Consider the following 56,856-nt stretch of genomic DNA (forward strand, 5'->3'; position numbering starts at 1 on the left):
CGCCCGGACCCTGCGTGGGTCCCGGCGTTTCGGTTTCGCTTTCAGTGCTTGGTGACGCTTGCCCAGCCCTCGACGTCTTCCGGCTTGCGCGGGGCAGGCCCGACGTACTTGGCCGACGGGCGGACGAGGCGGCCGGTCTTCTTCTGCTCCAGGATGTGCGCCGCCCAGCCCGCGGTACGGGCCGAGGAGAACATCGCGGGCATCATGTGCGGCGGAACCTGTGCGAAGTCCAGGATCACCGCGGCCCAGAATTCCACGTTCGTTTCGATCGGGTGGTCCGGACGGCGTTCCCGCAGCTCGGTCAGCGCGGCCTGCTCCAGTGCGGCGGCGACCTCGTAGCGTTCGGCGCCCAGTTCCTTGCAGGTGCGGCGCAGCACGCGGGCCCGCGGGTCCTCCGCGCGGTACACGCGGTGGCCGAAGCCCATCAGCCGCTCCTTGCGGTCGAGGATGCCCTTGACCAGGCCCGCGGCGTCACCGCTGCGCTCGACCTCCTCGATCATCGGCAGCACCCTGGCCGGGGCACCGCCGTGCAGCGGTCCGGACATCGCGCCGATCGCACCGGAGAGCGACGCGGCGACGTCGGCTCCGGTCGAGGCGATGACCCGCGCGGTGAAGGTGGACGCGTTGAGCCCGTGCTCGGCGGCGGACACCCAGTACGCGTCGAGCGCCTTGACGTGGTCCGGGTTCGGCTCACCGCGCCAGCGGATCAGGAACCGCTCGGTGATCGACGACGCCTCGTCCACCCGCGCCTGCGGCACGGCGGGCTCGTTCAGCCCGCGCGCGGACTGCGCGACGTAGGACAGCGCCATCACCGAGGCGCGGGCCAGCTGGTCGCGGGCCTCGTCGTCGGTGATGTCGAGCAGCGGGTGGAAGCCCCAGATCGGGGCGAGCATGGCGAGCGCGGACTGAACGTCCACGCGGACGTCCCCGGTGTGCACCGGAAGCGGGAACGGCTCGGCAGGCGGAAGCCCGCGCCCGAACCGGCTGTCGACCAGCAGGGCCCAGACGTCCCCGAAGGTCACCTTGCCCGCAAGATCCTCGATGTCGACGCCGCGATAGCGCAGTGCACCACCGTCCCGGTCGGGTTCGGCGATTTCGGTGTGGAATGCAACGACGCCTTCGAGTCCCGGCCGGAAGCCGTCGTCGGCCTGTTCGGTTTTGCTGGTCGTGGAGGTAGTCACTCTCGCGAACCCTTTCGATGCGCATTTCCCCGGCTGTGTTCTCACGCGCGCGGACGGGATACACGCTGGCTCCTGGCGCGCCTCATCGCACGGTGGACAAACCATGCTCCTCCGACCCACCCCGGGGCAACGGAAGAAGTCGTGGTTTCGGTCACGATTCCGAGAACGATTCAGCCGAGGCCCGGCGGAAACGGCAAGTTCTCCGGCAACCGGGGATGAACGGCCGGTGGCCGGGGGGTGCCCGCACCGCAGGTGAGCCGGGTGGCTGCGGACCTTGCGGGTGCGGTGGTCCGGTACGGCCGAGGTAAAACCTGTGTTTCCGAATCCGGTGGCCGGGCCGGGCAGGTGGTAGACCGGTGCTCATGCACCTCAGTCCGCAGGAACGGGACAAGCTGCTGGTCCACGTCGCGGCCGAGGTGGCTCGGCGGCGGCTCGAACGGGGTGTGCTGCTCAACTACCCCGAGGCCGTCGCGTTGATCACCGACCACGTGCTGGAAGGGGCGCGGGACGGGCGCACGGTCAGTGAGCTCGTGGCGAGCGGGCGCACCGTGCTCTCCAGCGCCGATGTCCTCGGCGGGGTGCCGGAGATGGTCGACTCCGTGCAGGTAGAGGCCACTTTCCCAGACGGCACGAAGCTCGTCACCGTGCACGATCCGATCGTTTAGGAGCAGCCGGATGCGTCCTGGCGAGATCATCCCCGGCGACCGGCCGGTGCCGCTCAACCCGGGGCGCCCGCGGGTCCGGCTGCTCGTGCGCAACCTCGGCGACCGGCCGGTCCAGGTCGGTTCGCACTACCACTTCGCAGTGTGCAACCCCGCGCTCGACTTCGACCGTGCGGCCGCTCGCGGGTGCCGGCTCGACGTGCCGGCGGGGACGTCCGTGCGGTTCGAACCCGGCGTCGAACGGGAGGTGGACCTCGTTCCGCTCGCCGGTCGCCGGCGGGTGCCGGGTTTGCGGAACGAGGCGCGCTGATGCCGGACCTCGACCGCACCCGCTACGCCGAGCTGTTCGGGCCGACCACCGGTGACCGGATCCGGCTCGCCGACACCGACCTGCTCATCGAGGTCACCGAAGACCGGTCGGTCGGCCCCGCGGGCAGCGGTGACGAGGTGCTGTTCGGCGGTGGCAAGGTGATCCGCGAATCCATGGGCCAGAGCCAGGCCACCCGCGCCGAGGGCACGCCCGACCTGATCATCACCGGCGCGGTGATCCTCGACCACTGGGGTGTGGTGAAGGCCGACGTCGGCGTCCGCGACGGGCGGATCACCGGGATCGGCAAGGCGGGCAATCCGGACACCATGGACGGCGTCGATCCGGCACTGGTGATCGGGCCGTCCACCGAGGTGCTCTCCGGCAACGGGCGGATCCTCACCGCCGGCGGGATCGACTGCCACGTGCACTTCATCTGCCCGCAGCTGGTGGACACCGCACTCGCCGCCGGGCTGACCACGCTGGTCGGCGGCGGCACCGGGCCGAACGAGGGCACCAGGGCGACCACGGTCACGCCGGGTTCCTGGCATCTCGGCCGCATGTTGTCCGCAATGGACGGTCAGCCGGTGAACGTGCTGTTGCTGGGCAAGGGCAATACCGTGCGCCAGGAGGCATTGCGTGAACAGCTGGCGGCCGGTGCGGGTGGGTTCAAACTGCACGAGGACTGGGGTTCCACGCCCGCCGCGATCGACGCCTGCCTCACCGTGGCAGGCGAATCCGGGGTGCAGGTGGCGATCCACACCGACACGCTCAACGAGGCGGGCTTCCTGGAGTCCACTGTGGATGCCATTGCCGGCCGGTCGATCAACGCCTACCACACCGAGGGTGCCGGCGGCGGGCACGCGCCGGACATCATCCGGGTCGCGGGCTTGCCGAACGTCCTGCCGTCCTCGACCAATCCGACCCGGCCGCACACCGCGAACACCCTCGACGAGCACCTCGACATGCTCATGGTGTGCCACCACCTCAACCCGTCGGTGCCCGAAGACCTGGCGTTCGCGGAAAGCCGGATCCGGCCGAGCACGATTGCCGCCGAGGACGTGCTGCACGATCTGGGCGCGATCTCGATGATGAGTTCCGATTCACAGGCGATGGGCCGGATCGGCGAGGTGATCATCCGCACCTGGCAGACCGCGCACGTGATGAAACGCCGTCGTGGCGCGCTGCCCGGCGACGGTGCCGCGGACAACCTGCGTGCCCGGCGTTACGTGGCGAAGTACACGATCAACCCGGCCATCGCGCACGGGATGTCCGGTGAGATCGGCTCGGTGGAGGTCGGCAAGCTGGCCGATCTCGTGCTGTGGGAACCGAAGTTCTTCGGGGTTCGTCCGCACGTGGTGCTCAAGGGCGGCTTCCCGGCGTGGGCCGCGATGGGCGACGCGAACGCCTCGATCCCCACGCCACAACCGGTGCTCGCGCGGCCGATGTTCGGGGCGGCGCCACCGGTCGCGGCCGCGTCCGGTCTGCACTTCGTCGCGCCGGAAGCGCTGGATTCCGGGTTGCCGGAACGGTTCGGTATCGCGCGCAGGCTGGTTGCGGTTGCCGACACACGTGGCCGCGGCAAGGCCGATATGGTGCTCAACGACGCCACCCCGGACATCCGGGTGGAGCCGGACAGCTTCGCGGTGCACGTGGACGGCGAGCTGATCGAACCGCAGCCGGTCACCGAACTGCCGATGGCACAGCGGTACTTCCTGTTCTGATGGACCTTTCCGCGCTGATCCTCGCCGACTCCCGGTTCCCGGGCGGTGGCCACGTGCATTCCGGCGGTCTCGAAGAGGCGGTCTCGCGTGGTCTGCTCAAGTCCGAACAGGACCTGCCGGGATTCCTCTTCGGACGGTTGCGCACGGCCGGTGCGCTGGCCGCGGTTTTTGCCGCAGCCGCCACGCATGCGGCGGCCAGGAACGTGCACAGTGCACAGTGGCGAACCCTGGATCTGGAACTCGACGCACGAACTCCCTCGCCGGCGCAACGGGAGGCCTCCCGGGCACAGGGCCGTGGAACCGCACGCGCCGGGCGGCTCGCGTGGCCGTCCCCGGTGCTGACCGCACTGCTGCGGGAGACCCCGCGCCCGCATCACGCGGTGATCTGCGGTGCGCTCGTCGGGATCGGCGGCGGGACGTCGTCGGAGGCGGCGATGGCGGTGGCCTACCTCGCGATCAGCGGTCCGGCGAGCGCGGCCGTCCGGTTGCTCGGACTCGATCCGTTTGCGGTGAACGCGGTGCTCGCACGGCTCGCCGAGCCACTGCGGGAAGTCTGTGCCGAAGCCGCGGAAAGTGCCGGTGCCGATCCGGCCGACCTGCCCGCTCCGGCGTCACCGGCGCTGGATCTGTTCGCCGAGGAACACGCTCGGCACCACCAGGAAGAGGTGCGTCTCTTTGCCAGCTAACCACGGTCACGGTCATGTGCATCCGGTCGATTTCGACCCCACCGCCGCGGGCCCGGACCACTACGAGGCCGAACCGAGTGCCGGACGGGCCTACCGCATCGGCATCGGCGGGCCGGTCGGCAGCGGCAAGACCGCGCTCACCGCGGCACTGTGCCGTGCGCTGGGCGGTGAGCTGAACCTGGCCGTGGTCACCAACGACATCTACACCACCGAGGACGCGGATTTCCTGCGCCGGGCAGGCGTTCTCGCACCGGAGCGGATCGAGGCGGTGCAGACCGGGGCCTGCCCGCACACCGCGATCCGCGACGACATCAGTGCGAACCTCGACGCGGTGGAGCGGCTGGAAGACCGGTTCCCCGGCCTGGACCTGGTGATCATCGAAAGCGGGGGTGACAACCTCACCGCGGTCTTCAGCCGCGGTCTCGCCGACAGTCAGATCTTCGTGGTCGACGTTGCCGGCGGGGACAAGGTCCCGCGCAAGGGCGGTCCCGGCGTGACCACGGCAGACCTGTTGGTGATCAACAAAACCGACCTCGCACCGCTCGTCGGCGCCGATCTGACCGTGATGACCGCCGATGCACATCGGATGCGGGGCACGCTTCCGGTGCTCGCACAGTCTCTTGTGGACACTCCGGATGCGCCGGTGGTTGCGGACTGGGTGCGGTCGCTGCTTCCGGTGCACCACGGGTGAAGGCGCACGCGCGGCTGGTCGCCTGTCTCGAGGGCGGGCGTACCGTGCTGCGGGAGCTGCGTTCGATGGCGCCACTCACGCTCTTTCCCCGACGGCACAACGGAACCGGGGCCGTGGTGCACCTGGTCAACTCGGCCACCAGTCCGCTGGGCGGGGATGAGCTGCGTCTCGACGTGCACGTCGGGCCGGGGGCGAGGCTGCGGCTTTCCGGAGTCGCAGCGACGCTCGCGCTGCCCGGCATGCACGGCGAACCCAGCTCCTGCATCGTGGACGTCGAAGTCGAGGACGGTGCTTCACTGGAGTACCTGCCCGAGCCGACGGTCGTGACTGCGCGCGCGGACCACGCCGCGGTGCTCCGCGCCACGCTGGCGGAAAATTCTCGTTTCCACACCCGGGAAGTGCTCGTGCTCGGTCGTGCGGGTGAACGGCCGGGACGGCTGCGCAGCACGGTGCGCGTGACGCGGGGCGGAGTCCCGGCACTGCACCAGACGCAGACCGTCGGAGATCCCGCGCTGGACGGTGCGCTGACCGTGCTCGCCGGGCACCGGGTGCTCGCCACGGACCTCGACTTCGGTGGTCCGGCCCGGCCCGCGGCATCGGGTGCGTGGTGGTCCCGTACCCCGCTGGCCGCGGGTGGCACGCTCACCACCGCGTTGGCAGCGGATGCCGTTGTTGCCTTGAAAAGCCTCTCCTGCTAGAAATTCGTGCCCTGGCCGGTGTGTGCGCACGCTTTTGGTCAGGCACATTTTCATTAGTGGGAAGGGAACCTGTGGCCCGTACCTACGGTGGCGTCTCGCCCGAGCGCAGGCGCGCCGAGCGGCGGGAGCGCCTGCTGGCCGCGGCACTCGAGCTCTTCACCGAGAAGGGCTTCCGGCGCACGAGGATCACCCAGCTGTGCAGCCGGGCAGGAGTGTCCACGCGGAACTTCTACGAGGAGTTCGGCGGGCTGGAGGAGGTTCTGCGGATCCTGCACGACCGGAGCAACTCGCTGGCGCTGCGGCACGTCACCGCCGCGCTGAAGGAGGGGCCCGACGCCGATGCGATGGCGCGGACCGAGCGGCTGCTGGAGGTGTTCGTGGCCACCGTCACGAGCGATCCGCGGATGCCCCGGCTCAACTACGTGGAAGTGGTCGGGGTCAGCCCGGAGATGGAAGCGCAGCGCCAGGTCTGGGTCCACCGCTGGGCCGGCTTCATCGAGAAGCAGGCCCGCCGGGCGGTGGCCGCGGGCATCGCGCCCGACCGCGACTACCGGCTGACTGCGATCGCACTCGTCGGCGCCGCGACCGGACTGCTGCGGGAATGGCAGGCGCACGAGCCGCCGCTGCCGGTCGAGGACGTGACCAAGGAGCTGCGCGAGCTCATGCTCGCCGCGATCACCCGCCCGTGACCTGGATCGATCAGGGCGTGCTCGGCGTGGCAGGAGTCACCGTTCGGTGGGTTTCGCCGGGCACGGCGAGCCAATACCGTCGGCGGATAGCCGTGAGTCGAGAACTCTGCCAGGGGTGACGAGAGGTTGGGCCGGATGACACCGGAGATCGACGAGGTGGCCGACGCGATCGTGCGGCTGCCCGGCATGCGGGTGGCTTACGACGGCGCGCCGTTCGACGAGTCGGCGCTGGCCTCGACGTGGACCGAGCAGCTGCAGAACTGGCTGAGCCAGGCGGTCTCCGAGGGCCTTGCCGAGCCCAACGCGATGGTGCTCGCCACCGCCGATGCCGAGGGGCGGCCCTCCTCGCGCACGGTGCTGTGCAAAGGACTCGACGAGCGCGGTGTCGTCTTCTACACGAACTACACCTCGGAGAAGAGTCACAACCTCACGGCCACCCGCTACGCGTCGGTCACCTTCCCCTGGTATGGGCTGCACCGGCAGGTCACAGTGCGCGGTGAGGTGGAGAAGGTCGGTGCGGGCGAGACGGCCGCCTACTGGGCCCAGCGTCCGCGCGGCTCGCAGCTGGGCGCGTGGGCCTCACCGCAGTCGCGGGTGGTCGACGGCAGGCGCGCGCTGAACAATGCCCTGCGCACGGTCGAGCGCCAGTTCGCCGAAGTCGAGCAGATCCCGGCCCCGCCGCACTGGGGCGGCTGGCGGATCCGGCCGGACTACGTGGAGTTCTGGCAGGGCCGGGAAGACCGTATGCACGACCGGCTCCGCTTCCACCGCACGCACGACGGCTGGCACGTGGAGCGGCTCGCCCCCTGAGCATCCGCGGCAGTGCTACCGAGTGCGAAATCACCTGGCCGATAGTTGGTTAGCGTAGCTAAAGTCGACAGCCGTGAGTGCTGAACCCGGGACCGGGGAGCCCCGCGGCAGGGCACGGAAGCTCCTCGGCCGGATCATCGTCGACACCCGACCGCTGAAGATCCCGGCGTTCCGCAGGCTGTGGATGTCCACCGCGGTCACCGCGGTCGGCTCGCAGCTGACCGCGGTCGCGGTGCCGAAGCAGATCTTCGATCTGACCGGTTCGTCCGGGTACGTCGGGCTCACCGGCGCGGTGGCGCTGGTACCGCTGCTCGTGTTCGGGCTGTGGGGCGGGGCGATCGCGGACGCGGTCGACCGCCGCAAGCTGCTGCTGATCACCAATGTCGGCGTGGCGGTCACCTCGGCGCTGCTGTGGCTGCAGGCCTTCGCCGGGTTCGACTCGGTGTGGCTGGTGCTCGGGCTGCTGGCCGCCAACCAGGCATTCTTCGCGATCAACATGCCCACCCGTGGCGCGGTCGTCGCGCGGCTCGTCCCGGCGTCGTTGTTGCCGTCGGCGAACGCGCTCAACACCACGATGTCCACCTTCGGTGCGGTGTTCGGCCCGTTGTTCGGCGGTGCGCTGATCCCGGTGATCGGCCTGTCCACGCTGTACCTCGTCGACGTCTGCGCGCTGCTGATCACGCTGGTCGCAGTGTGGCGGCTGCCTGCCATCCCGCCGCTCGGGGACAAGTCGCGGGGTGCGGGGCTGGGCTCGGTGGTCGACGGGTTCCGCTACCTGGCCACGCAGAAGGTGCTGCTCGCGTCGTTCGTGGCGGACATCATCGCGATGGTCGCCGGTATGCCGCGGGCGCTGGTGCCGGAGATGGCCGAACGCACCTTCGGCGATCCGCCCGGTGGTGGTCCCGCGCTCGGACTGCTCTACGCGGCGTTGCCCGCGGGGGCGATGCTGATCGGCCTGTTCTCCGGCTGGCTGCATCGGGTGTACCGGCACGGCGTGGCGGTGGTCGTGGCGATCTGCCTGTGGGGTGCCGCGGTGGCGGCCTTCGGCCTCGCGCACTCGCTGTGGCTCGCGGTGGTGTTCATGGCGCTCGCCGGCGCGGCCGACATGGTCAGCGCGGTGTACCGGCAGGCGATCCTGCAGACCGCGACCACCGACGAGATGCGTGGCCGGCTGCAGGGTGTGTTCACCGTGGTCGTCGCGGGCGGGCCGCGGATCGCCGACCTCACGCACGGCTGGGCGGCGGCCACCTGGGGCACCGCGTTCGCGGCCACCGCGGGCGGGCTGCTGGTGATCGTGTTCGTGATCGGTGCGACCTTGCTGCTCCCGGCGTTCTGGCGGTACCGGGCACCGGTCGCGGAGGACGACGTCGCCGCCACCGCCTGAGCTGAAGCCGCCGGGCGGCGTTCCCGTGCTGGTGACCGGTGCTATCGCGGACCGGGCCCGAAGGCGCTGCTCCAAACGGCCTAGTATGCGCGGCATGCGTGCCTTACCGATCGCGTTGCTGGTCGCCGCCGCCGCGCTCGCCGCCTGTTCGTCGGGTGACCAGCAGGCCTCCGCCCCCAAACCGTCCTCGTCCGCCCCCGCTTCGTCCGCTGCCTCGTCCGCTCCGGCCGGGAAGCAGGCGGACACCTGCTCGCTGCTGTCCGCGGACGAGGTGGGCAAGGCGATCAACATCCCCGGTGTCACGGCGAAACCGGGTCCGACCGAGAACAACGCGAGCAACGGCGGCAAGGCCACCAGCTGTGAGTACCTGGTCGGCGACAAGCAGGCCGGCGCGCTCGCGGTGACCCGCTACGAGGGACGTCAGGCCAAGCCGGCGGAGATGATCGCCGCGGTCAAGCAGGCCAAGGCCGGCGCGGTGGACGTGCCGGGCTTCCCGGACGGCGCGGTGTACTACCAGGACCAGCAGAAGACCGCCACGCTCGCCGCGGCCAAGCTCGCCGACGGTATTCCGGTGCTGATCAACTACACCGGCCCGGTCAAGATGACGCAGCAGATGATGGCTCCGCTGGTCCGTACCGCGGTCACCGGAGCCTGACCGACTTTCCGCACCCGGCGGGACAAGGCAGACTCTTCGCCCATGGCGGAGGTAAGCGTGTCAACGCCGCGGCCGGAGGAACCGCAGCTGCGGCGCGTCATGGGGCCGAAGCTGCTGCTGTTCTTCGTGGTCGGCGACATCATCGGCACCGGCGTGTACGCGCTGACCGGGCAGGTCGCGGGCCGGGTCGGCGGGGCGCTGTGGCTGCCGTTCCTGCTGGCGTTCGTGGTTGCCTTCATGACCGCGTTCAGCTATCTCGAACTCGTCGGCAAGTACCCGCGGGCGGCCGGCGCGGCGCTGTACACGAACAAGGCGTTCGGGGTGCCGTTCCTGACCTTCATGGTCGCGTTCGCGGTGATGTGCTCCGGCATCACGTCGGCGTCCTCGGCCGCGGTCGCGTTCGGCGCCACCTACCTCGCCGCCTTCGTAAAGCTGCCGACGGTGCTGGTGGCCATCGCCTTCGTGCTCCTGCTGGCGTTGGTGAACTTCCGCGGCGTCGGCGAATCGGTGAAGGCCAACGTGGTGCTCACCTGCATCGAGCTGTCCGGGCTGCTGATCATCATCGGCGTGGGCGTGTGGGCGGTGCTGAACGGCGAAGGTGAGCCTGCCCGGCTGGTCGAGGTCGACACCGCGGACCAGACCTGGCTGGTGGCCATCACCTCGGCCACCTCGCTGGCCTTCTTCGCGATGGTGGGTTTCGAGGATTCGGTCAACATGGCCGAGGAGTGTCACGAACCGGTGCGCATCTTCCCGCGCGCGATGCTGTGGGGCATGGTCGTCGCCGCGACCGTCTACGTGCTGGTGTCGGTGACCTCCTCGCTGCTCGTGCCGGCCGGTGACCTGGCCTCGGCCGAGAGCGACGCCCTGCTGAAGGTCCTCGACGTGGGTGCGCCCGGCTTCCCGCGCGAGATCTTCTCCGCGATCGGCCTGTTCGCGGTGATCAACTCCGCGCTGATCAACATGCTGATGGCCAGCAGGCTGCTGTACGGGCTGGCGAACGAGCGGGTGCTGCCGCCGATCTTCGGCCGGGTCCACCCGGCCCGGCGCACGCCGTGGGTGTCGATCGTGTTCACCAGCCTGATCGCGATTGTCCTGGTGTCCTTCGCGGACATCAGCGCACTCGGCGGCACCACCGCACTGCTGTTGCTCGTGGTGTTCGCCATCGTCAACGTCGCGGTGCTGGTGTTGCGCCGGGACCGGGTGGCACACCGGCATTTCCGCGCTCCCACGGTGATCCCGGCGCTGGCCGCGGTGTTCTGCCTGTACCTGGTGAGCCCGTTCTCCGGCCGCCCGGCGCAGGACTACCGGGTGGCGGCGATCCTGCTCGCGGTAGGAGTGCTGTTGTGGCTGGTGAACTGGCTGGTGAAACGGATACTGGCCGGCGGCGGGACGGCCGAAGGCTAGGGGCGGTTCGTCCGGCGGAGCCACAACGGAACTTCTCAGCCGAACGCGGCGAGGTGGTCGTCGAGGAATTCACGCAGGCTGCGTGGCTGGGTGCCGGTGATCGTTGTGATGTCGCCGGACAGCCATTCCGCGTCGCCGTTGGCGATCAGCTCGAACACGTGGGCGTTCGACGTGGCGACCGGCTCCGGGACGCCGGCTTCGAGCATCGCCTTCCGGTGTGTGCCGGGCGAGATCGCGTGGTAGTCGATCTTGTGGCCGAGCGCGGCGGTGAGGGCGTCCGCGACATCGGTGTAGGTGATCAGCTCCGGGCCGGTGAGCAGGTAGCTGCGGCCCGCGTGCCCGCTCGGCGAGGCGGCGATCGCGGCCGCGGTGGCGGCGACGTCGCGGGCGTCGACCATGCCGAACCGGCCGTCGCCGGTGGACATCGTGAAGCCGTGCGACTGCTTGACCTCCGGGGCGATCGCGAAGAGGTTCTGCATGAACAGATTCGGTCCGAGCAGGGTGTGCGCCACGCCGGTGGCGCGCAGGTGTGCCTCGATCCGGGCGTGGTCGCGGCGCCGGGGGACCGGGGAGTCCGCGGTCGCCTTGTGGTTGGTGACCTTCACGATGTGGCCCACCCCGTGCCGGACGGCGCTGTCGATCACCGCGATCTCCTGGCTCGGCACCGACGGGCTGATCAGCAGGAGCGTCGTGACGCCGGACAGCGCGTCGTCGAGTGTCTCGGGGAGGTCGAAATCGCCGACGGCCACCTCTGCACCGCCCTGCGGTGCGCGCGCCGGGTCACGGACGAGCGCCCGCGTCGGAAGCTGCTTCGCGGTGAGCAGCCGGACCGCCTCCGAGCCGATTTTCCCGGAAGCCCCGGTCACCAGAATCATCATCTTCTCCTTCGGTAACGACAGCGTGCTTGGAGCCTGCCCGAAGTCGATATCCGTTGTGAAGAAGGCACCCCACAGATACATTGGTACCTGATGGATACTGACTTACCGCAGACCTACGCAAGCGGCTGCCCGTCCAGGACGGTCGTCGACGTGCTGGCGAACAAGTGGGTGCTGTACGTGCTCAGCGTCCTCAACAGCAGTGCGCGGCCGCTGCGTTTCACCGAGCTTCGCCGCCACATCGAGGGAGTGACCCAGAAATCCCTGACTCAGGCGCTGCGCAACCTCGAGCGAGACGGGCTGATCAGCCGCACCGTCTACCCCACGATCCCGCCGCGCGTCGAATACGCCCGTACCGACCTCGGCGCCGACATCGGCCGGCTCACCGCCGAGATCGCCGACTGGTCCCGCTCCAACGCGCGCCGGATCCTTGCCGCCCGCGCGACTTACGACGCCCCCGAATCCGCCTAGCCCTCGGCTGACCTCGGATGCGGGTAGTACTGATCGGCGGCACGTCGAATGTCGGCAAATCCACGGCTGCGCGGCAACTCGCCGTGCGGCTCGGCTTCGCGTACCAGTCGACCGACCACCTGGCCCGGCATCCCGGCCGTCCCTGGCGCACGCCGGACCGCGAGGTACCCCCGCACGTCGTCGAGCACTACGCGACGCTGACCGTCGACGAACTGCTCGACTCCGTGCACGCGCATTACGCCCGGCTGTGGCCGCGGATCGAAGAACTGATCACCACACATCCGGGGCTGGTGCTCGAAGGGTCCGCGCTGTGGCCTGTGCCGGTCTCCGCGCTGGACCTGCCGGACGTGGCCGCGGTGTGGCTCACTGCAGACGAAGCAGTGCTGCGGGCGCGTATACACGGTGCTGCCGGATACGCCGAACTCCTTGCGCACGAACGTTTTCTGGTCGACCAATTCCTGGCTCGCACAGTGCGGTTCCAGGAGCGGCTGCAGGAGCTCGTCGTCGAGCGGGGACTGACTCGGCTCGACGTCAGCGACGGTGGTGCGGTCGCGGACGCGGTGCTGGCTGCCGTGCCTCGCTGACCGGTTTCAGTGTCGTGTCATCGCTGCCCGGTGCCACCACGCGCTGAAGCCGACGATCTTCGCGTCGACCACGAGCGGGCGCGTCAGCCCGGCCGAGACCCTGGCGGCCACCTCGGCCAGGTCGGCTTGCCTGCGGACGCTCACCCCGTCGCAGCCGTAGCCGCGGGCGATCGCGGCGAGGTCGGTGTCCGGGAACCGGACGGTATCCGCCGGATGGCCGTCGGGCTCGAAGAAGTACACCTCGGCGCCGTAGGCGTGGTCGTTGTAGACGACGATCAGCATCGGCAGCTGCAACCGCACGGCGGTCTCGAGTTCCGAGATACTCATCAGGAATCCGCCGTCCCCGCAGGCCGCGACCGGGAAGCGGGCAGGCTGGGCGAGCGCCGCGCCGATCGTGGTCGCCAGTCCGAGGCCGATCGACTGGAACGCCTGGGTGAAGCAGCACCCGTTCTCGTCCGGGACGTCGAGGTACATGGTCGGAAACCCCATGAAATTGCCGGAATCCACGCCGAGCACACGGTTCGCCGGCACGAGCTCGTCCAGTGCGATCGACAGGGTCCGTGGATCGATCGCGTCCGCCGTCCCGGCGTCCGGGTAGGGCTGCTCGCGCCAGTGCAACCCGTGCACGAGCTGCGCGTTGGCACGATAACCGGCACTGCGGTGGTTGTCTTCGTTCAGCCGCTGGGAAACGGCCCGCGCGGTCTCCGCGACGTCGCCGACGATCCCGAGCGCCACCGGGCGGTTCCGCCCGATCGCCGCCGCCTCCAGGTCGACCTGCACCAGCGTCGTCTCCGCACCGATCAGCTGCCCGTGCGCGGTCGTCCAGTCGTTCAGCGCGGAACCCCAGCCGACCAGGAGATCCGCGCCGCGGATGAGTTCCGCCGCCGGAGGCGAGGAAAACCCGCCGGAAACGCCGATCGCCCACGGCTCTCCGGCGAACAGTCCTTTCGCGACTGCGCCTTCGGCGAGCAGTGCACCGCAGAGGTCTGCCAGCTCCACCAACGCTTCCCGGGCGGAACGCGCACCGCGGCCACCGAGGAAGACCGGGCGGTTCGCTTGTCGCAACGCAGTAACAAGTGCCTCGACGTCCTGTTCGGACGCACACGGGTACGGTAGCGGCTCGATCGGCGCCAGCTCGTCGAGGAGGCGTTCGTCGAACGATTCCGCCTGCACGTCGAGCGGAAGTCGCACCAGGACAGTGCGCCGATCTCGCCGCGCCTGGGTGAAGGCGCGCCGGACGTCGTCGAGTGCGGTCTGCGCCGAACGCACGAGAACGCCGGCTGCGCCGACCGAACGGGCAAGGCCGTCCTGGTCGATGTGGAAGTTCGAGAGCGGATCGGTGGCCTCGCCGGTGACCACCAGCAACGGCGTGCGGCTCTTCGCCGCCTCGCCGAGACCGGTGACCGCATTGCCCAGCCCGCAACCTTGGTGCACCGAAACGACAGCTACCTCGCCACTGCACCGGGCGTAGGCGTCCGCCATCGTGGTGGCGCCGCCCTCGTGCCGGGCCGCGACGAACTCGACGCCGCCGCGGACCAGACCGTTGGTGAAGTGGAAGTTGCCGCTGCCGACCACGCCGAATGCCCGCCGGACGCCGAACCGGCCCAGTGCGACCCCGACCGCCTGCGCCACGTTCACGACTGTCCCTCCACAGTGGACGACGCAATGGCGAGTACCCTTGCCGGGCTGCCGGTGCCGCCGACGATCGGCAGCGGACACACCACCACGAGCGCCCCGGAGGCGGGCAGCGTGCCGAGGTTCTGCAGCGACGTGACACCGTACTTGTCCGCGCCGAGCAGAAAGTGGTGCGCGGGCATCGGCGGGTCGAGCGCGAACCCGTTGCCCGCGTCGATCCCGACCGTTTCCACGCCGTAGCCGGCAATCGGCGTTTCCTGCGCGAGCCAGCGTGCCGCGGCCGCGGAGATGCCGGGTGTGTGGCTCACGCCGTCGGTGGTGTTGAGGAACGCGTCGCGGTCCTGGGCGTAGCGCTCCCAGCCGGAGCGCACCAGCAGCCAGCCGCCCGCACGCAGCGGCCCGTGCTCGGCCTCCCACGCGCGGATGTCCTCGATCTCCAGCAGGAAGTCCGGATCTTCGGCGACCCGCGCGGACACGTCGAGGACGTGCGCCGGTCCGATCAGCCGGCCGACCGGGAGCTGCGCGGTGTCGGCACCGTCGCGATTGGAGATCCAGTGCCGCGGGGCGTCCAGGTGGGTGCCGATGTGCTCCCCGGTGTGGATGTTGTGGTGCCGCCACAGCGGACCGGCGTCGTCGAACGCACTGACCTGTTCGAGGCTGAAGTCGACGAGGTTCGCGTAGGGCTCGGGCAGCCGCAGCGTCGGGGTCTCCGCACTGAGTTTGTTCGTCAGGTCGACGACTCGCAGCCCGCCTTCGCTCAGGTGGGTCAGGAGCTGCTCGACCGCAGTTTCGGCGGGGATGCTCATCGCGACATCCTCTCTATCTCGTGTCTGTGACGGTCGTTGACAAAGCGGTAGACCATATCTACAGTACCGGGTTCAACCGTACTGACGGAAGAGTCGCGGGGACGGTTCGACGATGACCGGCACGGATCCATGCACTGACCGGCTAGGCGAACGAATCCGCCTGCTGCGCACGGCAAAATCACTGACGATCCGGGAACTCGCCGCACGGGCGGGGGTGTCCACCGGATTGATCAGCCAGGTTGAACGTGGGCTCACCGATCCCAGCCTGCAGACTGCGCGGGTACTGGCGAAGGCGCTCGAGACGCCGTTGTTCGACCTGTTCGCCGAACCGGACCGGTCCGAAGTGGCGGTGGTGCGCAAGGACCGCCGCCTCCGGCAGCAGTCGCCGCACGGCGAGATCTCCTACGCCCGCCTGTCACCCGGTTCCGGCAGGCTGGAACTGCTCGAAGGGACGCTGCAACCGGGTGGGGTGTCGTCCGGGCGGCCGTGGACGCATCCCTCCGAGGAGTGCGTCGTGGTGACCAGCGGGGCACTCGTGGCCGAGGTGGATGGCGCCGAACACCGGCTGGCCACCGGCGATTCGTGCTACTTCGATTCGCGGCTGCCGCACCGCTACCGCAACGACGAGGCGGGCCCGGTCACGTTCTTCGTGGCCATCACCCCGCCCGGTTACTGAACGGAGCATCGTGACCGACCACCCCAGCCCGGCCGGGTTCCGGGCGCACTTTCCCGCCTTCGCCGACACGGTGCACCTCGCCAGCTGCAGCCAGGGTGCGCTGTCGGACGCGCTGACCGCCGAGCTGCTCGAGTTCCAGCACACGATCCGCGAACACGGTGCGCCATGGGACCGGTGGATGGCGAAGGTCGCCGAGGCGAGGGCCGCGTTCGCCCGGCTGATCGGCGCGGACACCGACGACATCGCCGTCGTGCCGTCCGCGTCGGAGGGGGCTTACCAGGTCGCCGCCACGCAGTCGTGGACCGAACGGCCCGGGTTGCTCACCACGGACCTGGAATTCCCGTCGCTGGCGCACGTCTGGCTCGCCCAGCGGGGCCGCGGCGCCGACGTCCGGTTCGTCGCCCACCGCGGCGGGCTGGTCGACGCCGAGGATTACGCAGCCCTGCTCACCGACGACACCCGGCTGGTGTCCGTGCCGTTGATCAGCTACGCCAACGGCTTGCGGTTCCCGGTCCCGGAAATCACGGCGTCGGCTCGCGAACACGGCGCACGGACGTTCGTCGACGCCTACCAGGGTCTCGGTGTCGAGCCGGTCGATGTCGCGCAGCTCGGCTGCGATTATCTGGTCAGCGGCAGCCTGAAATACCTGCTGGGCATCTCCGGAATCGCGTTCCTGTACGTCCGCCCCGGATTGCGTGACGCCGTCTCGCCGGCGCTGACCGGCTGGTTCGGCCGGACGAACCCGTTCGAATTCGATCCGCGCCACCTCGACTACCCCGACCACGCCCGGCGGTTCGAGACCGGGACGCCGTCGATCCCCTCGGCCTACGGCGCGGTCGCCGGGCTGGCACTGGTGCATCGGCTGGATTCGGCGCAGGTGCGCGATCACCTGCGGATGCTGACCGGGCAGCTGCAGCAGCGGCTGCTCGACGCCGGTGAACGGCTCCGCTCGCCGCTGGCCGACGCCCGGCGCGGTCCGCTCGTCGCGCTCGTCGACCGGGATCCCGACGCGCTCGCCGGGTACCTCGCCCGGCGCCGGATCGTCTGCAGTGCCCGCGGCGACGTGCTACGGATGTCCTTCCACTACTACAACGACGAATCCGACCTCGACGCCGTCGTCAATGCGATCGCCGAGTACCGGTCGGGCCGGTAGGGAGCAGACATGGCCCAGTCCCCGCCCCGGCTGCAGCGCAGGCTGCGGAGCAGGCAGCTGACCATGATCGGGATCGGCGGTGCCATCGGTACCGGGTTGTTCCTCGGTTCCGGCCTGGCGATCTCGCACGCCGGACCCGCGGTCGTGCTCGCCTATGTCCTCTGTGGACTGGTGGCGCTGGTCATCTCGTGGGCGCTCGCGGAAAAGGTGGTGGTGCACCCGGCGGCAGGCGCGTTCGGTGCCATCGCGCAGAAGTACCTCGGCGCCGGCAGCGGATTCGTCGTGCGCTGGGCCTACTGGGCGATGCAGGTGATCGCGATCGGTGGCGAGACCATCGCGGCAGGCGTTTACGTCCAGTTCTGGTGGCCGGAGATCCCGCTGTGGCTTCCGGTTGCGGTCTTCTCGCTGCTGGTGATCGTGGTCAACGGGGCCGCGGTGCACATCTTCGGCGAATTCGAGTACTGGTTCTCGATGATCAAGGTGTGCGCGATCGGTGTGTTCGTCGTGCTCGGGCTGGTACTGGTGTTCTTCGGCCTGCCGCACGCACCCGCTCCGGGTGCGGCGAACCTGACCGTCGGTGGCGGTTTCCTGCCGAACGGCGTGTCCGGTCTGCTGCTGGCAATGGTCTTCGTGTTGTTCAGCTACATCGGCACGGAACTGGTGTCGGTCACCGCGGCGGAATCGGAGAACCCGGCGCGCGACATCCCGCGTGCGTCACGGGCAATGGTGCTGCGGCTGGCGGTGTTCTACGTCGCGGCGATGCTGGTGGTCGTCCTGGTGGTGCCGTGGACGGTGACCGGCGAGGGCGGTTCGATCACCGCGAGCCCGTTCGTGCGGGTCTTCCAGTCGGCCGGGGTACCCGCCGCGGCGACCGTGATGAACTTCGTCGTCCTCACCGCCGCGCTCTCCAGTGCGAACACGAACCTCTACCTGACCACACGCATGCTGCATTCCCTTGCCGAGCACCGCTTCGCCCCGGCGTGGGCGGGCAGGCTGACCCGGTCCGGGGTACCGCGCAACGCACTCGTCCTCTCCACCGCGGGGCTGGTCATCGCGACGATCCTGTCGAAGAACTCCGATTCCGACGCCTATCTGGCGCTGTTCGGTATCTCGATCTTCGCCGCGATGGTGGTGTGGATGCTCATCCTGGTCACCCACCTGGCGTTCCGGATCCGGCGGCGCCGGACGGGCCTGCCGCCGTCCCCGGTCCGGCTGTGCGGCGCGCCGGTGGTCAACGTCGTGGTCATCGCGTTCCTCGCGACGGTGCTGGTCTCGACGTTCTGGGTCGAGGGGCTCGATCCGGCGTGGAAGTTCGGCATCCCGTTCTTCGTCGTACTGGTGGTTGCCTACCTGATCCTGCGCGCGACCGGCCGGAGCAGGTACGCGCACACCGTCGAACTGGTGGACTCCACCCTTGCCGGTGAGGAATGAGACTTCCTCACCGGCGCAGCGCCTGGAACTCCACCGGGCTGTGTGCACTGAACACGGTGACGTCGTCCGCGTGCTCGCGGGCCAGGGTGCGCAGCCGGGCGAGGTTCGCGCGGCGGGCGCGGCCGTCCAGCTGGTTCAGGTTCGTGAACGCGCGCATCCCCGGCGGGCAGTACGGGTGCACCGAAGCCATTTCGCCGTGGAAGAAGTACGCGTCGCCGGCATGCAGCAGCCAGCCCTCGCCGGTGTCGATGGCCACGCCGGCGTGGCCATCGGTGTGGCCGGTCAGCGGGATCAGCAGGATTTCCGGGGGCAGGCCACGCAGCGGGCGCACCGCCTCGAACCCGAGCCAGCGTTCGCCTGCCTCCTGGTAGCTGCTCCACCGTGGGCTGTGCGCGAACTGGTTCGCCCGGTACCGGGTCTTCTCCGGGACGCCCTTCGGCTGCTCGGCGGCCCGGCGTTCCTCGACGCGGACGTGCACGGTGGCGTCCGGGAAGTCGGCGAGCCCGCCCGCGTGGTCCATGTCCAGGTGCGTCATCACGATGTGCCGTACGTCGGCCGGATCGTGGCCGAGCGCGCGGATCTGTGCCACCGCGGATTCCTCTTCCGAGGGACGCGCGCCGACCATCCTCGTGAACGGCCCGCCGAGCCAGCCGGCCGGGTCGGCGGCGGCGCGGCTGCCGAATCCGGTGTCCACCAGCACAAGCGAGCTGCCGGTCTCGACCAGCAGGCAGTGCGCCACGAGCGAACTGCGCCGGACCAGCCCGGGGTTGCCGTCGAGCAGCCGCCCGCCGAACGGGCGCATCGTGCCGCAGTTGAGGTGGTGCACCTTCATGCCCTGCTCCTCTCGCCGAGCCGCGCGAAGGCGGCCAGGTCGTGCGAGGCGAACACCGTCACCTCGTCCGGGTGGTCCCGGCGCAGCTCCCGCAACCGCCGCTGGTTCTCCCGCCGCGGTCCGGGCAGCGTCTGCACCCGTCGCTCGAACATAGCCAATCCCGGCGGGCAGTAGGGCTCGGTGTCGATCTCCCGGTCGAAGAAGTAGGCGTCGCCCGCGTTGAGCAGCCAGCCGTCGCCGGTGTCCACGGCGACGCCCGCGTGCCCCGCGGTGTGCCCGGCGAGCGGGACGAGCGCGACGTCCGGCACCCCCGCCAGCTCGCGCACCGCGGAGAACCCGAACCACTCCTCGCCGGTATCCGGATAGGACTTCCACTGTGGACCGTGCCGGAACTGCACGTCGCGGTAGCGCCGGTTGCCCGCGCGGTAGGCCGCCAGCTCCTCCTCGTACACGTGCACCCGGGCCTGCGGGAAGTCCACCAGCCCGCCGGCGTGGTCGAGGTCGAGGTGGGTGAGCACGATGTCGCGGACGTCGGCGGGGTCGTAGCCCAGTGCGCGGACCTGGTGCACCGCGGTCTCGGTGGCGTCGGTCACCGGGTTGACGGTGCGGACGAACCACGCGCCCAGCCACCGGGCCGGGTCGGCGGCTGCCGGGGAGCCCATCCCCGTCTCGACGAGCGTCAGCCCGGTGCCGGTTTCCAGCAGCAGGCAGTGACACACCATGGTGGCCCGGCGCAGCAGTCCCGGCTTCCCGTCGATCAGCCGCCCGCCGAACGGACGCATCGTGCCGCAGTTCAGGTGGTGCAGGTGCATCAGGAAAACTCCCGTTCGACGGTGGCGTGCAGGTGGGTGGCCACGGCTTGCAACGGGGCGCGGTCCCGCCGGGTCCTGGCGAGCAGCAACGCGCCCTCGATGGCGGAGAGAACCACCGTGGCCAAGGACGTGGCACGGTCCTCCGGCAGGCCGTGCGCGGTGAAGTACGCCGACAGTCCGGCGAGCCAGCCGGAATAGCTGTCGTCGCAGGCGGTGCGGATCTCCTCGCTGTCGCCTGCTTCGAGTGCGACTGTCGCGATCGGACATCCACAGCTGAAGCCGGATTCGGTCAGCGAACCGGCGAGGGCCTCGATGATCCGGTCGACGGCGGTGGCCGGATCGGGTGCGGAAACGGCGAGCTCGGCCAATTGCGTGCCCAGCTGCTCGCCGGAGAGCCGGACGGCCTCCGCGGCCAGCTGTTCCTTGCCGCCGGGGAAGTGGAAGTACAGCGATCCCTTCGGCGCCTTGCCCGCCGACACGAGCTGGGTCAGCCCGGTGGCGTGGTAACCCTGCGTGCGAAACAGTTCCGCGGCCGAATCGAGCATCCGGCGGCGCGTGTCGGTGCGGTGGACCATCTCGGCACGGTAGCTCAAACTATGACGACCGGTCTAGTTAGTTCCGGTCGTCTCGTCCGCCCGGCCGGGGCCGGTAATCTCTGCGCCATGGCGAACCCCACCGGAGAGCAGTTCGAGATCACCCGCGGTAAAGCGCGCGCCGTCGTCACCGAGATCGGTGCCGGGTTGCGTGCGTTCGAGATCGGCGGCGTGCCCTACGTCGAGACGTTCGCCAAGGACGAGAAGCCGCCGAAGGGGCTCGGCCAGGTGCTGCTCCCGTGGCCGAACCGGACCAAGGGCGGCCAGTGGGAGTTCGACGGTGTCCAGCAGCAGCTGGAGATCACCGAGCAGGCCCGCGGCAACGCCATTCACGGACTCACCCGGCACCTCGAATGGGAGCTGCTGGAGCACGCCGAAACGTCGATCACCCTCGCCGTCGACGTCGAGGTGCAGCCCGGCTGGCCGGTGCCGTTGCGTGCCACGGTCACCTACGAGCTGCTGCCGCGCGAGCTGGTGATCACGCACGAGATCCGCAACGAGGGCGAGCAGCCGATCGGCGTGGGCGTGGGTACGCACCCGTACTTCCGCATCGGGGACACCCCCACCGACGAGCTGACCCTCACCCTGCCTGCCTCCCGCGTTCGCCCGTACGAGGGTGACCAGCAGATGCCCTACGCCGAGGAACAGGACGTGGCCGGTACCGAATACGACTTCCGCGAAGGCAAGCTGCTCGCCGGAGCCGACCTGGACACCGCGTTCGGCACGCTGGCGCAGGCGGACGACGGCACCCACCAGCACGTGCTCTCGCACGGGGACGAGCAGCTGGTGGTCTGGACCGGACCGGACTTCCGGTGGGTGCAGGTGTTCACCCCGGACGATCTGACCGGCCGTGGCCGTGCGGTCGCGATCGAGCCGATGACCTGCCCGGCGGATGCGCTGAACACCGGCACCGACCTGATCGAACTGGAACCGGCGGGCTCCTGGTCGGGCAGCTGGGGAATCCGCGTCCGGTGACGCCGGAGCTGCTCGCGGAATCCGCGGCAGGCGAGCTGCTCACCCTGCAGCGCGCGGCATTCCTGGCCGAGGCACGCGCGCACCACGACCTCGACCTGCCCCCGTTGACCGAGACGCTGGCGCAGGTGCGTGCGGCGCTGGCCGACCCGGCGGTCACCGTGTGGGGAGTGCGGGACGGTTCGCGGATCGTGGCGAGCGTGCGGCTGCGGGTGGAGGGCGAGGTCGGCGAGCTGAGCCGGCTGGCGGTCGCACCGGACCGCCAAGGTGGCGGACTCGGCACCGCGCTGCTGCTCGCCACCGAGGCGGCCGCGCCTGCCGGGGTGCGCAGGTTCCGGCTCACCACCGGCGAGTTCTCCGCGGGGCCGCTGCGGCTCTACGCCCGGCACGGGTACCGCGAGACGCACCGTTCCCCGGAAGGTGAGCACCACCTCGTGCACTTGGAAAAGGTCCGGGTGCGCGACGTGGGGTGAATTCGTTAGCGTGTCGAACTATGGCTTACAAGGCGATTGTGGGGGGCTACGTCGTCCCCGTCGGCTCCGCTCCGCTCGAGAACGGCACGGTGCTCATCGAGGACGGCCGGATCTCCCAGGTCGGTGCCGAGTCCGACGTGGAGGTGCCGGAGGACGCGGAGCTCATCGACGCGTCCGGCAACTGGGTGCTGCCCGGCTTCGTCGACGCGCACGCGCACCTCGGGGTGCACGAGGACGGCGAAGGCTGGTCGGGCAACGACACCAACGAGATGACCGATCCGAACGGCGCTCGCTTCCGCGCGATCGACGGCGTCGACCCGTACGAACCGGCTTTCGACGACGCACTGGCCGGCGGCGTGACGAGCGTGGTGATCAAACCGGGGTCGGGCAACCCGATCGGCGGCCAGACCATCGGCGTGAAGACGTGGGGCCGCAGCGTGCTGGACATGGTCTTCGCCGAGCAGGTGAGCGTGAAGAGCGCACTGGGCGAGAACCCGAAGCGGGTGTACGGGGAGAAGAAGCAAACGCCCTCGACCAGGCTGGGGGTGGCCGCGATCCTGCGGGAAGCGTTCACCAAGGCGCAGAACTACCGGGCCAAGCGGGCGCACACGCTGGGCGAGGGCAAGCCGTTCGAGGTGGACCTGACCAACGAGACGCTGGTCAAGGTGCTCGACGGCGAGTTGTACTGGGATCAGCACGTGCACCGCGCGGACGACATGGTCACCGCCATCCGGCTGGCCGAGGAGTTCGGCTACCGGCTGGTGATCAACCACGGCACCGAGGGCCACCTGATCGCGGACCTGCTGGCCGAACGCGACGTGCCGGTGATCCTCGGCCCGCTGTTCACCACGAAGTCGAAGGTCGAACTGCGGCACCGTTCCCTGCGTTCGGCGGGTGTACTGGCCAGGGCCGGGGTGAAGATCGCGATCACCACGGACCATCCGGTGGTGCCGATCAACTTCCTCGTGTACCAGGCCGCGCTCTCGGTGAAGGACGGCCTCGACCCGGAGACCGCGTTGAAGGCGCTGACCCTGCACCCGGCCGAGATGCTCGGCCTCTCCGACCGGATCGGCTCACTGGCTGCCGGCCGGGACGCCGACGTGGTGTTGTGGTCGGGCGACCCGCTGGACGTGATGAACCGCGCGATGCGGGTGTTCGTGCGCGGCGACGAGGTCTACACCTTCGACGAATCGCTCGGCGAGGGCGTCGCACTGGATCGCCGGTACCGCGAATCGCGATGAGCCACGCACCGGTTGAGGCGACCGCGCTGGTGCCTCAACCGGTGAGGTCCGGCAGGTCGATCTTGATCGGGAACGGCTCGGTGGTGGTGAAGATCCCGGTGACCGCAGGCGCGTCCTGGTAGCCGAGTTCACCGGCCTGATGGCAGGCGACAAGGGAAACCGGCTCGTCGAGATCGAGGATCCAGTAGAACGGGATGCCGGCGTCGGCGTATTCGTCGTGCTTGGTCACGTAGTCGGTTCGCTTCGAACCGGGGGAAACGATCTCGATCACGAGCACGGCCTCCGTCGCGCGAAACAGCGCGGAATCGCGGTCGACCCGCTCATTCGCGCTGCGGTAGGTGACCATGACGTCCGGCTGCCTGGAGTAACCGGCCTCGCCCGGCGGGGCGAAGCCGAGGTCGAGGTCCAGATCGAGGTTGACGTCGAATTCGGGCGGCAGCTGTGCCTCCAGCGCCGCGGCGAACCGGTAGGCGGCTTTGTTGTGCCGTCTGGTCGGACTGGGTGACGTCACGAGGCGACCCGCCACGAGTTCGGTGAAGCCGGATTCGGTTTCACCGAGGGCCGCGTATTCCTCGATCGACAGCAGGTGGTCCGGGATCTCCCACGGAAAGCCGTTCTGCGTCGGTTCGGGAAGTGCCGTCACAGCGTCTCCTCACGTCACCGGCGTTGTCTCACGGTCTTCTCCGACCGTCAGTGCACGTATCGGCATCGAGGGTGAGGGCCATGAGGAAATCAGGCGCCCTTCAACGCGCGGGCGATCACCATGCGCTGGATCTGGTTCGTCCCCTCGAAGATCTGCGGTACCTTCGCCTCGCGCAGGTACCGCTCGACCGGGAAGTCCCTGGTGTACCCGGCGCCGCCGAGCACCTGTACCGCATCCGTGGTCACCTTCATCGCGCCGTCGGTCGCGACGAGTTTCGCGATCGACGACTGGCGCTGGAAGTCCATTCCGCGGTCGCGGCGGCGGGCGGCGTCCAGGTAGGTCGCGCGGGCCGACTCGACCGTGGCCGCCATGTCCGCGAGCAGGAATTCCAGGCCCTGGAACTCGATGATCGGACGGCCGAACTGGGTGCGGCCCTTCGCGTACGCCACCGCTTCGTCCAGTGCCGCCTGTGCCAGGCCGACCGCGCACGCGGCGATGCCGAGCCTGCCGGAGTTGAGCGAGGACAGTGCGATCCTCAGGCCCGCACCTTCCTCGCCGATCAGCCGCTCGAGGGCTACCGGCGCGTCCTCGAACAGCATCTGCGCGGTCGGCGAGCCGGTGAGGCCCATCTTCCGCTCCCGCGGTGCGGCGGAGAGTCCCGGAGTCGACGAATCGACCAGTAGGCAGGAAATACCGTGGCCGCCGTCGTCGCTGGTGCGCACCATCGTGGTGTAGAAGTCCGCGACGCCCGCGTGGGTGATCCATGCCTTGGTGCCGTTCACGACGTACGTGTCGCCGTTGCGCCGGGCACGGGTGGACAGCGCGGCCGCGTCGGAACCGGCGTGACTCTCCGACAGCGCGTACGCGCCCAGTAGTTCGCCGCCCAGCATCTCGGGCAGCCATCGGTCGCGCTGCTCGCGCGTGCCGTGCTCGGCGAGCGCGTAGCACGACATCGTGTGTACCGAGAGCCCCACACCCACGCTCATCCACGCGGCGGCGATCTCTTCCAGCGCCTGCAGGTAGACCTCGTACGGCTGGCCGCCGCCTTCCCACCGCTCGGGGTAGGGCAGACCCAGCAGCCCGGACTTGCCCAGCAGGGTGAACAGGTCCCGGGGGAACTGCTCGGCCTCCTCGTCCGCGGCGGCACGCGGCTTGAGCTCCTCGCGGGCGATCTCGGTGACCAAAGACAGCAGGTCCTCGGCCTCCGTGCTGGGCAGCAGACGTTCCACCGGCATGGGGTCCTCCAACGTGGAGTACTCGAAATGGTACTGAAGGCTGTTCTACAGTACCGCACCGGAGCGGAGCTGTCGCCGGGTCATAGGAGATAGTGGCCAGATGTCCGCACCCGAAGCCCGCCGCCGATCCACCGCGCGGCAGCGGGCACTGCTGGCTGAGCTCGAAACGCTGTTCCTGGCGGAGGGCTTCGCCGGCTTCACCCTCGACGATCTCGCCGCCCGTCTCCGCTGCTCCAAGTCCACGCTCTACGCGCTCGCGCCCAGCAAGGAGCAGCTCGCGGTCAAGGTCGTCGCGCACTACTTCCGCGGTGCCGCGGAGCGCATCGAGGAGCGGATCGTGGGCATCGCCGACGCCCGCGAGCTGATCGGCGAATACCTCGCCGGGGTCGCCGAGCACCTCAACCGGGCCTCGCCGGAGTTCATGACCGACATCGCCGAGTTCGAGCCCGCCCGGGACACCTACCAGCTCAACAGCCGGGTCGCCGCGCGCCGGATCCGCGCGTTCATCGACAAGGGCGTTGCCGACGGGGTGTTCCGCGACGTGCACGCCCGGCTCATCGCGGAGATGACCGGCCTGATCGTGGAGGGCATCCAGACCGGCGTGCTCGCCCGGCGCACCGACGTGTCCGACGCCGAGGCGTTCACCGCGCTCGGCGAACTGCTGCTGGGCGGACTGACCAAGCAGGACTGACCGCGACAGACCGGCCGGGCAGGACTGACCGGGCGATCGCCACCGTTTGCGGACACGGGCCGTTTGCGGACACGAATTGTCATCCGTGGGTCCTCTAGACTTCCGCTCGTGATCGTGGTGGGTGGAGAGGCGCTGGTCGACCTCGTACCGGGTGAACCGTTGGATTCCACTGTGGACGGTGGGTTGCGCGCGCTGCTGCCCCGGCTCGGCGGCGGGCCCTACAACGTGGCGCTGGCGGCCGGGCGGCTCGGTGTGCCGGCGTCGTTCCTGTCGCGGGTGTCCACCGATCGCTTCGGCGGTGCGCTCGTGGACCGGCTCAGTGCGTCCGGGGTCGGCACCTCGCTGCTGCAGCGCGGGGACGAGCCGAGCACGCTCGCCGTGGTCGCGCTCGACGAACGGGGCACCGCGCACTACACGTTCTACGTCGAGGGCACCGCGGATCGGCTGGTGACCGACCCGGGGCAGCTGCCTGCCGAGACCACCGCGCTGTCGCTCGGCACGCTCGGCATGGTGCTGGAGCCCGGCGTCAGCGCGTACGAGGCGGTGCTGCGGCGTGCGTCGGCCCGCGGCACGCTGACCGCGCTCGACCCGAACATCCGCGAGGCGCTGATCGCCGACCCGGCCGCCTACCGTGCGCGGTTCGCGTCGTGGCTGCCCGATGTCCGATTGCTGAAGATCTCCGACGACGATGCTGCGTGGCTCACCGAGGGCGCCGATCCGGTGGCGGCCGCGCGTGGCTGGGTGGAGTCCGGTGTGGACGCCGTGGTGCTGACCCGCGGCGCCGACGGGCTGTCGGTGATCACCGCAGCGGGTGAGCTGGCCCACGTCCCGTCCCGCAGGGTGGACGTCGTGGACACGATCGGGGCGGGCGACACCGTGCAGGGCGCTCTGCTGGCCTGGCTGCACCAGCGCGAGGTGCGCGAACCGGCCACCCTTGACGCCGAGGACTGGCGGGACGCGCTCGGCTACGCGGCGAAAGCAGCCTCGATCACCGTCTCCCGCAGCGGGGCCGAGCCGCCGACCGCGGCGGACATGGCGACCACCGTGTGAACCTGGTCCCAAAGGGGCCGTCGGAGGCAACGCATCGAGTGCGCACCTGCCCCCCTTTCGACTAGCGTAGTGGTGAATTCATCCCAGCGGGGCGGTGTGCAGCGAGGCGCGTGTTTCCTCGCGTGAACACGTGGCTACCTGCGGAACCCGCAGGCGCCGACGGCCCGTGCCCAACGTGAGAGGGACCTGCATGTCCGACGCGACGAATGCGGGGCAGTCCGGCGGCGAATCCGCGACGCTGCGCCTGCCGAGTGGCGAGCACGAATTCAAGGTCGTGCACCCGGTGGAGGGTGCGCCGGGGATCGAGCTCGGGAAGCTGCTGGCGTCGACCGGGTACATCACCTACGACCCCGGGTTCGTCAACACGGGTGCCGCGTCCTCGGCCATCACCTACATCGACGGCGACGCCGGCATCCTGCGCTACCGGGGTTACCCGATCGAGCAGCTGGCCGGCAAGTCGACCTTCATCGAGGTGTCCTACCTGCTCATCTACGGTGAGCTGCCGACCGAGGCCCAGCTCGCCGACTTCACCGAGCGGATCCAGCGGCACACGCTGCTGCACGAGGACCTGAAGGCGTTCTTTTCCGGCTTCCCGCGGGACGCGCACCCGATGCCGGTGCTGTCCAGCGCGGTCTCCGCGCTGTCCACCTTCTACCAGGACTCGCTCAACCCGTTCGACGAAGAGAACGTGGAGCTGTCCACCATCCGGCTGCTGGCGAAGGTACCGACGCTCGCCGCGTACGCCTACAAGAAGTCCGTTGGCCAGCCGCTGCTGTACCCGGACAACTCGCTCGGCCTCGTGGAGAACTTCCTGCGGATGACCTTCGGCTTCCCGGCGGAGCCGTACGAGGTCGACCCGGAGGTCGCCAAGGCGCTGGACCTGCTGTTCATCCTGCACGCCGACCACGAGCAGAACTGCTCCACCTCGACCGTGCGCCTGGTCGGCTCGTCCGAGGCCAATCTGTTCGCGAGCATTTCCGCGGGCATCAACGCGTTGTTCGGCCCGCTGCACGGTGGTGCGAACGCGGCGGTGCTGGACATGCTCGAGGGCATCCGCGACGACGGCGGTGACGTCGCCCAGTTCGTGAACCGGGTGAAGAACAAGGAAAAGGGTGTCAAGCTCATGGGCTTCGGGCACCGGGTCTACAAGAACTACGACCCGCGCGCGAAGATCATCAAGAACACCGCGGACGAGATCCTCGGCAAGCTCAAGGGCGGCGACCAGCTGCTCGAGATCGCGAAGAAGCTCGAGGAGACCGCGCTTTCCGACGACTACTTCGTCGAGCGCAAGCTGTACCCGAACGTGGATTTCTACACCGGCCTGATCTACCGGGCGCTCGGGTTCCCGACGAAGTACTTCACCGTGCTGTTCGCGCTCGGCCGGCTGCCCGGCTGGATCGCGCACTGGCGCGAGATGATCAACGACCCGCAGACCAAGATCGGCCGCCCGCGGCAGATCTACACCGGCCACGCCGCGCGGGACTATCAGCCGATTTCGGAGCGCTGAGCGCAGCTTCCGGCAAACGCCCCGTCGTGCCTGTGCACGGCGGGGCGTTTATCGTCTTCGGGTATGACGATGGAAGCGCCGGTCGTGCTGTGGTTCCGTCGCGATCTTCGGCTCGGCGACCACGCCGCGCTGCTCACCGCGGCCAAGCACAGCAAGCACGTGCTTGCGCTCTATGTCCTGGATGACCGACTGCTGAAGCCCGCGGGCTCGCCGCGGACCGCGTTCCTGCTGGCGTCGCTGCGTGAGCTGGACGCGGCGCTCGGCGGACGGCTGCTGGTCCGTCACGGTGATCCGGTCGGTGAAGTCGTCGCCGCGGCCAGGGAAATCGGTGCGTCCGCGGTGCACGTCTCGGCCGACTCCGGCCCGTACGGCCGCAAACGTGACGATGCCGTGGCGAACGCCTTGGCGCAGCACCGGATCGAGTGGGTCGTGACCGGATCCCCGTACGCGGTGACGCCGGGCCGGGTCACGAAGCCGGACGGCAGTCCGTACCGCGTTTTCACCCCGTTCCACCGGGCCTGGACCCGCCGCGGAGTGGCCTCTCCCGCGGAGACCTCGGCGTCTATTGTGGACTGGGTCGAACCGGGGAAGTCGTTGCCGATCCCGAACTCGCCTTCGCTCGGTGACCTGCGGCTACCCCCGGCGGGGGAGGCGGCCGCGCTCGAGGCGTGGCAGGCGTTCCTCGGCCACGACGTCGAGCACTACGCCGCCGAGCGGGATCGCCCCGATCACGAGGGCACCACCCGGATGTCGCCGTACCTGCGGTGGGGGAACATCCATCCGCGCACGATGCTCGCCGATCTGGCCGGCGATTCGTCCGACGGTGCGCAAGCACTGCGCGCGGAGCTGTGCTGGCGGGATTTCCACGCCGACGTGCTGTGGCACCGCCCGGAGACTGCGCGGGAGAACTACGATCGGCGCTTCGACCGGATGCGCTACGACACCGGTGCGCAGGCACAGGAGGCGTTCGAGCAGTGGTGTGCGGGGCGGACCGGATTCCCGATCGTGGACGCCGGAATGCGGCAGCTGCTCGCCGAGGGCTGGATGCATAACCGGGTCCGGATGATCGTGGCGAGCTTCCTGGTGAAGGACCTGCACCTGCCGTGGTGGTGGGGCGCCCGGCACTTCATGCGGCACCTCGTCGACGGTGATCTCGCGTCGAACCAGCTGAACTGGCAGTGGGTCGCAGGCAGCGGCACGGACGCGGCGCCGTACTTCCGGATCTTCAACCCCACCACGCAGGGCACGAAGTTCGACCCGCAGGGAGACTACGTACGCCGGTACGTGCCGGAGTTGCGCGGCGTTGCGGGCAAGGCGGTCCACGCACCCGCGGCGCGGCCCCAGGACTATCCGGACCCGATCGTCGACCACGCCGAGGAACGGCAGATCGCCCTCCAGCGATACGGATCGATCACCGGCTCCTAGTCCCGCACTGCGTTGCCGAGCCGGACCCGGTGTCCGGGCCGGCGGACGGCGTTGCGGTGGATCCGGTTGCCGAGCCAGGCGGTCACGCCGAGAGCCGCGATGGTGAGCAGCAAGGCGGTGACCACCTCCCACGGTGCGGCGGTGGCGGCGCGGGCCGGCATCAGGATCGGGGACAGCAGCGGGATCAGCGACGCCACCCGGATGGCGTCGCCGTCCGGGGCTCCGGCGAGCAGGACGAGTCCGGCCGCGAAGCAGATCGTCTGCACGGCGCACACCGGCCAGGCCGTCGACGGGGTGTCTTCCCGGCGGGAGACGAGCGCGCCGGCGGCGGCGTAGAGCAGGGCGTAGAGCGGAAAGCCGAGCAGGTACCACACAACGCCCCAGATGAGGATGCTCGGCGTGCTCGCGGAACCGGGCAGCACACCGGAAACCACAGCCGCGGCGATGCCGGCCACGGCGAGCACCACGAAGTGCACCAGCCCGGCCAGGCCTGCCCCGAATACCTTGGCGCACAGCAGATGCCCCGGCCGGACGACGGTGAGCAGGACCTCGGTCGCGCGGGCGGCCTTGTCGTCGGCGATCTCGTAAGCCACGAGTACGCCGTAGCCGAGGAGGCTCAGGCCCAACAGCACTGCGACCACGACGGCGGGTACCGGATCGGGCGCCGGTGGTTCCAGCGCGCGGACTTCGGCGTGCGCGGCGGCCACGGTCTGCCGGATGGAAGCCGGATCCAGTTGTGCGGCCGACAGTTCCGCGTCGAGCACCTGTTCGCGCACGATCCCGTCCAGCACTGTGCCCAGTTCAGGGTCCACAGTGGACTTCACGGTGATTCGCAGCCGGGACACGCTGCCGGAGACGAGCGCGTCGACTCCGCCGTCGCGTACCCGCTCCAGTCCGTCCTGTTCGGACGGTACCGGTACGAGTTCGATCCGCTCTCCGGTCGCCTGCAGCCGTGGGCCGATGCCCTGTGCCTGTCCGGTGAGCGCGACCCGGTTGCCGGAATCGGTGAGCAGCGCCTGTACCAGGACATACCCGAGCACCAGCAGGAGGAGCACGACGGTGCTCACCACGAACGAGCGCGCCCGGAACCGGGTGCTCAGCTCACGGGTCGTCAGCAGCCGAACGGCGCGGATCCCGCTCATGGCGCGGAGACCTCGTCGGGGAACAGTTCGGCGAGCGAAGGCAGGCGGTGGCTGAACTCGGTGACCGGCCCGGTCGCGAGGGCAGCGGCGAGCACGGCCTGGTCGTCGGCCCCGCGGGACAGCTCCAGCACGGTCGTTTCCCGGTGTTCCGCCAGCACTCGTACCCCGGGCACTGCGGTGGACCAGCCCGGTCGCGCCCTCGGTGCGGTGACGGTGAGCCGTCGGCCGGCGCCGCCGGTCAGCTCGGCGATCGTGCCCATCGCGAGCATCCGGCCGGCGCGGAGAACGCCCACCCGGTCACAGTGGCGTTCGACGAGGTCGAGCCGACGGCTGGAGAGCACCACGGGTACCCCGGCAGCTGCCTTCTCCCGCAGCACCTCGCAGGTCGCGGTCACTGCGGCGGGATCGAGCCCGGTGAACGGTTCGTCGAGCACCAGCACCACGGGGTCGGACACCAGCGCGGCGGCGAGCCGCACGCGGTGCCGGGCTTCCGCGCCGAGCTTCCGGATCTGGGCCTTGCGCTGTGGTCCGAGCCCGAGCCGGGCCAGCCACCGCTCGGCGCTGCCGTGTGCGTCGTTGGTGCTGAGCCCGTGCAGCCGCCCGAGGTGCACGAGCTGGTCGAGCACCCGCATCCGGGGCTGGAGGCCGCCCTCTTCGGGCAGGTATCCGAACAACCCGCGCCGGATCGGCCGGCCGTCGAACCGGACCGCACCGGAATCGGCAGGCTGCACGCCCAGCGTGATCCGCAATGCGGTGGTCTTGCCGGCACCGCGCCCGCCGGTGAGCCCGAACAGCTCACCCGGCCGTGCGGCGAAGGAGACTTGGTCGAGCGCGGTCGCCGTGCCGAATCGCCGGGAGATCCGGTCGACCTCCAGCAGCCGTGCGGTCACCCGTCCCCCGCTCCGCCCGGACCGCCCCCTGACGTACCGGGCACTCGGGCCGCACTGTGGCAAAACCTGCCACCGGAGTCAAGCCGGGCCGGGTGAGTTACTGCAGGCCGGTGAGCGCCTTCTCGACGAGTTCTGCCACCCGTTGCCTGGCGGCGTCCGCTTCGGCCGGTACGAGGGACAGCCGGGTGCGGCGTTCGAGCACGTCCGCCACCGTCGTGGCACCCTCGTGGCGGACTGCCCACACCACCTCCGCCGCGGTGATCTCGGTGGTTTCCGACAGCGGCTCGGCGAACGCCGGTTCGAGCTCGCCGAGCGCGGCAACCCGCGGGGCTTCCGTGCCGTACTTCGCGACCAGCCGCGCCGGAGCGTCCACAAGGGACAACCGAGCGCGGGGCGCGGCACCGAGCAGCGGCAGTTTCGCGGTACGGGAGGGGCCTGCCGGAAGCCCGCTGTTGGCGAGTGCCGCGTCGACGGCGTCCTCGGCCATCCGGCGGTAGGTGGTCAGCTTGCCGCCGACCACGGTCAGCACACCGGCGGAATCGGTGACCACAGCGTGTTTCCGTGACAGGTCCGCACTCCGCCCCGCCGATCCGGCGACCAGCGGGCGCAGTCCGGCGAACGACCCGGCCACGTCCGCGCGGCCGAGCGGACGGGCCAGCACCGACGAGGCCACCGAGAGCAGGAAGTCCACATCGGACTCCGGGACCGCGGGCACGTCCGGCACCGGACCGCGCTGCGGTTCGTCGGTGAGCCCGAGGTAGACCCGACCGTCGGGCTGCGGGAGCAGGAAGACGAACCGGTTGGTCTCACCCGGCACCGGCACGTTCACCGAGGTGGCGCCGACCGGGGCGGCGCCGGAAGGCAGTACGAGGTGCGAGCCGCGGGACGGGCGCAGCCGGACCGCGTCGGTGAGCGTGTCCGCCCACACGCCGGTCGCATTGATCACCTGCCGCGCCTGCAAGTCGTGTTCCTCTGAGCCTTCGCGGCCTTCGCGCACTCTGGCCCCGGTGCCGGACAGTGAAACCGCCTCCAGCCGGGGAAGGATCCTGGCGCCGAGCAACGCGGCGGTGCGGGCGAGCGCGAGCACCAGCCGGGCGTCGTCGATCAACGCACCGTCGTAGGCCAGCAGCCCGCCGCGCAACCCGGCGCCGGCCAGTCCGGGCGAGAGCGCGAGCGCTTCGGCCGCCGGGATCCGGCGGGGTGCGGGCAGCACCGACGACGGCGTGCGTGCGGCCCGGCGCAATGCGTCGCCCGAGCGGAGCCCGGTGGTGATCACCGCCTGCTGCGCTCGCGAAGTGGCCGGGTAGAGCGGGAACAGCTGGGGCATCGCCCGGGTGAGGTGCGGGGCGGTGCGGGTCATCAGGATGCCGCGCTCGACCGCGCTTTCGTGTGCCAGCCCCAGTTCACCCTTCGCCAGGTAACGCAACCCGCCGTGGACGAGCTTGCTCGACCAGCGTGAGGTGCCGAACGCGAGGTCGTGCGCCTCCACCAAGGCCACCGACAGCCCGCGCGACGCGGCGTCGAGCGCGATGCCCGCGCCGGTGACCCCGCCGCCGACCACCAGCACGTCGACCCGTTCGCCGTCGGCCAAGCTGGCCAGCTCCCGTTCGCGGCGCCGGGCGTTGAGCGATCCGGTGCTCATGGCCGCAGCGCGGCGTCGACGGTGTGCCGGAATTCGGCCAGCAGTGCGGCCTCGTCGAGGTCGGCGGTGGCCGGCCGCAGCGAGAACGCGAAGGATTGCACCACCAGCAGGAAGGACCGCACCTGCACGGCCAGTTCGGCCTGGCGCACCGAACCGTCGCGGTGGCCCGCCTCGATCAGTTTCCGCAGCACCTGTTCGGAGAACTTCTGCGTGGCCCCGAGCCGCTCGACGATGTAGGGCAGCACCAGTTCCGGATCGACGTCGAGCAGGGTCCGGAACAGCGGGTCGGCGGACAGTGCGCTGACGCTGGCCACCGCGATGTGCACGATCTGGGCGCGGGCGTGCGGCGCGTTGTCGCCTGCCTGTCCCGCGCGCTGCAGCAGCCCGCTGAACTCGCGGGTCATCAGCGCCGCGAGCACGCTGTGCACGTCCGGGAACCGCCGGTACACGGTCATCCGGCTGACCTGCGCGGTACGCGCGATCTCGGCGAGCGTGGTGCGCCGGACCCCGACCGCCAGCACGCACTGGCGGGCGGCGTCGAGCAGTACGTCGTCGGCAACGCGGGCCGAGGTCTGGCGGCTGCGGGTGTCCGCGAGCGCGGACGGGCTCTCGCCCGAGCTGGAGTGACGCTTGACGTCCATATGTCACACTGTAGTCGTGAATGATCTCGTCAACCACCGTATCCGGCGATCCTGGACCGCCGAGGGCCCTGGTGCCGCCTCGCTGCCCGATCGAGCGGTCCGGTGGCTCGGCCAGCGTATCGGCCCGGTCGGGGCGGATCGAGGGCGTAGTTCGGATTCGGCCCGGAGCGTGGGCGGGTCCGCATTGCCCGAATCCGCCCGCGCGGACCTGGCGGCGCTGCTCGGTACGGACAACGTTCTGCTCGACCCGGACGAACGGCTCGGGCGGGCGAGCGGTTTGTCCTATCTGGACCTGCTGCGGGCCCGTGCCGGGGACGAGGCGGTGCCGGTGCCGGACGCGGTGCTGCTGCCCGCGGATCCGGAGCAGGTCCAGTCGGTGCTCGACGTGTGCCTGCGCCACGACGTCGGGGTGGTGCCCTTCGGCGGCGGCACTTCGGTGGTCGGCGGGGTTGCCGCGGTGCGCGGGGACAAAGCGGCCGTGGTCGCGCTCGATCTGGTCCGGCTCGACGAGTTGGTATCGGTCGATCCGGTCTCGCGGATCGCCGTGCTGCAGGCCGGGGTCCGTGGCCCGGAGGCGGAGCGGCTGCTCGCCGCGCACGGGTTCACCCTCGGCCATGTGCCGCAGTCGTTCGAGCGAGCCACCATCGGCGGGTTCGCCGCCACGCGTTCGGCCGGGCAGGCTTCCTCGGGCTACGGCCGGTTCGAAGAGATGGTGGCCGGGGTGCGGCTGGCCACGCCCAAGGGCGAATGGCGGCTGGGGGTGGCGCCGGCGTCCGCGGCCGGGCCCGATCTGCGGCAGCTCGCGGTCGGCAGTGAAGGCGCGCTCGGGGTGATCACCGAGGTCGCGTTGCGGGTCCGGCCGTTGCCGGAGCAGCGGTACTACGAGGGGTGGGTCGTCGACGGCTGGGCGGCAGGCGCCGCCGCGGTCCGCAAACTCGCACAGGAACACGCGCTGGCCGACGTCACGCGGCTTTCCGACGTGGACGAGACCACGGTGTCGTTCGCGCTCAACGCCGGCTGGCAGACCACGGCACTGCGGGCTTACCTCGCCGCGCGCGGTATCCGGAACCCCTGCTTGCTGATCGTTGGCTGGGAGGGCGAGGTCGCCCGTCGCCGTGGGCGGACAAGGGCGATGCTGCGCCGTGCCGGTGCCCGGCGGATCGGCACCACCCTCGGCGATTCGTGGCGCCGCGGCCGGTTCTCCGGTCCTCGCCAGCGTGACGCCTTGATGGAACTCGGCGTCTGCGTGGAAACCCTGGAAACGGCGGCGTATTGGTCCAATTTGGCCGAGCTGCACGAAGCGGTGCGCACCGCGCTGGTGGCTTCGCTGGGCCGCGCGATCGTGATGTGCCACGTCTCGCACGCCTACGAAACCGGGGCCTCGCTGTACTTCACCGTGCTCGCCTCCCGCGACGGCACCGACCCGATCGGCCAGTGGCAGCGCGCGAAAGCCGCGGCCTCGGAGGCAATCACCGGCCTCGGCACGATCAGCCACCACCACGCGGTCGGGGTGGACCACGCGCCGTACCTGTCGGCGGAGATCGGCCGGATCGGCGTCGACGTGCTGCGCGCGGCCAAGACGGCAGTGGATCCGACCGGGATCCTGAATCCCGGGAAACTGCTCGCCTGAACGTTTCTCGCGGGCCAGACTGAGCGGATGACCGATGTAGTGGGCTCTTTTCCGCAGTACGAGGTGTTCGCCGACCAATTCCTCGACCATGCCCGCGATGGCTTCTACAACGCGCACTACGATCGGCCCGCCTGCTTGGCCCTGCTCGGCGAAGTGACCGGGCAGCATGTGCTCGACGCCGCGTGCGGGCCCGGCCTGTACGCCGAGGAGCTGACCCGCCGGGGCGCGCGGGTGACCGGTTTCGACCTCAGTCCGCGCATGGTCGAACTGGCCGAGGAGCGGGTACCGGCAGGCACGTTCCGCGTGCAGGACCTCGCGCGGCCGCTGGACTGGCTCCCGGACGGCTCGGTCGACCAGGTGCTGTTCGCGCTGGCACTGGAATACGTCGACGATCGGGTGGCCGCGCTCCGGGAGTTCCGCCGGGTGCTGCGGCCGGACGGCGCGCTGGTGCTCTCGCGGATGCACCCGTTCGGCGACTGGCTTCGCAACGGCGGCAGCTACTTCGACGTCCGGGTGATCGAGGAGGTCTGGAGCCAGGGCTGGCAGGTGCGTTGCTGGCTGGCCCCGCTGGAAAGCACCTGCGAGGAACTGCGCGAGGCGGGATTCCTGATCGAATGCCTGCGGGAACCACGGCCTGCCCCGGAAAGCGCCGAACTGGACCCGGAGCGCTACGCCCGGCTACGCGACGAGCCGACCGGCTTCCTGGCACTGCGGGCGATCCCGGACCCGCGGCTCGGCTGAATCGCGGTGAGAGTTGCCCCCGTTCGCGGGCCGGATCGCCGATCCGCGCGTCCGCCCGCGCCAAGCCCCGCCGTCGCTCGCCTTGCCGCCGGTCACGGATTTTCTCGGCTGGTCGTACGCTATGCGGTCTCGACCACACCCATCCGAAGCCGCACGAGAACCCGTTCCAACGGTTAGCCGGAACGGCCTCGTCTTCCGCGAATTCGGCTTCTCGACGCCACCGCCCTGGCCGAACAGGGTACCGACCGGATCGACCGTGTGAAGACCGACAACGCCATGGACTACCGCCGCGCCCCGTCTACCCCACGCAGTAACCACCTCGGCGCGACACAACGGTCCACCCGCCCCCTACCAGCCACAAACCGACGCGAAAAGCAGAACGCGTCACGCGCCCGCGCCCGCGCCCGCGCCCGCACGCGCTCGCATCCGTACGCGCCCGCGCCCGCACCTGCGCCCGCGCCCGCACCTGCGCCCGCGCCCGCACCTGCGCCCGCGCCTGCACCCACACCCGCGCCCGCGCCTGCACCCACACCCGCACCCGCGCCCGCGCTCGCGCCTGCACCCGTACGCGCGCTCGCGCCTGCACCCGTACGCGCGCCCGCGCCCGCGCTCGCACCCGTGCCGAGGGAGGGGCCTGTGCTTGGCTGTTCGTTAGCTCGCGCGCCGCGGAGGGTCGGGTCTGTGCTTGGTTCTTCGCTGGTTTGCGCCACCGCGGGAGGGTTCTGCGCTCGGTTCTTCGCTGGTTCGCGCTGCGGAGGGTTCTGTGCTCGACCCTTCACCAGCTCACGGCACCGGGCCGAAACACTGGCCGGACTCCTGCGCCACCACAACCACCATCACCAAGCCCACACCGCCCGCAAGCACCACTCGCATCAACGAGCCGGCCGGGAACTGCAGCTAGCGGAGTGAAGGTCCCCTTCACCTCGCTCGCTCGCGCATGAAGGGGACCTTCAGTCCATCGGTTGGGGCTGAGGGGGACCTTCACCACCTGCTCAGCGGAAGGTTCGGGCGGGCGTCAGCACTGTGCAGGCGAGGCCGTGCTCCGGTGCCGGTTCGCCGGTCAGCCGGGCTGCCTCGGCCTGTGGCACGTCGGCGACCCGGACCGGACGGCCGTCGACGAGCAGCGGGCACCGGATCGGCGACGCGGCGACGTAGGCGAGCACGCCGTCCAGCCGGGTGCCGTCTGTGGTGTCGAGCGGGGTGCCGTCCGGGGTGTGGATGTCGGTGGTGTCGAGCGGGGTGCCGTCCGGGGTGTGGATGTCGGTGGTGTCGAGCGGGGTGCCGTCCGGGGTGCGGATGTCTGCGGTGCCGGGCCGTGCGTCGTCTGGGGTGTGGGTGCTCGTGGTGTTGGGCGGGGTGCGGTCCATGGTGCCGATGTCCGCGTCGTTCAGTTGGGTATCGGTGGTGCGGATGTCTGCGTTGTCCAGGCGGGCCAGGTGGTAGCGGTTGCCGCGGCCCTCGCACACGTCCAGTATGGCTCGCTGCTCTTCCGTTGCGAACCAGACGAAGTGGTGCTCCACCACGCCCGGCAATGCGGTCAGGGTGGCCGGGCGCTGGCCGTCGCGGGCGCGTAGGCCGGCTGCCCACACCGCGACCAGTCCGGTGCAGCGCACCCGCACCGCCACCACCGGGCCGGTGAGTCCGAGCTGCGTGCGCAGCCAGGTGATCTTCGACGGGCATGCGTTCGACCCGTAGGCCAGCACCGGGACCCGTTCGCGCCACCCCGGTGGCGCCGTGGCGAGGGCGTGGCCGGCGCCGTCGAGGTGCACGTACGAGGAATCCGGCCGAGCACCGGGGTACGGATCGGCCGGATAGTCCGCGTCGGGAAAGAGGCTCAGAACTCCACCACGCTGCGCAGCACCTCGCCGTGGTGCATCCGGCCGAACGCCTGCTCCACGCCGTCGACGCCGATGCGTTCGGTGACGAACTTCTCCAGCGGCAGCCTGCCCTGCAGGTACAGCTCGACCAGCATCGGGAAGTCGCGCGAGGGCAGGCAGTCGCCGTACCAGGACGATTTCAGCGAGCCACCGCGGGAGAAGAAGTCGATCAACGGCAGATCGTCCAGCCGCATCTCCGGCGTCGGCACGCCGACCAGCACCACGGTGCCCGCGAGGTCACGGCCGTAGAACGCCTGGCGCCAGGTCTCCGGACGGCCCACCGCGTCGATCACCACGTCCGGGCCGAACGAACGCGTGGCGTCCTGCATCGCGGCGACCACGTCCGGCTCGGCCAGCCCGCGGCTGTTGACCGTGTGCGTGGCGCCGAAACCCTTGGCCCACTCCAGTTTCTTGTCGTCGGTGTCGATCGCGATGATGGTGGTCGCGCCGGCAAGGCCGGCACCCGCGATGGCGGCGTCGCCGACCCCGCCGCAGCCGATCACCGCCACCGAGTCACCACGGCCGACCGCGCCGGTGTTGATCGCCGCGCCCAGCCCCGCCATCACCCCGCAGCCGAGCAGACCGGCGACCGCGGGCTCGGCCGCTTCGTTCACCTTCGTGCATTGTCCACTGTGGACGAGGGTCTTGCCGAGGAAGGCACCGACGCCCAGTGCGGGCGAGAGCTTCGTGCCGTCGGCCAGCGTCATCGGCTGCTCGGCGTTGAACGTGGCGAAGCAGTACCAGGGCTTGCCGCGTTTGCACGCCCGGCAGGTACCGCACACCGCGCGCCAGTTGAGGATCACGTAGTCGCCGGGCGCCAGGTCGGTCACACCGGCGCCGACCTTGTCCACCCGGCCTGCGGCCTCGTGCCCGAGCAGGAACGGGAACTCGTCGTTGATCCCGCCCTCGCGGTAGTGCAGATCGGTGTGGCAGACCCCGCAGGCCTGCACCGAGACGACCGCCTCACCCGGCCCCGGATCCGGAACCAGCACGGTCTCCAGCCCGACCGGCTCGCCCTTGGCCCGTGACACGACTCCCTGGACCTCGTACGGCATGCGCACACCCCTTCGGCACCGTTGGCGTTCCGATGGCAGCTAACCACGGGTCATGCGCATGCCGCCATACCTGGCTACGGCGTGATCAGGTAGACGATCCCGCCCGGTCCGCTCGCCACCTCGCCGGTGTCGGTGTAGCGCTTGGTGCGCTGCCAGATTTTCTCGAACTGGTCGCGCGGATAGACGTTGCGCACGCGGTCGTCGGAGCTGGACGCCGGATCGTTCACAATCACATCGCCCGCCTGGGTGAAGCCGACCACCACCATGATGTGCCCGGCGGTGCCGTAGCCCGCGCCGTCCAGCTCGCTGGGCAGGAACGACTGCGACGTGATCACCGGGATGCCGCGCGCGACGTAGTCCTCCAGTTCGTTCAGATCGTGCAGCCGGGTGATGTGCCCGCGCAGGCCGAGCGAGGCGGCGTAGGCGGTGTTGAACGGCCAGTTGCCGGTGCCGTCGTAGGCGTAGTCGAAGGTGTTGCGTGCCGCGTAGACCACCGACGGGTCCTGGTAGTCCGCGGGGATCCAGTCCATCTGTGCCGCGCTCGGCCCGTGGTGCCAGTACTCGGCGACCATTGCGGTCGAGGTCGGGCTGCACCAGGCCTCGCCGCCCCCGCCGTACTGCGGGAACTGTCCTTTGTGGATGTTCTGGGCGTAGGCGGGCACCTTCAGCTCGATCCCGCGGGCCCGGCCGGGTTTCGTGGTCGGCACGTCGAAGCGGTCCGGCACGTTCGAGGTCATCGCGCCGAGGGTGGACAACGTCGGCGTCGCCTTGCTGCCGGTCTGGCGGTAGAGCGTGACCCGTAGCTGGTAGGAGCGCAGCGTGACGCCGGTCTTGGTGGCGAGCGTGTCGACGTCGACCGAAGCGTTGTCGTCGCTCTGCCCGTCGACGCTGGTGCGCTGGATGTCCGCGTCGCCGCTGGCCCAGCGGCCCATCACGTACCAGGCGGTCTCGGCGCCCGCCGAGGTACGGCCCCTTGCCTGCACCTCCAGCCAGGTCTTCGCCGGCGTCCGCGCGTTCCACGACGCGATCAGCTGGGTTGCGTCGAAGCCCTGCCGGTACTGCGGCGAGGTCCAGGTGCCGTAGTCGTAGCGCTGCGTCGTGCCCAGTGCCGGTTCGGTGTGCTCGATCTGCCCGGCAGGCCGGGTGATGTGCAGTCCGGCCGGGCCGAAGCCGAGCCCGTCGAGCCTGCCGGTGGCCAGTGCGCCGCCGGACCACTCGTGGTAGTTGATCGCCTCGTCGTTGCCCGGCTGCCCGGGGGCGGCCGAGGCGGGCGATGCCGCACCGGCGGTCATCATGGCGATGGACAGTAACGTGACCAATCCGCGTGCGCGCATTCCGGCTCCGTCTCCGAACCCCAGTGGTAGCCGACGATTTTCGCTCCTGCGGGCGGGTAAGTAAACACCTGTCCTCAGAGCACCGCCTGGGTCTGGATCACCTTCGCGGCGAGTTTCCCCGCGTCGTCGTGGATTTCGGTCTCCACCACGACGACCCGCCGCCCGGTGTGCAGTGGTCTGGACGACGCGAGGGCGTAGCCCGAACGGACGCCGCGCAGGAAGTTCGTCTTCGACTCCAGGGTGCTCGTGCCCTTGGCGCCCTCGGGCAGGTTCAGGAAGGCGCACACCGCGCCGGTCGAGTCGGCGAGCGCCATCAGCACCCCGCCGTGCAGTACCCCGCCCAGCGTGCACAGCGACTCGGCCCACGCGAGCCTGCTGCGCACCAGGTCCGGGCCGTGCGTGAGGACCTCGATGCCGAGCCGTTCGCTGAACGGCATCGTGCGGTGGAACAGCTGGGTGCCTTCGTCGTCGGTCATGCCGGCCAGTCAACCGCGGCCGGGTGCATGGCGTCGATGACCTGCCAGGTAATCAGCCGAGCGGGTTGGTCAGCAGCAGTTCGGTGTTGTGGTCGTTCGCGGTCCCGACGCGGCCGAGGTCCACGTGGATGTCGTTGTAGGACAGCTCCCGGTACAGCGAGGCGAGTCCTTCCGGGGTTCGGGTGGCGTAGTCGGCGGCGTACGGCGCCTCGGCCTCGATGAGCGTGGTGAACAGCGACAGCGTGCCGTCCTGGTTGTCGGCGAGTTCGAGCACCCTGGCGTGCTGCGGGAAGTCGACGTGACTGGCGGTGTTGATCTCCCAGAAGCTCTGCGCGGGCGTCACGCCGACGTGCGGGGTGATCTTGTTCAGGTGGGTGTGCCCGTTGACCCAGGCCAGCACGTTCGGGAACCGGCCGAGCAGCGCGACGAACGAGTCGCCGTTCAGCCGCGGTTCCAGCAGGTGCCGCGCGTCCGGCAGCAGGTTGCCCATGGTGTCGCTGGTGTGGTGGCTGAACAGGATGAACAGCTCGTCGGTCACCGAGTGGCTGACCGCGCGGCCGAAGAAGTCGTAGTAAGTGGAACTCCCGCGCTTGAGCGTGGTCTCCAGCCAGGTGTACTGACCGAGGCCGATCGACCCGTCGGAGAACCCGCCCTGCGTGGTGGTGTCGAGGCTGATGCCGGTCACGCCGGGTGCGACGCGGAAGGTGTAGTAGACGTCGCGGCCGTCGGCGTTGGCGTCGGTGAAGCCGTGCCCGTGCGGGCCGGGGCCGTCGTTCGCGGGGTCGAGGTGGGCCTGCACGAACTGCGCGGTGCTGAACGGATGCCGCCGCTCGTCCGGGGTGACCTCGCGGATGGTGCCGCTGCCGCCGAACAGCTCACCGAGCGGCACGGTCGCGCCGCGGTTGATGGCCGCCCCGAGCTTCGCCTTGGTGCTCTCGTCCTTGCCGATCACCTTGTACTTGCCGGTGTACCAGCCCTCGATGCCGGGGATGCCTTCCGGCAGGGTGCCGGCCACGCTGTCTTCGTGGTTGCCGAACGTGCAGTACCACGGCAGGTCGAGCCCGGGTGCGGTGAACGGCGCGATGGCGGCCTCGAGCAGACCGGGTATCTGCGGGAAGCCCTTCTTCGAATAGCCGTCGTCGAGTTCGGTCGCGGGGTTCCAGAACTCGGCGTTGCCGGAGTCCTGCACGCCCTCGTAGCGCGCCGGGTCGCCGGAGTTCGGGGTCAGCTCGCCGCCGTTCATCGTGGTCAGGAACCAGTCGAGCTCGATCAGCTCGTGGTTGTCGGCGTTGTCCCCGGTGGTCACCACGAAGTCGAACGGACGGCCGGTGAACGGGCCGGCGCGCAGTCCGGCGACCCGGCGGACCAGTGCGCTGGTCGCCACCGTGCCCAGCGCCTCCTGTGGCCGGTGCGCGGAGCCGATGAACGGATGCAGGTACTCGAACCGCGCCGGCGATTCGGCGTCGGTGATGTGCAGGTCGGTGAACTGCACGAACGAACCGAGCGCGGTACGGCGGTCGTCCCGGCCGGACTGCGGCGCGACCAGATCCGCGCGCACCACGAGCGGCCAGCCGGGCCCGCCGGTGAGCCGCGAGTACGTGCTGGTGCCGCCGCCCGTGGCGACCTGCTCCAGCGTGGTGCCCGCGGTGCGCACGGCCCGGCGCGCGGTCCGCCGCAGTGCGCGGTCCAGTGCGTTCGCGGTCGGTGTGCACAGCAGCAGCCCGGCGCTCGCTGCCCCCGCCGTGGTGAACGTTCGCCTGGTCAGTCCGCCCATCTTCGCTCCCTGGCACTCCGTCGGAAAACGCGAATCAGTCTCATGTTTGGTGACAACGGAGAAGACTGTGTCACAGCGAGACGGGTTCGGTCACCGCCGAAAGTGGGGTACCGGCTCCCGCGGCCCGGTCACGGGTCAGCAGTAGAACGCGCAGGACGTGCCCGCGGCCGCGAGTGAACCGAAGAACAGCACGAGGAAGATCACCGCGGGGATGGCCGCGAGGATGCCGCAGATCAGGCCCGCGATGGCCATGCCCTGTCCGGTCCAGCCGGGTTTGCCGGACTGCACCATGCCTGCCCAGGACAGCCCGATCGCGGTCAGCGCCGCGACGATGTCGAAGAACGGGATCCAGAAGCCGAGTACCGCGACGATCCCGACGACCATGCCCGCGATCGCCATCCCGCTCGTGCGCGCCGGCGGCCCGTACGGCATCCCGTAGGGCGCCGGCGGTCCGTACGGCGTGGGGTAGGGCCCCTGGCCGGCGTAGGGCACCGGTGGCTGACCCGGGGCGGCGTAGGGCTGCCGGTGCGGGTCGGAATAGGGCTGCTGCTGGTACGGGTCGGTCATCTGGCGCTCCTGATCTGGGTCGACTCCGGATAGTCGCACGCCGGGAAGTTCCGGTTACGCGGTTTGCGCTTTTCGGACCGGATTCGGTGACCCCGGCCGGTATTCAGCCCTTCAGCCCGGACTCCGTCACGCCCTGGACCAGATAGCGCTGCAGGAAGGCGAACAGCAACACGATCGGCGCGATGGTCACCGCGGCGGCGAGGAAGAGCAGATCGAGCTGCGGGTTCTGCGCGGTCAGCAGACCGGAAAGCGCGACCTGCACGGTCCACGAGTCCGGGTCCTGCGCGATGATCAGCGGCCACAGGAACGCGTTCCAGCTGCCGATCACGGTGATCACCGCGATCGCGGCGAAGAAGCCCCGCGAATTGGGCACCACGATCCGGCGGAACACACCCCAGCGGGTCAGCCCGTCGACAAGGCCCGCGTCCTCCAGCTCCTTCGGGAAGTCCAGGAAGTACTGCCGGAACAGGAACACGCTGAAGGCACTGAACAGACCGGGGATCACCAGCCCGCGGAAATCGGAGAGCCAGCCCAGCGTCGACACCACGACGAAACTCGGCACGAAGGTCACCGAGGCCGGGATCATCAGCGTCGCGAGCACCGCGTAGAACACCGGTTTCGAGTAGCGGTAGGGCACCCGGGCAAGCCCGTACCCGGCCAGTGAGCAGATCACCAGCAGCCCGACCGTCTGCAGCACCGCGACGATCGCCGAGTTCAGCAGGCTGCGCGCGAACGGCACGTCCTGCTGTCCGAACAGCCTGCCGAAGTTCTCCCAGTGCACCTTCTCCGGCCAGAACCTCCAGCCGGGCGCGGTGATCTCCGCACGCGAGGAAAGACCGTTGCGCAGCAACAGGTAGAACGGAACCAGGAACAGCACCGCGGCCACCGACAGTGCGCTCCACCGCAGCGCCGCGCGGATCACGTCGCACTCCGATCGAACCGGAAGAGCCTGCCCTGCACCAAGGTCACCACGGCGATCAGCACGGCGAGGATCATCGCACCCGCGCTGCCGCGGCCGAGGTCCTGACCGCCGGAGCCGAGCGAGGTGTAGTAGAGGTAGACCAGCGGCGGACGGCCGAAGGGCGGATAGCCACGGGCATCCCCGAGTGTGTTGTAGAACTCGTCGAACGCCTGGTAGGCGTTGATCAGATTCAGCAACAGCACGGCCACCGACGTCGCGCGCAGCTGCGGCAGCGTGATGTGCCGGAAGACCTGCCAGCCCGGTTTCGCACCGTCGAGCCAGGCCGCCTCGTACAGGTGCCGCGGAATCCGTTGCAGGGCAGCGAGGAAGAGGATCAGGTAGAAGCCGAGCTGCAACCAGAGCCGGGCGGTCACCAGTACGACCCAGTACAGCGGCGGGTGTACCGTGCCGGTCCAGGCGACCGGATCCACGCCGAAGATCCCGAGCACCGTGTTGGCGAGTCCATATCGGACTCCGGAGAACAGCGACGTCTTCCAGATCAGCGACGCGACCACGTAGGAACAGGCGAACGGCAGGAAGAACACCGACCGGAAGAACGCCCGCGCGAACTTGAGCTGATGCACGCCCAGCGCCAGCGCCAGCGACAGCACGAAGGTCAGCGGCACGATGAACACCGCGAACACGCTGAACGTGCCGAGGCTCGCCAGGAACGGCCCGTCGCTCAGCATCTGCGCGTAGTTGTCCAGTCCGACGAAGACACTCGGGGTCACCGTATTGCGCGCGTCGAAGAACGACAGGTACAGGCTCCACCCGATCGGCAGGTAACCGAACACCGCCAGCCCGATCAGGAACGGGCCGACGAACCCCCAGAACACCAGTGTGTCCCGGGTTTTCCGGGACAGCTTCATCCGAACAGGCGCTTCAGCTCGGACTTCGCGACGGCGACCGCGGCTTTCGTCTGCGCTGCCGGATCCGCACCCTCCTTCGCGATCTTGGACACCGCGTCGGACAACGCGGTGTTCGACGCCTGTGTCCACATCGGACCGCCGATCAGCCGGCTGTTGTCCTTCAGGTACCGCACCACGTCCGCGGCAGGGCCGGACCGCAGCGCGTCCGCCTTGTCGATCAGGCTCTGCCGTGCCGGCACGTGGAATCCGTAGCGGGTGGCGAACTCCAGCTGGTCCTTGGTCTGGTCGACCCAGAGCCATTTCACGAACGCCTTCGCCTCGTTCACGTGGGCGCTCTTCGCGTTGACCATCGCACCGTACGCGCCGACCGGAACCGAAGCCGCGCCGCTGTCGTCCAGCTTGGGGAACGGCAGCACGGCGAAATCGTCGTTGAGCGCGTCCCTGATCTTCGGGAGGTTCCACAGCCCGGTCCACTGCATCGCGCAGAGCCCGTCGATGAACGCGCTCGGGTCCGACCAGTCCGCCGGAGCGCCGAGCAGCAGGGAACCGTTGGTGTTCAACGTGTGCAGCTTGCCGAACGCGGTGGCCGCGCGCGGATCGTCGAAGCCGACCTCCCGGTTGCCGTTGCCGAGGTAGTCCAGTCCGGCCGACCACATCAGCGGACCGGTCAACGTGCCGACCCCGCCGTCGTTGCCGGCGAACAGGCCCTTCACGCCGTCCTTGGTCAGCTTGCCCGCGGCGTCGACCAGCTCGTCCACGGTCTGCGGCGGCTGCACCCCGGCGGCCTGCAGCAGGCTCTTGCGGTAGCAGAGCACCTGCGTGTCGGTGGACTGCGGGATGCCGTAGACCTTGCCCTCCACGGTCTGCGCGGCGAGCACCGCCGGACTGAAATCGTTCTTCACCGGCGCGACGAGATCGTCCAGCGCCACCACCTGGCCCTGGCGCACCCAGTCGATCTTGACCTGTCCCTCGAACACGTCCGGCACGGCGCTGTTCTGCAGTGCGGTGACGATCTTCGAATCGTAGTCCCCCGGGTTCCACTGGACCCTGACCTCGGCATTCGGGTAAGAGGCCGCGTACTCCTTCACCGCGTCCTGCACGCCGTCCTCGCCGTAGGCGTGGTACCACTGCTGCAGCGTGACCTTGGCCGCGGACGACGGGGGCGGCGCTCCCGCGGACGCCGCGGTGGACGGCGGCGGATCGCCGGGCCGTCCGGTGTTCGATCCGCATGCGGCTGCCATCGCGCCGGCTGCGGCCGTCCCCGCCAACGACAGGAACGACCTCCTGGTGCGCTGCTGCATCCCCGTTCTCCTCCGACGTGGCCGACAGTGCCGGGACCAGATTCCCGCACCGGAGCCATCCTGCACTGGCAACTCGCCGGGGTGACAGAGCTCACTCGGGGTATTCGCCGCTCATCAGTGCCGCCGACAGTTCGATCCGGGACCGCAGGCCGGTCCGGGCGAACAGCCTGCTCAGCCGCCCCTCCACGCTCTTGTCGCTGGTTCGCAGCACCCGCGCGAGCTGCTTGTTGCCGAGGCCCTCGGACACCAGCACGGCCAGCAGGCGTTCGTTCTCGGCCACCGCCACCTGCCGCCCTGGCACCGCGATGCTGTGCCGGCGCATCAGGTACCGCATCCGCGCGCGGTACAGCAGCGCGCCGTTGTCACCGAGGATCTGGTAGGCCTCCGGGAGCAGCTCCGGGCCGGCCGCACGGCTGCGCACGAGCCGGGCGATGACCCACGCCACCTCGAACGACTGGCCCCGCTCGCGAGCGAGTGCAATGCATTCTTCGCCGACCGAAGTGTCCTGTTTGATCGCTGCGCGCAGCAACAGGGCGTAGAGCCGCGCGCGCTCGGTTTGCATGGTGTGCGCGATGTTTTCCAGTTCGGTGAGGTAGGTCAGCGCGGTCGGCAGGTCACCGCGGTCCACCGCCTGTTCGGCCAGCCGGAAGGTGACCAGCTCGGTCGCCGCGACCACCCCGCCGTCGGAGGACATCGTGTGGCCGAGGACGAGCCGGGTGGTGGCCTCCGCGCGATCCCCGAGTGCTTCGAGGACATGTGCCTCGCCGCAGGTGATCAGGTGCGCGAGCATCGGCCGCGGTGACCACGCGGCGGCCAGCAGCTCTCGTGCGGCGGTCAGCCTGCCGCGGGACACCAGCACTTCGGCGGCCGCCAGGTGCATGGGTGCCCGGTTGGAGTTCCAGCCATGGGCACCTGCCATCACGTGGTGGCGCAGGGCCAGATCGACCGCGGTGTCGGCGTCCCCCCGCATCCGGGCCAGCAGCGCCTGGTCCGACAGCGGCAGCCGGGCCGGGTCGAGGTGCTCGGCGGCGAGCAGCCGTTCGGCCTGGCGGAGGTCGCCGAGTGTGAGCAGGGTGCTCAGGCTGATGATCGTCTGCCGCACCCGGAGCCGTTCGACCTCGCGCAACGACCAGCGATCGCGAGCCGCGAGGGTGGCCTGGAACGGCTGCGGATGCCCGGTCCACAGCGCGGCCAGTACCTCGAACATCGAGCCGAAAAACCGGGCCAGTTCGTTGTCCTGCCAGAGCTGCCTCGTCTCGGCGAGCAGCTGGGCGACCTCGGGCCAGCAGTCGAGCACGACCAGTGAGGCGACTCTGGCGAGCACGCGCGGGGTGGGGGATTCCGACCAGGACAGTCGTCCGGCGGCGATCTCTTCGACCTCGTCGACCCGGCCGGTGCCGTACAGCGTCCACACCGCCATCAGCTGCACTTCGACCTGGGTTTCCTCGGTGAACTCATCCTGCAGTTCACGCAGATCGCGCAGCAGCGGACGAAGTGCTTCGAGGCTCTGCCGGTAATCGCCGTGCGTCGTGCAGACCCAGGCGCACTGCAGCCGCATGAGTGCCTGCTGGGTGCGGTCCCCGGCCAGTTCGCTGCCCGCGTGCAGCCACCAGGCCATCCGGTGCGCGATTTCCGGGGTGTCCGGGCTCCTCGCCGCCGCCCGGTCGAGCAGTGTGGCGCAGGCCCGCGCCGGATCGGTCAGCCTGCCCGCGGTGGCGAGTTGATCGGTCAGGTAGTCCGGATCCGGACACTGCGCAGTGCCGGACCACAAAGCGGTCACCGCCTTCGCGGCCAGCGCCCGTCGTTCGTAGGGGCCGAGGTGCGCGACCAGTGTCGACGCGACGACCGGAACCACGAAGCGCCAGCTGCCCTTTCCCACGCTGTGGTGCACGATGCCTTCGCGCACCAGGTTTTCCAGTTTCTCGCGGACCCGGGCGGGTGTCACGTCCAGCGCTTCGCCGATCAGCGGCACGGCTTGCTCGCCGAGCGGGTGCAGCACCGCCAGTGCCTTGGCGACCCGCCAGGTCTCCGGGCCGAGCTGGTGAATCATGCGCAGCATCTGATGGGTGGGCGGAAGTCGCGGCAGCGGCGAACCGGGCACGAGGAACGCCTGCCGGTTCACCACCTGCACGGCGCCCAGCTCCTGCATTACCGCGACACTGCCGTGCAGTGCGGCCGGCAGCCCCCGGGTGAGCGATGTCAGCTGCCGCACCAACCGTTCTTCGGGCGCGGCCTTGGTCAATTCACGAATCGTTTTCGTGATTTCCGCGGGACGCAACGGATTCATCCGCAATTCATGCACCAGCCCCTCCCTGCGCAGCCGGCGCAACACCGCGAGTCCTGCCGTGCGCACGACTCCCGAGGCGGGTGTGCGCACGGCGCAGACGCATTTGACCGTGGTTCCGGCGATCCGCCGGATCAGCGCCTCCAGCACGGCGAGCGTGTCGCGGTCGATCCACTGCACGTCGTCCAGCAGCACCACCGCATCCCCGGTGAGCAGCAACGGAGCCGCGGCGGCCGCGGCCGCGAGCCGGGCCGCGCCGGGATCGGACGCGGCATGCGGTACCGGCCCGACCGGTGCCCACGGGAGCATCGGGAAGTCGGGCCGCGGCACCGGCCCCGCCTCGTGGTCGCGACCGGCCGGATCATCCGGCCGTAGCGCGAGATTCGCCGGTACCCCGGCCATTGCCGGGGTGAACTGGCTGCAGTAGGTACGGACGTCGCGGTGGCCGAGCGCGACGCGGAGATCGGCGAGCAGCGTCGTGCGGCCCACGCCTGCGGGACCGGTGACGACCAGCAGTGGGGGCAGGTCCGGACAAGTGGCGAACTCGGTTATCGCGTCCACGGTCACGAGTGTCTCCACGGGGAGATCGTTCTCGGGGCCGACCGGCTCCGAGGGACAAACTTCATCGTGGCAGGGGCAGGGGAGGGCTTCACTCTACCGGGCAGAATTGCCGCTCAAGTGTACTCGGGCAAAAGGCCTGGTGTGCTCGGGCAAAAAGCTGCCCGCGGATGATCGGTCCATGAGGGAACTTTCCCAGTGTCGTGGTCAGGGCACCGCGGCAGTAGTTCCGGGCCGGACGATCCGCTACGACTGGAGTCGGCTGTACGAACCGGTGACGGATACCCACCCGCTCGCCCGTGCACCCCGTGCGAACCCGATCGGCCGTCCGCTCTCCCGAGCGGGCACTGGCAGCAGAAGGGAGCCGAGATGACGCGCAGGCATCCGGAGCTGGTCGGCAGGCAGGTCGAACTCGACACCCTGGACACGCTCTGCCGGGGGCCGCAGATCTTGGTCGCGGTCCGCGGTCCCCGCGGAAGCGGCCGATCGGTGGTGCTCGGTCAGCTCGGCCGGAACCTGCGCGCCGACGGCATCACCGTGCTGGACCTCCCGTTCCGCGACGTGAAGCCTGCGGAGTGGGACCTCTTCGGTGCCCGCGCGATCCTGCACGCCATCCGAGAACAGTTCGAGGGTCTCGGTGCGGATCCCCGGCTCGCCGAGTCGATCACCGCGGTGCACCGGCTGTGCACGGCGGAGAGTTACGCCAGCCCGTCCGGCCAGTACAACCTCCTCACCGAGCTCAGCAGGATGTTCGCGCGGATCGCGGTGAACGGTCCCGCGGTGGTGCTCGCCGACGACGTCGATTCGGTCCCCAAGGTGGTGATGGCGCTCGCCGCCGCGCACCGTGCGGGCCATCGCGTGGTGGCGACCTGCACCGGTGACCAAGGGGAGCCCGACGAAATCGCTCATCTGTGCAGTCTGGCCGATCGGTCGATCCTCCTGGAGCCGTTGTCGGCGGACGAGGTCTCGGTTCTGCTGCGGCACCTGGCCAACACCGGGGTCGACGGGACGTTGCACGCCGCGCTCCGCCGGGGTCTCGGTTCGCGGTATGGAAACCCGGGTGCACTGGACGCAACCTGCACCCACCTTCGCCGCAGTGGCCGGCTTGCGGTGGTGCAGGGCGAACTGTGCCTGCGCGATCCGGCCGATCCGGTGCGGCTGGCTCCGAGTGATCCGTTGCTGGCGGAGGTGGACGCGGTCGGCGCCGATCTGGTCGCGCTGGCCACGAGCGAACCCGGCTTCGCGGTGGACGAGATCCCGGTGCTCGCTGTCGCCACCGGCCGGTCCGCAGTCGATTGCGGACTGGCGCTCGACCGGCTGGTGCGCACCGGCGCACTCGAAAGCGACGCCCGGGGCAGGCTCGGCTGCCCGTGTCCGGCACTCGGCGTCGCGGTGCGCGAACGGCTCGGCGCGGACGCCGTCGCGAAGCTGCACCGCGCGGTGGCCGAGCACCTGCTTTCCGACGGTGCACACGCGGTGGCCGGTCCGGCCGTGGTGGCCGACCACGTGGTGGCCGCGGGCCGGACACTGGCTCCCCGGCCGGACGCGGCCGTCCTGCTACGGGCGGAGGCGGACCGCGCCGCACCGGTCGAGCCGGGCCGGGCGGCGGAGCGGCTGTTCGCCGCCCGGTGGCACGGTGCCGGCGGCGAGGTTCGCGAACTGGTGCGGTTGCTGTGCTACGCAGGCTCCTACCGGCGCCTCGACGAGCTGATCACCGAGCTGGCGGACACCGGGGCTGTGCCGGAAGACGAGGCGGAACGCCGGGAACTCGCGTGCGCCGCAGTGTTCGCCGCGGTGCATCTCGGCCGCCCGGTCCCGCAGACAGTGCGTGCCGCGCTGGGCGACACCGTGGTGTTCCGGTTCGCCGATCGGTGGTTCGAGGGCGTGGCGGTGTCCCCGGCGGAGGCCCGCGCCGCGTTCCGTGGCCTGAGCGACCGGTGGCCGCGGCGGTCGGCGGCGGCGCGGCCGGTGACGCCGGGCAGGCTGGCCTCCTCCGGTGCGATGCGGGATCTGGTCACGGTGTTCAGCTGGATGTTCGGTGCCTGGTACCGCATTCCGGAGTCCGGGCCGCTGGCCGCGTACCACCGGTTGACCGACGGCTTCGTGCGGGCCAGCTGGCCCGCGGCGCTCAGCGCGGCGAGGGAACTCGAAGCGGCCTCGGCAGGGGATTGTCCGGAACGCGACTTCGCCAGTCTGCTCGCCGCGGAAATGGCGCTCTGGTGCGGAAAACGCGGTAGGGCCATCGGGTGGCTCGGCCTGGCGTCGAGGACCCGGTTCCCCGCACTGTGTGCCTGGGTGGAATGCGGCCTCCGTCAGGAGGCGGGCGATGTCGAGGGTGCGTTGTCCGCGGGCTGGCGGGTGTGCCTGGAGCTGACGGGCAAACCGGCCGAGCTGGGCACGATGCGGCTGCTCGTGCGGATGGCCGGGATCGCGATGTCGGCAGATCGTGACGGCTGGGCAAGGCAGATCCTCGAGGAGGTGAAGCGGCGGCACGCGTGGGAGAGCAGCAGTGAGTCGTGGGAAGCGCTGCTGCTGGTGCGCGGCATGGTCGAGGGTGAACTGTCCGCGGTACGCGCCGCGGAGCGGATGGTTCGCAGCCGTGGGCATCTGCCGGACCTGGTGTGGGCGTGCATGGGCGTCGCGCGGGTCGCGCCGAACCCGCGGGACTGGCTGACCGAAGCCCACCAGATCGCCACCGAGCTGTCCGCGAGCCGGTTGCGGGCGAAGGTCAAGCAGCTCATGGAAACCCACGGGGTGCTGGCGCCCGTCGCCCGCTCGCGCGGTGTCGAGCTCTCCGCGCTGGAGCTGGACATCATCGACCTCATCCGCGACGGCCGCACGAACCGGCAGATCGCGGTGAAGATGCAGATGAGCGAGAAGACCGTGGGCAACCACCTGACCCGGCTGTTCGGCAAGGTCGGCTGCCGCACCCGGCACGGGCTGGCGGCGGCGAGCCTGAGCGGCAGGCTGGAACCACGGCCCGGCGAGGCAACGGCGTCCACGGCGCACCTGGTGGACCAGACCATGCCGGCCGGCCGCCCTGCTCCCGAATCGGTCCCGCAACGGCCGCATCCGCTGGCCGAACGTTCCCCGGAACCGAGCCCGGAAAGCGTTTCAACGCAACCGAAACCCGGTCAGCGGGCGCCGGTTTCCGGGTCTGCGGGCGAGCCCTCCGGAGCCGAGCGCGCCGTGCTGCCGCCGCGGGGTGATCCCGAGCTTCGGGTGTGGTCCGCGCGCAGCGCCGGGGCAGGCTGAGACCCGGCAGCTGGGCGCGGAAGCTGTGCCACCGTCCGGGAATCCCGGAACCGGTGCCGCTGCCACGCGCCATCGTAGGGACAGTACCGCCGCCCGTTTTCCGCGATTTCCCGGTGAGAGGTGTTGCGATGTAACTTTGCCGGTCTTTCTGGGGGGAGAGACTACTCATACGTCTTCACTGACGGAGGATGCCGTGCAGATCGATATCCTGGGGCCGCTACGTATTACTCACGAGAATCTGGACATCACGCCGACCGCGCCGAAGCTGCGGCAGGTTTTCGCGTTGTTGTCCACCTGTGCCAACATCGTGGTCTCGCACGAGAGGTTCATCGAGGAACTGTGGGAATCGGGACCGCCCACCAGCGTGACCACCACCCTGCAGACCTACATCTACCAGCTGCGCAAGATGATCAACTCCTGTGCCGGTGCGACCGGTGGTGCCGACGGCGGGTTCGTGCTGCGGACCTCCCGGCGTGGCTACATGCTGAACCTGGGAAATGTCGACGAAATCGACGTCGCGCGTTTCGAGGAAGCCGTCCGCATGGGTACCCAGGAACTCGAGGCGGCGCAGGCGGAGAATGCGGCCGACACGTTGCGCCGGGCATTGCAGCTGTGGCGCGGGCCGGCGCTGGCCGACGTCGAATCGGGCCCGATTCTCAGTGCGGAACGGCTGCGGCTGGAGGAATTGCGCAAAACCGCACTGGAACGGCGGATCGAGGCGGATTTCCAGCTCGGCCGGCACGCCCGGCTGGTCGGTGAGCTCACCGGGCTGCTCGCCCAGTCGCCGACGAACGAGCACATGGCCTCGCAGCTCATGCTCGCGTTGCACCGGTCGAACCGGCGGGTGGAGGCACTGGGCATCTACGAAAAGGTCCGCGGCACCCTGATCAAGCAGCTTGGCCTCGATCCGTCACCGGAACTGCGCCGGCTGCACACTGCGATCCTCAATTCCGATCAGGCGCTCGCGCTGCCCGCCCCGCCGGTCGCCGTGCCCGCGCCCCGCCGCAGTGCACCGTGCCACCTTCCGCAACGTGGCGGACGGCCGGACTTGTACCAGAAGGAACTGGCCGCGGCGCTGGCCGAACTCGGCAGCACCGGCCGGAGCGGTCCGGCCAGCATGATCATCACCGGCCCGCCGGGGGCGGGCAAAGGGTCGCTGGCCACCGAAATCGCCTACGAGGCCCGCCAGTGGTACCCGGACGGCCAGCTCTACGCCCGGCTCACCGACCAGCGTGGGCAGGCGGCCGATTCCTTCGACGTGCTCGGGAGTTTCCTGCGCGCGCTCGACGGTCCGGTGGCGAACCTGCCGTCCACCACACAGGAGCGGGCCTACGCCTTCCGTGCGGCCACTGCGGACCGCCGGGTGCTGGTCCTGCTCGACGACGTCGTCAGCACCGGCCAGCTCGCCGATCTGCTGCCTGCCGGCGACGGCTGCGCCGCGGTGGTCGGCACCCGCTTCCAGCTCTGCTGCCGGGCCATCGAGACGGTGTTCGAACTGTCCCCGCTGGACACCGAGGGTGCGATGGGCTACCTGCGGGACGCGGCCGGCCGGGACCGGATGGACCAGGATCCGGCCGCGGCACTGGAACTCGTGGAGTTGTGCGGTGGCGTGCCGGTCGCACTGGAGAGCTGCGCGGACAAGCTGCGTGCCCGGCCCGGCTGGACGCTGGCCAGGATGATCGCCTGGATCGGACGGGCGCGCGCCGCCGACGCCACCAGGGACCCGCTCAACCTGCGGCCGGGAATCGAGCACACCTACTGGTGCCTGCCGCAGGACGCCCGCGAAGTGTTCTCCCTGTTCGTCTCCTCCCCGCGGCCGTTCTGGACACCGGAATCGGTGGCCGAGACGCTCGGGCTGCCCGAACTGGAGGCGGAAACCCTGCTGGAGTCCCTTGTGGACGCCCAGCTGATCGGCACCTGCGACGCCACCCGGCCTTCCTATCGATGCTCGTTCGCGATCACCGCGGCGTGCCGCGGGCTGCCGATCAAGACGCCGGGAGTGCCTCCGGTCAGTCCTCGACGTGAGCTCGTGCAGGGCGGACGACGCGCCTGACCTGGGGTTTCGTCTCGAAGGCCGAGGTGTGAAAAGTAGTTAGTGCGATCGAACTAACTACCTGATAGAGTCGTCGTGTGCGAGGTGAAACCGAAAAGGACCGGCCTGCGACGCCCGAGCGGAAAGAGCTCATCGAGGAGCTCATGGTCGCCGGGCGAGCGCTGAGCACGGCCACGGTGATGTTCCATTCCGTGCTCGCGGAAAACGTCGGCCTCACGTCCACAGAGGACAAGGCGATGGAGTTGCTCGACCGGCTGGGACCGCTCACCCCGGGCAAGCTCGCCGAGTACTCGGGGCTGGCGAGGGCGAGTGTCACCGCACTGGTCGATCGGCTGGAGCGCAAGGGATTCGTCCGCCGCGTCCGGCGGTCCGACGATCGGCGCAGCGTACTGGTCGAGGTGAACCCGGAGCGCGCCAGATCGATCGACGCACTGCTCACCAGCTGGGTCGGCGAGCTGACGAGTTTGTTCGACGAATACGACGACGGGGAACTGAGGGTGATCCTCGGCTTCCTCGAGCAGGCGGCGAAACGGCAGCAGGAAATGACTGTCGAGCTCGCCGCCGGATCCACCGAGGCCTGAGACAGGAGTGTCAGTTCAATGTCGGAAACTCCACATGTGATCGTGATCGGGGCCGGTACCGGGGGCATGTGCTTCGCACACGGCCTGAAGCGGGCCGGGATCCGCGTGTCGGTCTACGAGGCGGACCGCACGCGCAAGGACGGCCTGTACGGCTACCGCGTCGGCATCGACCCGCACGGCACCCGCGCGCTGCAGGCCTGCCTGCCGCCGGAGCTGTTCGAGACCTTCCTGGCCACCTGCGCCCGGCAGCCGCGCTACTTCAGCATGCTGACCGAGAAGGACAAGGAGATCTTCACTCTCGACCTGCCCCCGGACGCCAACCAGATCGACAGCGAGAAGTCGGTCAGCCGGATGACGCTGCGCCAGGTCCTGCTCACCGGGCTGGAGGACGTCGTCGAGTTCGGGAAGCGGTTCACACACTACGAAAAGCACGACGACGGCCGGGTCACCGCGTACTTCCAGGACGGTACCTCGGCGACCGGGGACATGCTCGTCGCGGCGGACGGGCCCGGTTCCCGGGTGCGCAGGCAGTACCTGCCGCACGCCGAACTCGTGCCGGCCGGGGTGATCTCGGTGGCGGGCAAGGTGGCCATCGACGAGCGCACCCGCCACCTGCTGTCCGAGCGGGTGTTCTACGGGCTGTCCCTGGTGTTCGCACCGAAGGGCTTCTTCAACATCTTCCACGTCATGGAGTTCCCGTGGAACAAGGACGGGAAGGCGAAGGAAGGCATCGGTGGCAACGAGAAGGAGCTCATCGAGAACTGGCCGGGCATGCTGTACGACAACACCCAGGACTACATCAACTGGGGTTTCGCCGCGGCCACCGACAAGTACCCGAAGGACATCCTGAAGGTACGCGGCCAGGAGCTGATGGACCTGATCCTCGGCATGACCGAGGACTGGCACCCGAACTACCGCGAGCTGATCCGGCTCACCGACCCGTCCACCTGCTTCCCGATCAACATCATGACCTCCAAGCCGATCCCGCTGTGGGAGCCGACGAACATCACGCTGATCGGCGACGCGATCCACACCATGACCCCGGGCCGTGGCGTCGGTGCCAACACCGCGCTGCGCGACGCCGCGCTGCTGGCCAAGAACCTGACCGCGGTGCGCGACGGCGAGATGAAGCTGATGGAGGCAATCCACGACTACGAGGCGCAGATGGTCGAGTACGGCTTCGCTGCGGTCAAGGACTCACTGAAGCAGCAGGGCGGCGACAGCATCAT

General features: G+C 69.8%; 51 protein-coding genes and 1 pseudogene (1 of these 52 only partly in view). 29 read left to right on the forward strand and 23 right to left on the reverse strand.

All coding sequences use genetic code 11. The features are described from left to right. Positions 1-41: 41 nt before the first annotated feature. Positions 42-1,181 carry a citrate synthase 2 gene (locus ABD793_RS40805; protein ID WP_344869082.1) on the reverse strand — a complete coding sequence of 380 codons (1,140 nt, stop codon included), beginning with the start codon at positions 1,179-1,181 and terminating at the stop codon, positions 42-44. A gap of 362 nt (positions 1,182-1,543) precedes the next feature. On the opposite strand from ABD793_RS40805, the gene ABD793_RS40810 reads away from it, so the two are divergent. The 11 genes from ABD793_RS40810 (at position 1,544) to ABD793_RS40860 (ending at position 10,891) form a co-directional block, all read left to right on the forward strand. Next, entirely contained in the window at positions 1,544-1,846 is a 303-nt protein-coding gene (locus ABD793_RS40810) for an urease subunit gamma (RefSeq protein WP_344869083.1), read from the forward strand. Between the two features lie 10 nt (positions 1,847-1,856). Further along, positions 1,857-2,153: an urease subunit beta gene (locus ABD793_RS40815; protein ID WP_344869085.1), complete on the forward strand. Its 297-nt coding sequence runs from the start codon at positions 1,857-1,859 to the stop codon at positions 2,151-2,153. Next, positions 2,153-3,874, forward strand: a complete 1,722-nt coding sequence (locus tag ABD793_RS40820; RefSeq protein ID WP_344869086.1) for an urease subunit alpha — start codon at positions 2,153-2,155, stop codon at positions 3,872-3,874. The genes ABD793_RS40815 and ABD793_RS40820 overlap by 1 nt, the downstream gene beginning before the upstream one ends. Then, positions 3,874-4,560, forward strand: a complete 687-nt coding sequence (locus tag ABD793_RS40825; protein WP_344869087.1) for an urease accessory protein UreF — start codon at positions 3,874-3,876, stop codon at positions 4,558-4,560. The genes ABD793_RS40820 and ABD793_RS40825 overlap by 1 nt, the downstream gene beginning before the upstream one ends. After that, the gene (ureG, locus tag ABD793_RS40830) at positions 4,550-5,251 is read left to right on the forward strand and encodes an urease accessory protein UreG (protein ID WP_344869088.1); all 702 of its coding nucleotides are present in this window, start codon (positions 4,550-4,552) and stop codon (positions 5,249-5,251) included. The genes ABD793_RS40825 and ureG overlap by 11 nt, the downstream gene beginning before the upstream one ends. After that, positions 5,248-5,949 (forward strand): urease accessory protein UreD, encoded by a 702-nt coding sequence (locus ABD793_RS40835; RefSeq protein ID WP_344869089.1) that lies wholly within the window; start codon positions 5,248-5,250, stop codon positions 5,947-5,949. The genes ureG and ABD793_RS40835 overlap by 4 nt, the downstream gene beginning before the upstream one ends. Positions 5,950-6,020: 71 nt before the next feature. Then, positions 6,021-6,638, forward strand: coding sequence for a TetR/AcrR family transcriptional regulator (locus tag ABD793_RS40840; protein ID WP_344869157.1), 618 nt, complete (start codon positions 6,021-6,023; stop codon positions 6,636-6,638). A 135-nt stretch (positions 6,639-6,773) separates the two neighbouring features. Further along, positions 6,774-7,448 (forward strand): pyridoxamine 5'-phosphate oxidase, encoded by a 675-nt coding sequence (gene pdxH, locus ABD793_RS40845; RefSeq protein WP_344869090.1) that lies wholly within the window; start codon positions 6,774-6,776, stop codon positions 7,446-7,448. 73 nt (positions 7,449-7,521) lie between these two features. Beyond that, the gene (locus tag ABD793_RS40850) at positions 7,522-8,832 is read left to right on the forward strand and encodes an MFS transporter (protein ID WP_344869092.1); all 1,311 of its coding nucleotides are present in this window, start codon (positions 7,522-7,524) and stop codon (positions 8,830-8,832) included. 94 nt (positions 8,833-8,926) lie between these two features. After that, on the forward strand, positions 8,927-9,487 hold the full coding sequence (locus ABD793_RS40855) for a DUF3558 family protein (protein ID WP_344869093.1): 561 nt from the start codon (positions 8,927-8,929) through the stop codon (positions 9,485-9,487). Between the two features lie 42 nt (positions 9,488-9,529). Further along, positions 9,530-10,891, forward strand: a complete 1,362-nt coding sequence (locus tag ABD793_RS40860) for an APC family permease (protein ID WP_344869095.1) — start codon at positions 9,530-9,532, stop codon at positions 10,889-10,891. A gap of 35 nt (positions 10,892-10,926) precedes the next feature. On the opposite strand, the gene ABD793_RS40865 is transcribed toward ABD793_RS40860, so the two are convergent. Continuing rightward, positions 10,927-11,766, reverse strand: coding sequence for an SDR family oxidoreductase (locus tag ABD793_RS40865; protein ID WP_344869096.1), 840 nt, complete (start codon positions 11,764-11,766; stop codon positions 10,927-10,929). Between the two features lie 93 nt (positions 11,767-11,859). Between ABD793_RS40865 and ABD793_RS40870 the strand changes: the two genes are divergently transcribed. Continuing rightward, positions 11,860-12,237, forward strand: a complete 378-nt coding sequence (locus tag ABD793_RS40870) for a winged helix-turn-helix transcriptional regulator (RefSeq protein WP_344869097.1) — start codon at positions 11,860-11,862, stop codon at positions 12,235-12,237. Between the two features lie 17 nt (positions 12,238-12,254). Then, on the forward strand, positions 12,255-12,821 hold the full coding sequence (locus ABD793_RS40875) for an AAA family ATPase (protein WP_344869098.1): 567 nt from the start codon (positions 12,255-12,257) through the stop codon (positions 12,819-12,821). A gap of 6 nt (positions 12,822-12,827) precedes the next feature. Here ABD793_RS40875 and ABD793_RS40880 read toward each other — a convergent pair whose 3' ends face one another. Both ABD793_RS40880 and ABD793_RS40885 read right to left on the reverse strand, forming a co-directional pair. Further along, positions 12,828-14,459, reverse strand: a complete 1,632-nt coding sequence (locus tag ABD793_RS40880) for a thiamine pyrophosphate-binding protein (RefSeq protein ID WP_344869100.1) — start codon at positions 14,457-14,459, stop codon at positions 12,828-12,830. Beyond that, entirely contained in the window at positions 14,456-15,262 is an 807-nt protein-coding gene (locus tag ABD793_RS40885) for a cyclase family protein (protein WP_344869102.1), read from the reverse strand. Before ABD793_RS40885 ends, ABD793_RS40880 begins: the two co-directional genes overlap by 4 nt. A gap of 112 nt (positions 15,263-15,374) precedes the next feature. On the opposite strand from ABD793_RS40885, the gene ABD793_RS40890 reads away from it, so the two are divergent. From ABD793_RS40890 to ABD793_RS40900, 3 genes are read left to right on the forward strand one after another with little or no spacing between them, the layout of a single operon-like run. Further along, positions 15,375-15,938, forward strand: a complete 564-nt coding sequence (locus ABD793_RS40890; protein WP_344869104.1) for a helix-turn-helix domain-containing protein — start codon at positions 15,375-15,377, stop codon at positions 15,936-15,938. Between the two features lie 10 nt (positions 15,939-15,948). Then, positions 15,949-17,091 carry an aminotransferase class V-fold PLP-dependent enzyme gene (locus ABD793_RS40895; RefSeq protein WP_344869106.1) on the forward strand — a complete coding sequence of 381 codons (1,143 nt, stop codon included), beginning with the start codon at positions 15,949-15,951 and terminating at the stop codon, positions 17,089-17,091. 9 nt (positions 17,092-17,100) lie between these two features. Beyond that, positions 17,101-18,522 carry an amino acid permease gene (locus ABD793_RS40900; RefSeq protein ID WP_344869108.1) on the forward strand — a complete coding sequence of 474 codons (1,422 nt, stop codon included), beginning with the start codon at positions 17,101-17,103 and terminating at the stop codon, positions 18,520-18,522. 7 nt (positions 18,523-18,529) lie between these two features. Here the strand turns inward: ABD793_RS40900 and ABD793_RS40905 are convergent, their stop codons facing one another. From ABD793_RS40905 to ABD793_RS40915, 3 genes are read right to left on the reverse strand one after another with little or no spacing between them, the layout of a single operon-like run. Then, positions 18,530-19,354, reverse strand: coding sequence for an MBL fold metallo-hydrolase (locus ABD793_RS40905; RefSeq protein ID WP_344869109.1), 825 nt, complete (start codon positions 19,352-19,354; stop codon positions 18,530-18,532). Beyond that, the gene (locus ABD793_RS40910; protein ID WP_344869110.1) at positions 19,351-20,166 is read right to left on the reverse strand and encodes an MBL fold metallo-hydrolase; all 816 of its coding nucleotides are present in this window, start codon (positions 20,164-20,166) and stop codon (positions 19,351-19,353) included. Before ABD793_RS40910 ends, ABD793_RS40905 begins: the two co-directional genes overlap by 4 nt. Then, positions 20,166-20,741 carry a TetR/AcrR family transcriptional regulator gene (locus ABD793_RS40915; RefSeq protein WP_344869111.1) on the reverse strand — a complete coding sequence of 192 codons (576 nt, stop codon included), beginning with the start codon at positions 20,739-20,741 and terminating at the stop codon, positions 20,166-20,168. Before ABD793_RS40915 ends, ABD793_RS40910 begins: the two co-directional genes overlap by 1 nt. A gap of 87 nt (positions 20,742-20,828) precedes the next feature. Here ABD793_RS40915 and ABD793_RS40920 point away from each other — a divergent pair, with 87 nt between their 5' ends. From ABD793_RS40920 to ABD793_RS40930, 3 genes are read left to right on the forward strand one after another with little or no spacing between them, the layout of a single operon-like run. After that, positions 20,829-21,734, forward strand: coding sequence for an aldose 1-epimerase family protein (locus ABD793_RS40920; protein WP_344869112.1), 906 nt, complete (start codon positions 20,829-20,831; stop codon positions 21,732-21,734). Further along, positions 21,701-22,204, forward strand: a complete 504-nt coding sequence (locus ABD793_RS40925; RefSeq protein WP_344869159.1) for a GNAT family N-acetyltransferase — start codon at positions 21,701-21,703, stop codon at positions 22,202-22,204. Before ABD793_RS40920 ends, ABD793_RS40925 begins: the two co-directional genes overlap by 34 nt. 20 nt (positions 22,205-22,224) lie before the next feature. After that, positions 22,225-23,445 carry an amidohydrolase gene (locus ABD793_RS40930; RefSeq protein ID WP_344869114.1) on the forward strand — a complete coding sequence of 407 codons (1,221 nt, stop codon included), beginning with the start codon at positions 22,225-22,227 and terminating at the stop codon, positions 23,443-23,445. Positions 23,446-23,479: 34 nt separating this feature from the next. On the opposite strand, the gene ABD793_RS40935 is transcribed toward ABD793_RS40930, so the two are convergent. Both ABD793_RS40935 and ABD793_RS40940 read right to left on the reverse strand, forming a co-directional pair. Next, entirely contained in the window at positions 23,480-24,088 is a 609-nt protein-coding gene (locus tag ABD793_RS40935) for a Uma2 family endonuclease (RefSeq protein WP_344869115.1), read from the reverse strand. An 89-nt stretch (positions 24,089-24,177) separates the two neighbouring features. Further along, entirely contained in the window at positions 24,178-25,323 is a 1,146-nt protein-coding gene (locus ABD793_RS40940) for an acyl-CoA dehydrogenase family protein (RefSeq protein ID WP_344869116.1), read from the reverse strand. Between the two features lie 100 nt (positions 25,324-25,423). Between ABD793_RS40940 and ABD793_RS40945 the strand changes: the two genes are divergently transcribed. The 4 genes from ABD793_RS40945 (at position 25,424) to ABD793_RS40960 (ending at position 29,996) form a co-directional block, all read left to right on the forward strand. Beyond that, positions 25,424-26,014: a TetR/AcrR family transcriptional regulator gene (locus ABD793_RS40945; protein WP_344869117.1), complete on the forward strand. Its 591-nt coding sequence runs from the start codon at positions 25,424-25,426 to the stop codon at positions 26,012-26,014. A 108-nt stretch (positions 26,015-26,122) separates the two neighbouring features. After that, positions 26,123-27,064 (forward strand): carbohydrate kinase family protein, encoded by a 942-nt coding sequence (locus tag ABD793_RS40950; protein ID WP_344869118.1) that lies wholly within the window; start codon positions 26,123-26,125, stop codon positions 27,062-27,064. 190 nt (positions 27,065-27,254) lie between these two features. Then, a complete protein-coding gene (locus tag ABD793_RS40955) occupies positions 27,255-28,571 on the forward strand; it encodes a citrate synthase (protein WP_344869119.1) in 1,317 nt (438 codons plus the stop codon). Positions 28,572-28,634: 63 nt separating this feature from the next. After that, positions 28,635-29,996, forward strand: a complete 1,362-nt coding sequence (locus tag ABD793_RS40960; protein WP_344869120.1) for a cryptochrome/photolyase family protein — start codon at positions 28,635-28,637, stop codon at positions 29,994-29,996. Here ABD793_RS40960 and ABD793_RS40965 read toward each other — a convergent pair. The 4 genes from ABD793_RS40965 to ABD793_RS40980 all read right to left on the reverse strand — a co-directional run bounded on the left by ABD793_RS40965 (position 29,993) and on the right by ABD793_RS40980 (position 34,311). Continuing rightward, positions 29,993-31,138 (reverse strand): ABC transporter permease, encoded by a 1,146-nt coding sequence (locus ABD793_RS40965; RefSeq protein ID WP_344869122.1) that lies wholly within the window; start codon positions 31,136-31,138, stop codon positions 29,993-29,995. The genes ABD793_RS40960 and ABD793_RS40965 overlap by 4 nt on opposite strands. Further along, positions 31,135-32,028 carry an ABC transporter ATP-binding protein gene (locus ABD793_RS40970; protein WP_344869123.1) on the reverse strand — a complete coding sequence of 298 codons (894 nt, stop codon included), beginning with the start codon at positions 32,026-32,028 and terminating at the stop codon, positions 31,135-31,137. The genes ABD793_RS40965 and ABD793_RS40970 overlap by 4 nt, the downstream gene beginning before the upstream one ends. 97 nt (positions 32,029-32,125) lie before the next feature. Further along, positions 32,126-33,670 carry a glycerol-3-phosphate dehydrogenase/oxidase gene (locus tag ABD793_RS40975; protein ID WP_344869124.1) on the reverse strand — a complete coding sequence of 515 codons (1,545 nt, stop codon included), beginning with the start codon at positions 33,668-33,670 and terminating at the stop codon, positions 32,126-32,128. Further along, positions 33,667-34,311, reverse strand: coding sequence for a TetR/AcrR family transcriptional regulator (locus ABD793_RS40980; RefSeq protein ID WP_344869125.1), 645 nt, complete (start codon positions 34,309-34,311; stop codon positions 33,667-33,669). The genes ABD793_RS40975 and ABD793_RS40980 overlap by 4 nt, the downstream gene beginning before the upstream one ends. Before the next feature lie 16 nt (positions 34,312-34,327). On the opposite strand from ABD793_RS40980, the gene ABD793_RS40985 reads away from it, so the two are divergent. Together ABD793_RS40985 and ABD793_RS40990 are read left to right on the forward strand one after the other, a co-directional pair. Further along, positions 34,328-35,941, forward strand: coding sequence for an FAD-binding oxidoreductase (locus ABD793_RS40985; RefSeq protein WP_344869126.1), 1,614 nt, complete (start codon positions 34,328-34,330; stop codon positions 35,939-35,941). A 27-nt stretch (positions 35,942-35,968) separates the two neighbouring features. Beyond that, positions 35,969-36,682 (forward strand): class I SAM-dependent methyltransferase, encoded by a 714-nt coding sequence (locus tag ABD793_RS40990; RefSeq protein ID WP_344869127.1) that lies wholly within the window; start codon positions 35,969-35,971, stop codon positions 36,680-36,682. 1,397 nt (positions 36,683-38,079) lie between these two features. On the opposite strand, the pseudogene ABD793_RS40995 reads toward ABD793_RS40990, so the two are convergent. The 10 genes and pseudogenes from ABD793_RS40995 to ABD793_RS41040 all read right to left on the reverse strand — a co-directional run. Beyond that, a pseudogene (locus tag ABD793_RS40995) lies at positions 38,080-38,451 on the reverse strand (gamma-glutamylcyclotransferase); the annotation flags it as partial. Between the two features lie 65 nt (positions 38,452-38,516). Beyond that, positions 38,517-39,614, reverse strand: a complete 1,098-nt coding sequence (locus ABD793_RS41000) for an S-(hydroxymethyl)mycothiol dehydrogenase (protein WP_344869128.1) — start codon at positions 39,612-39,614, stop codon at positions 38,517-38,519. Between the two features lie 74 nt (positions 39,615-39,688). Continuing rightward, positions 39,689-40,948 carry a peptidase C39 family protein gene (locus ABD793_RS41005; protein WP_344869129.1) on the reverse strand — a complete coding sequence of 420 codons (1,260 nt, stop codon included), beginning with the start codon at positions 40,946-40,948 and terminating at the stop codon, positions 39,689-39,691. A 74-nt stretch (positions 40,949-41,022) separates the two neighbouring features. Next, positions 41,023-41,424 carry a PaaI family thioesterase gene (locus ABD793_RS41010; protein ID WP_344869130.1) on the reverse strand — a complete coding sequence of 134 codons (402 nt, stop codon included), beginning with the start codon at positions 41,422-41,424 and terminating at the stop codon, positions 41,023-41,025. A gap of 52 nt (positions 41,425-41,476) precedes the next feature. Further along, positions 41,477-43,198: a TIGR03767 family metallophosphoesterase gene (locus ABD793_RS41015; RefSeq protein WP_344869131.1), complete on the reverse strand. Its 1,722-nt coding sequence runs from the start codon at positions 43,196-43,198 to the stop codon at positions 41,477-41,479. A gap of 135 nt (positions 43,199-43,333) precedes the next feature. Beyond that, the gene (locus tag ABD793_RS41020; RefSeq protein ID WP_344869132.1) at positions 43,334-43,765 is read right to left on the reverse strand and encodes a DUF4190 domain-containing protein; all 432 of its coding nucleotides are present in this window, start codon (positions 43,763-43,765) and stop codon (positions 43,334-43,336) included. A gap of 103 nt (positions 43,766-43,868) precedes the next feature. Then, positions 43,869-44,687, reverse strand: coding sequence for a carbohydrate ABC transporter permease (locus ABD793_RS41025; RefSeq protein ID WP_344869133.1), 819 nt, complete (start codon positions 44,685-44,687; stop codon positions 43,869-43,871). After that, positions 44,684-45,595 carry a carbohydrate ABC transporter permease gene (locus ABD793_RS41030; protein WP_344869134.1) on the reverse strand — a complete coding sequence of 304 codons (912 nt, stop codon included), beginning with the start codon at positions 45,593-45,595 and terminating at the stop codon, positions 44,684-44,686. The genes ABD793_RS41025 and ABD793_RS41030 overlap by 4 nt, the downstream gene beginning before the upstream one ends. Next, entirely contained in the window at positions 45,592-46,896 is a 1,305-nt protein-coding gene (locus ABD793_RS41035) for an ABC transporter substrate-binding protein (RefSeq protein ID WP_344869135.1), read from the reverse strand. The genes ABD793_RS41030 and ABD793_RS41035 overlap by 4 nt, the downstream gene beginning before the upstream one ends. Before the next feature lie 91 nt (positions 46,897-46,987). Then, positions 46,988-49,759 (reverse strand): AAA family ATPase, encoded by a 2,772-nt coding sequence (locus tag ABD793_RS41040; RefSeq protein WP_344869136.1) that lies wholly within the window; start codon positions 49,757-49,759, stop codon positions 46,988-46,990. A 348-nt stretch (positions 49,760-50,107) separates the two neighbouring features. On the opposite strand from ABD793_RS41040, the gene ABD793_RS41045 reads away from it, so the two are divergent. The 4 genes from ABD793_RS41045 to ABD793_RS41060 form a co-directional block, all read left to right on the forward strand. Further along, positions 50,108-52,993 (forward strand): helix-turn-helix transcriptional regulator, encoded by a 2,886-nt coding sequence (locus ABD793_RS41045; protein ID WP_344869137.1) that lies wholly within the window; start codon positions 50,108-50,110, stop codon positions 52,991-52,993. A gap of 193 nt (positions 52,994-53,186) precedes the next feature. Further along, positions 53,187-55,046 carry an AfsR/SARP family transcriptional regulator gene (locus ABD793_RS41050; RefSeq protein ID WP_344869138.1) on the forward strand — a complete coding sequence of 620 codons (1,860 nt, stop codon included), beginning with the start codon at positions 53,187-53,189 and terminating at the stop codon, positions 55,044-55,046. A 77-nt stretch (positions 55,047-55,123) separates the two neighbouring features. Continuing rightward, on the forward strand, positions 55,124-55,627 hold the full coding sequence (locus tag ABD793_RS41055) for a MarR family winged helix-turn-helix transcriptional regulator (RefSeq protein WP_344869140.1): 504 nt from the start codon (positions 55,124-55,126) through the stop codon (positions 55,625-55,627). A gap of 18 nt (positions 55,628-55,645) precedes the next feature. Next, positions 55,646-56,856, forward strand: partial view of an FAD-dependent oxidoreductase gene (locus tag ABD793_RS41060; RefSeq protein WP_344869141.1) — the 5' portion only. It continues 145 nt past the right edge of the window; 1,211 of the gene's 1,356 nt are visible here — the first part of the coding sequence; it begins with the start codon at positions 55,646-55,648; its stop codon lies beyond the right edge, outside the window.

The organism is Amycolatopsis ultiminotia, assembly GCF_039536925.1.
Taxonomy (GTDB): domain Bacteria; phylum Actinomycetota; class Actinomycetes; order Mycobacteriales; family Pseudonocardiaceae; genus Amycolatopsis; species Amycolatopsis ultiminotia.

What these genes read in the sequence shown, in the direction of transcription:
- ABD793_RS40825 (WP_344869087.1), top strand. Translation starts at nt 3,874, where the DNA reads ATGGACCTTTCCGCGCTGATCCTCGCCGACTCCCGGTTCCCGGGCGGT.
- ABD793_RS41005 (WP_344869129.1), bottom strand. Translation starts at nt 40,948, where the DNA reads ATGCGCGCACGCGGATTGGTCACGTTACTGTCCATCGCCATGATGACC.
- ABD793_RS40945 (WP_344869117.1), top strand. Translation starts at nt 25,424, where the DNA reads ATGTCCGCACCCGAAGCCCGCCGCCGATCCACCGCGCGGCAGCGGGCA.
- ABD793_RS40865 (WP_344869096.1), bottom strand. Translation starts at nt 11,766, where the DNA reads ATGATTCTGGTGACCGGGGCTTCCGGGAAAATCGGCTCGGAGGCGGTC.
- pdxH (WP_344869090.1), top strand. Translation starts at nt 6,774, where the DNA reads ATGACACCGGAGATCGACGAGGTGGCCGACGCGATCGTGCGGCTGCCC.
- ABD793_RS40960 (WP_344869120.1), top strand. Translation starts at nt 28,635, where the DNA reads ATGACGATGGAAGCGCCGGTCGTGCTGTGGTTCCGTCGCGATCTTCGG.
- ABD793_RS40975 (WP_344869124.1), bottom strand. Translation starts at nt 33,670, where the DNA reads ATGAGCACCGGATCGCTCAACGCCCGGCGCCGCGAACGGGAGCTGGCC.
- ABD793_RS40955 (WP_344869119.1), top strand. Translation starts at nt 27,255, where the DNA reads ATGTCCGACGCGACGAATGCGGGGCAGTCCGGCGGCGAATCCGCGACG.
- ABD793_RS40900 (WP_344869108.1), top strand. Translation starts at nt 17,101, where the DNA reads ATGGCCCAGTCCCCGCCCCGGCTGCAGCGCAGGCTGCGGAGCAGGCAG.
- ABD793_RS40820 (WP_344869086.1), top strand. Translation starts at nt 2,153, where the DNA reads ATGCCGGACCTCGACCGCACCCGCTACGCCGAGCTGTTCGGGCCGACC.
- ABD793_RS40915 (WP_344869111.1), bottom strand. Translation starts at nt 20,741, where the DNA reads ATGGTCCACCGCACCGACACGCGCCGCCGGATGCTCGATTCGGCCGCG.
- ABD793_RS40870 (WP_344869097.1), top strand. Translation starts at nt 11,860, where the DNA reads ATGGATACTGACTTACCGCAGACCTACGCAAGCGGCTGCCCGTCCAGG.
- ABD793_RS40885 (WP_344869102.1), bottom strand. Translation starts at nt 15,262, where the DNA reads ATGAGCATCCCCGCCGAAACTGCGGTCGAGCAGCTCCTGACCCACCTG.
- ABD793_RS40990 (WP_344869127.1), top strand. Translation starts at nt 35,969, where the DNA reads ATGACCGATGTAGTGGGCTCTTTTCCGCAGTACGAGGTGTTCGCCGAC.
- ABD793_RS40875 (WP_344869098.1), top strand. Translation starts at nt 12,255, where the DNA reads ATGCGGGTAGTACTGATCGGCGGCACGTCGAATGTCGGCAAATCCACG.
- ABD793_RS40910 (WP_344869110.1), bottom strand. Translation starts at nt 20,166, where the DNA reads ATGCACCTGCACCACCTGAACTGCGGCACGATGCGTCCGTTCGGCGGG.
- ABD793_RS40810 (WP_344869083.1), top strand. Translation starts at nt 1,544, where the DNA reads ATGCACCTCAGTCCGCAGGAACGGGACAAGCTGCTGGTCCACGTCGCG.
- ABD793_RS41035 (WP_344869135.1), bottom strand. Translation starts at nt 46,896, where the DNA reads ATGCAGCAGCGCACCAGGAGGTCGTTCCTGTCGTTGGCGGGGACGGCC.
- ABD793_RS40930 (WP_344869114.1), top strand. Translation starts at nt 22,225, where the DNA reads ATGGCTTACAAGGCGATTGTGGGGGGCTACGTCGTCCCCGTCGGCTCC.
- ABD793_RS41045 (WP_344869137.1), top strand. Translation starts at nt 50,108, where the DNA reads ATGACGCGCAGGCATCCGGAGCTGGTCGGCAGGCAGGTCGAACTCGAC.
- ABD793_RS41000 (WP_344869128.1), bottom strand. Translation starts at nt 39,614, where the DNA reads ATGCCGTACGAGGTCCAGGGAGTCGTGTCACGGGCCAAGGGCGAGCCG.
- ABD793_RS40980 (WP_344869125.1), bottom strand. Translation starts at nt 34,311, where the DNA reads ATGGACGTCAAGCGTCACTCCAGCTCGGGCGAGAGCCCGTCCGCGCTC.
- ABD793_RS40905 (WP_344869109.1), bottom strand. Translation starts at nt 19,354, where the DNA reads ATGAAGGTGCACCACCTCAACTGCGGCACGATGCGCCCGTTCGGCGGG.
- ABD793_RS41030 (WP_344869134.1), bottom strand. Translation starts at nt 45,595, where the DNA reads ATGAAGCTGTCCCGGAAAACCCGGGACACACTGGTGTTCTGGGGGTTC.
- ABD793_RS41020 (WP_344869132.1), bottom strand. Translation starts at nt 43,765, where the DNA reads ATGACCGACCCGTACCAGCAGCAGCCCTATTCCGACCCGCACCGGCAG.
- ABD793_RS40860 (WP_344869095.1), top strand. Translation starts at nt 9,530, where the DNA reads ATGGCGGAGGTAAGCGTGTCAACGCCGCGGCCGGAGGAACCGCAGCTG.
- ABD793_RS41010 (WP_344869130.1), bottom strand. Translation starts at nt 41,424, where the DNA reads ATGACCGACGACGAAGGCACCCAGCTGTTCCACCGCACGATGCCGTTC.
- ABD793_RS40815 (WP_344869085.1), top strand. Translation starts at nt 1,857, where the DNA reads ATGCGTCCTGGCGAGATCATCCCCGGCGACCGGCCGGTGCCGCTCAAC.
- ABD793_RS41015 (WP_344869131.1), bottom strand. Translation starts at nt 43,198, where the DNA reads ATGGGCGGACTGACCAGGCGAACGTTCACCACGGCGGGGGCAGCGAGC.
- ABD793_RS40965 (WP_344869122.1), bottom strand. Translation starts at nt 31,138, where the DNA reads ATGAGCGGGATCCGCGCCGTTCGGCTGCTGACGACCCGTGAGCTGAGC.
- ABD793_RS40940 (WP_344869116.1), bottom strand. Translation starts at nt 25,323, where the DNA reads ATGCCGGTGGAACGTCTGCTGCCCAGCACGGAGGCCGAGGACCTGCTG.
- ABD793_RS40855 (WP_344869093.1), top strand. Translation starts at nt 8,927, where the DNA reads ATGCGTGCCTTACCGATCGCGTTGCTGGTCGCCGCCGCCGCGCTCGCC.
- ABD793_RS40920 (WP_344869112.1), top strand. Translation starts at nt 20,829, where the DNA reads ATGGCGAACCCCACCGGAGAGCAGTTCGAGATCACCCGCGGTAAAGCG.
- ABD793_RS40890 (WP_344869104.1), top strand. Translation starts at nt 15,375, where the DNA reads ATGACCGGCACGGATCCATGCACTGACCGGCTAGGCGAACGAATCCGC.